This window comes from Caballeronia zhejiangensis (genome assembly GCF_000698575.1).
GTDB lineage: Bacteria > Pseudomonadota > Gammaproteobacteria > Burkholderiales > Burkholderiaceae > Caballeronia > Caballeronia zhejiangensis.
On record NZ_JFHD01000019.1, the window covers coordinates 57,672 to 114,332 of the forward strand.

54 protein-coding genes and 1 tRNA gene (2 of these 55 running past the window's edge) are annotated in these 56,661 nt (G+C 63.0%); 31 read left to right on the forward strand and 24 right to left on the reverse strand.

What is annotated here, in order from left to right:
- Positions 1–91 carry the beginning of a nitrite/sulfite reductase gene (locus tag BG60_RS22380; protein WP_034472944.1) on the reverse strand. Its footprint begins 1,586 nt before the window's first position, so only the first 91 of its 1,677 coding nucleotides appear in the window; its start codon is at positions 89–91; the stop codon falls past the left edge of the window.
- A 239-nt stretch (positions 92–330) separates the two neighbouring features.
- On the opposite strand from BG60_RS22380, the gene BG60_RS22385 reads away from it, so the two are divergent.
- The 3 genes from BG60_RS22385 (at position 331) to BG60_RS22395 (ending at position 2,685) form a co-directional block, all read left to right on the forward strand.
- Positions 331–1,272 (forward strand): CysB family HTH-type transcriptional regulator, encoded by a 942-nt coding sequence (locus BG60_RS22385; protein ID WP_008351128.1) that lies wholly within the window; start codon positions 331–333, stop codon positions 1,270–1,272.
- A gap of 52 nt (positions 1,273–1,324) precedes the next feature.
- Positions 1,325–2,485: an ABC transporter substrate-binding protein gene (locus BG60_RS22390; RefSeq protein ID WP_008351129.1), complete on the forward strand. Its 1,161-nt coding sequence runs from the start codon at positions 1,325–1,327 to the stop codon at positions 2,483–2,485.
- A gap of 115 nt (positions 2,486–2,600) precedes the next feature.
- Positions 2,601–2,685, forward strand: a tRNA-Leu gene (locus BG60_RS22395).
- A 63-nt stretch (positions 2,686–2,748) separates the two neighbouring features.
- On the opposite strand, the gene BG60_RS22400 is transcribed toward BG60_RS22395, so the two are convergent.
- Complete coding sequence (locus tag BG60_RS22400) at positions 2,749–2,970, reverse strand: hypothetical protein (RefSeq protein ID WP_152563226.1); 222 nt, start codon at positions 2,968–2,970, stop codon at positions 2,749–2,751.
- Positions 2,943–3,371: a hypothetical protein gene (locus tag BG60_RS22405; protein WP_034472994.1), complete on the reverse strand. Its 429-nt coding sequence runs from the start codon at positions 3,369–3,371 to the stop codon at positions 2,943–2,945. The genes BG60_RS22400 and BG60_RS22405 overlap by 28 nt, the downstream gene beginning before the upstream one ends.
- Positions 3,372–3,641: 270 nt before the next feature.
- Here BG60_RS22405 and BG60_RS22410 point away from each other — a divergent pair, with 270 nt between their 5' ends.
- The 4 genes from BG60_RS22410 to BG60_RS39085 all read left to right on the forward strand — a co-directional run bounded on the left by BG60_RS22410 (position 3,642) and on the right by BG60_RS39085 (position 7,563).
- Entirely contained in the window at positions 3,642–5,159 is a 1,518-nt protein-coding gene (locus BG60_RS22410) for a hypothetical protein (protein WP_034472946.1), read from the forward strand.
- 108 nt (positions 5,160–5,267) lie between these two features.
- Positions 5,268–6,365 (forward strand): TIGR03118 family protein, encoded by a 1,098-nt coding sequence (locus BG60_RS22415; protein WP_033537122.1) that lies wholly within the window; start codon positions 5,268–5,270, stop codon positions 6,363–6,365.
- A gap of 185 nt (positions 6,366–6,550) precedes the next feature.
- Positions 6,551–7,264, forward strand: coding sequence for a pseudouridine synthase (locus BG60_RS22420; RefSeq protein ID WP_008351140.1), 714 nt, complete (start codon positions 6,551–6,553; stop codon positions 7,262–7,264).
- Positions 7,265–7,386: 122 nt separating this feature from the next.
- Complete coding sequence (locus BG60_RS39085; RefSeq protein ID WP_008351142.1) at positions 7,387–7,563, forward strand: hypothetical protein; 177 nt, start codon at positions 7,387–7,389, stop codon at positions 7,561–7,563.
- On the opposite strand, the gene BG60_RS22430 is transcribed toward BG60_RS39085, so the two are convergent.
- The gene (locus tag BG60_RS22430) at positions 7,560–8,573 is read right to left on the reverse strand and encodes an NAD-dependent epimerase/dehydratase family protein (protein WP_034472948.1); all 1,014 of its coding nucleotides are present in this window, start codon (positions 8,571–8,573) and stop codon (positions 7,560–7,562) included. The genes BG60_RS39085 and BG60_RS22430 overlap by 4 nt on opposite strands.
- An 86-nt stretch (positions 8,574–8,659) precedes the next feature.
- Between BG60_RS22430 and BG60_RS22435 the strand changes: the two genes are divergently transcribed.
- The 3 genes from BG60_RS22435 (at position 8,660) to BG60_RS22445 (ending at position 11,570) form a co-directional block, all read left to right on the forward strand.
- Positions 8,660–9,691 carry a CDP-6-deoxy-delta-3,4-glucoseen reductase gene (locus BG60_RS22435; RefSeq protein ID WP_034472949.1) on the forward strand — a complete coding sequence of 344 codons (1,032 nt, stop codon included), beginning with the start codon at positions 8,660–8,662 and terminating at the stop codon, positions 9,689–9,691.
- A gap of 275 nt (positions 9,692–9,966) precedes the next feature.
- Entirely contained in the window at positions 9,967–11,151 is a 1,185-nt protein-coding gene (locus tag BG60_RS22440; RefSeq protein WP_034472951.1) for an acetylornithine transaminase, read from the forward strand.
- The gene (locus BG60_RS22445; protein WP_034472953.1) at positions 11,148–11,570 is read left to right on the forward strand and encodes a GNAT family acetyltransferase; all 423 of its coding nucleotides are present in this window, start codon (positions 11,148–11,150) and stop codon (positions 11,568–11,570) included. Before BG60_RS22440 ends, BG60_RS22445 begins: the two co-directional genes overlap by 4 nt.
- Before the next feature lie 61 nt (positions 11,571–11,631).
- Here the strand turns inward: BG60_RS22445 and BG60_RS22450 are convergent, their stop codons facing one another.
- From BG60_RS22450 to BG60_RS22485, 8 genes are all read right to left on the reverse strand, one after another.
- Entirely contained in the window at positions 11,632–12,342 is a 711-nt protein-coding gene (locus BG60_RS22450; protein WP_152563227.1) for a hypothetical protein, read from the reverse strand.
- A 621-nt stretch (positions 12,343–12,963) separates the two neighbouring features.
- Positions 12,964–13,668, reverse strand: a complete 705-nt coding sequence (locus BG60_RS22455; protein WP_008351154.1) for an ABC transporter ATP-binding protein — start codon at positions 13,666–13,668, stop codon at positions 12,964–12,966.
- Positions 13,669–13,686: 18 nt separating this feature from the next.
- The gene (locus BG60_RS22460; protein WP_008351156.1) at positions 13,687–14,463 is read right to left on the reverse strand and encodes an ABC transporter ATP-binding protein; all 777 of its coding nucleotides are present in this window, start codon (positions 14,461–14,463) and stop codon (positions 13,687–13,689) included.
- Positions 14,464–14,480: 17 nt separating this feature from the next.
- On the reverse strand, positions 14,481–15,650 hold the full coding sequence (locus tag BG60_RS22465) for an ABC transporter permease subunit (RefSeq protein WP_008351157.1): 1,170 nt from the start codon (positions 15,648–15,650) through the stop codon (positions 14,481–14,483).
- Between the two features lie 24 nt (positions 15,651–15,674).
- Positions 15,675–16,625, reverse strand: coding sequence for a branched-chain amino acid ABC transporter permease (locus tag BG60_RS22470; protein ID WP_008351160.1), 951 nt, complete (start codon positions 16,623–16,625; stop codon positions 15,675–15,677).
- Positions 16,626–16,837: 212 nt separating this feature from the next.
- Positions 16,838–18,064 (reverse strand): branched-chain amino acid ABC transporter substrate-binding protein, encoded by a 1,227-nt coding sequence (locus BG60_RS22475; RefSeq protein WP_008351162.1) that lies wholly within the window; start codon positions 18,062–18,064, stop codon positions 16,838–16,840.
- Positions 18,065–18,492: 428 nt separating this feature from the next.
- The gene (ispH, locus tag BG60_RS22480) at positions 18,493–19,455 is read right to left on the reverse strand and encodes a 4-hydroxy-3-methylbut-2-enyl diphosphate reductase (protein WP_008351164.1); all 963 of its coding nucleotides are present in this window, start codon (positions 19,453–19,455) and stop codon (positions 18,493–18,495) included.
- 2 nt (positions 19,456–19,457) lie between these two features.
- Positions 19,458–19,913: an FKBP-type peptidyl-prolyl cis-trans isomerase gene (locus BG60_RS22485; protein ID WP_008351167.1), complete on the reverse strand. Its 456-nt coding sequence runs from the start codon at positions 19,911–19,913 to the stop codon at positions 19,458–19,460.
- A gap of 204 nt (positions 19,914–20,117) precedes the next feature.
- Here BG60_RS22485 and radC point away from each other — a divergent pair, with 204 nt between their 5' ends.
- From radC to nadB, 4 genes are all read left to right on the forward strand, one after another.
- Positions 20,118–20,867 (forward strand): RadC family protein, encoded by a 750-nt coding sequence (gene radC, locus BG60_RS22490; protein ID WP_081851872.1) that lies wholly within the window; start codon positions 20,118–20,120, stop codon positions 20,865–20,867.
- A gap of 216 nt (positions 20,868–21,083) precedes the next feature.
- Positions 21,084–21,317 (forward strand): 50S ribosomal protein L28, encoded by a 234-nt coding sequence (gene rpmB / locus BG60_RS22495; RefSeq protein ID WP_008351171.1) that lies wholly within the window; start codon positions 21,084–21,086, stop codon positions 21,315–21,317.
- 11 nt (positions 21,318–21,328) lie between these two features.
- Complete coding sequence (gene rpmG / locus BG60_RS22500; protein ID WP_007180630.1) at positions 21,329–21,496, forward strand: 50S ribosomal protein L33; 168 nt, start codon at positions 21,329–21,331, stop codon at positions 21,494–21,496.
- Positions 21,497–21,685: 189 nt separating this feature from the next.
- Positions 21,686–23,284: an L-aspartate oxidase gene (nadB, locus tag BG60_RS22505; RefSeq protein WP_008351184.1), complete on the forward strand. Its 1,599-nt coding sequence runs from the start codon at positions 21,686–21,688 to the stop codon at positions 23,282–23,284.
- On the opposite strand, the gene nadC is transcribed toward nadB, so the two are convergent.
- The 6 genes from nadC to purN all read right to left on the reverse strand — a co-directional run bounded on the left by nadC (position 23,281) and on the right by purN (position 30,145).
- Entirely contained in the window at positions 23,281–24,153 is an 873-nt protein-coding gene (gene nadC / locus BG60_RS22510) for a carboxylating nicotinate-nucleotide diphosphorylase (RefSeq protein ID WP_034472956.1), read from the reverse strand. The genes nadB and nadC overlap by 4 nt on opposite strands.
- A complete protein-coding gene (nadA, locus tag BG60_RS22515; RefSeq protein ID WP_034472958.1) occupies positions 24,153–25,280 on the reverse strand; it encodes a quinolinate synthase NadA in 1,128 nt (375 codons plus the stop codon). Before nadA ends, nadC begins: the two co-directional genes overlap by 1 nt.
- Before the next feature lie 115 nt (positions 25,281–25,395).
- Entirely contained in the window at positions 25,396–26,592 is a 1,197-nt protein-coding gene (locus BG60_RS22520; protein ID WP_008351187.1) for a DesA family fatty acid desaturase, read from the reverse strand.
- Between the two features lie 239 nt (positions 26,593–26,831).
- Complete coding sequence (locus tag BG60_RS22525) at positions 26,832–28,196, reverse strand: mechanosensitive ion channel family protein (RefSeq protein ID WP_034472964.1); 1,365 nt, start codon at positions 28,194–28,196, stop codon at positions 26,832–26,834.
- Between the two features lie 3 nt (positions 28,197–28,199).
- Positions 28,200–29,498, reverse strand: a complete 1,299-nt coding sequence (locus tag BG60_RS22530) for an RsmB/NOP family class I SAM-dependent RNA methyltransferase (protein ID WP_008351189.1) — start codon at positions 29,496–29,498, stop codon at positions 28,200–28,202.
- Complete coding sequence (purN, locus tag BG60_RS22535; protein ID WP_008351190.1) at positions 29,495–30,145, reverse strand: phosphoribosylglycinamide formyltransferase; 651 nt, start codon at positions 30,143–30,145, stop codon at positions 29,495–29,497. The genes BG60_RS22530 and purN overlap by 4 nt, the downstream gene beginning before the upstream one ends.
- A gap of 150 nt (positions 30,146–30,295) precedes the next feature.
- On the opposite strand from purN, the gene BG60_RS22540 reads away from it, so the two are divergent.
- The 6 genes from BG60_RS22540 to BG60_RS22565 all read left to right on the forward strand — a co-directional run bounded on the left by BG60_RS22540 (position 30,296) and on the right by BG60_RS22565 (position 37,635).
- Complete coding sequence (locus BG60_RS22540) at positions 30,296–31,291, forward strand: bifunctional riboflavin kinase/FAD synthetase (RefSeq protein ID WP_008351191.1); 996 nt, start codon at positions 30,296–30,298, stop codon at positions 31,289–31,291.
- A gap of 95 nt (positions 31,292–31,386) precedes the next feature.
- Positions 31,387–34,218, forward strand: a complete 2,832-nt coding sequence (gene ileS / locus BG60_RS22545; protein ID WP_034472965.1) for an isoleucine--tRNA ligase — start codon at positions 31,387–31,389, stop codon at positions 34,216–34,218.
- Positions 34,219–34,737 (forward strand): signal peptidase II, encoded by a 519-nt coding sequence (gene lspA / locus BG60_RS22550; RefSeq protein WP_033537118.1) that lies wholly within the window; start codon positions 34,219–34,221, stop codon positions 34,735–34,737.
- 54 nt (positions 34,738–34,791) lie between these two features.
- On the forward strand, positions 34,792–36,000 hold the full coding sequence (coaBC, locus tag BG60_RS22555; RefSeq protein WP_034472998.1) for a bifunctional phosphopantothenoylcysteine decarboxylase/phosphopantothenate--cysteine ligase CoaBC: 1,209 nt from the start codon (positions 34,792–34,794) through the stop codon (positions 35,998–36,000).
- A gap of 88 nt (positions 36,001–36,088) precedes the next feature.
- Complete coding sequence (gene dut, locus BG60_RS22560) at positions 36,089–36,535, forward strand: dUTP diphosphatase (RefSeq protein WP_008351195.1); 447 nt, start codon at positions 36,089–36,091, stop codon at positions 36,533–36,535.
- A 482-nt stretch (positions 36,536–37,017) separates the two neighbouring features.
- Positions 37,018–37,635 (forward strand): hypothetical protein, encoded by a 618-nt coding sequence (locus BG60_RS22565; RefSeq protein WP_034472966.1) that lies wholly within the window; start codon positions 37,018–37,020, stop codon positions 37,633–37,635.
- 176 nt (positions 37,636–37,811) lie between these two features.
- Here the strand turns inward: BG60_RS22565 and clpA are convergent, their stop codons facing one another.
- Together clpA and clpS are read right to left on the reverse strand one after the other, a co-directional pair.
- Positions 37,812–40,115 carry an ATP-dependent Clp protease ATP-binding subunit ClpA gene (gene clpA, locus BG60_RS22570; RefSeq protein ID WP_008351197.1) on the reverse strand — a complete coding sequence of 768 codons (2,304 nt, stop codon included), beginning with the start codon at positions 40,113–40,115 and terminating at the stop codon, positions 37,812–37,814.
- A complete protein-coding gene (gene clpS / locus BG60_RS22575) occupies positions 40,112–40,426 on the reverse strand; it encodes an ATP-dependent Clp protease adapter ClpS (protein WP_008351199.1) in 315 nt (104 codons plus the stop codon). Before clpS ends, clpA begins: the two co-directional genes overlap by 4 nt.
- A gap of 525 nt (positions 40,427–40,951) precedes the next feature.
- Here clpS and cspD point away from each other — a divergent pair.
- Complete coding sequence (cspD, locus tag BG60_RS22585; RefSeq protein ID WP_008351201.1) at positions 40,952–41,158, forward strand: cold shock domain-containing protein CspD; 207 nt, start codon at positions 40,952–40,954, stop codon at positions 41,156–41,158.
- Between the two features lie 158 nt (positions 41,159–41,316).
- On the opposite strand, the gene icd is transcribed toward cspD, so the two are convergent.
- Positions 41,317–42,573, reverse strand: a complete 1,257-nt coding sequence (gene icd, locus BG60_RS22590; RefSeq protein WP_008351202.1) for an NADP-dependent isocitrate dehydrogenase — start codon at positions 42,571–42,573, stop codon at positions 41,317–41,319.
- A gap of 200 nt (positions 42,574–42,773) precedes the next feature.
- Here icd and BG60_RS22595 point away from each other — a divergent pair, with 200 nt between their 5' ends.
- The 10 genes from BG60_RS22595 (at position 42,774) to BG60_RS22635 (ending at position 53,749) form a co-directional block, all read left to right on the forward strand.
- Positions 42,774–43,349 (forward strand): pseudouridine synthase, encoded by a 576-nt coding sequence (locus BG60_RS22595; RefSeq protein ID WP_008351207.1) that lies wholly within the window; start codon positions 42,774–42,776, stop codon positions 43,347–43,349.
- A 396-nt stretch (positions 43,350–43,745) separates the two neighbouring features.
- Entirely contained in the window at positions 43,746–43,952 is a 207-nt protein-coding gene (locus tag BG60_RS37100; protein WP_075583544.1) for a hypothetical protein, read from the forward strand.
- Positions 43,953–44,075: 123 nt separating this feature from the next.
- Entirely contained in the window at positions 44,076–44,645 is a 570-nt protein-coding gene (locus BG60_RS22600) for a DUF192 domain-containing protein (RefSeq protein ID WP_008351215.1), read from the forward strand.
- A gap of 193 nt (positions 44,646–44,838) precedes the next feature.
- Positions 44,839–46,944 carry an elongation factor G gene (gene fusA, locus BG60_RS22605; RefSeq protein WP_008351216.1) on the forward strand — a complete coding sequence of 702 codons (2,106 nt, stop codon included), beginning with the start codon at positions 44,839–44,841 and terminating at the stop codon, positions 46,942–46,944.
- 100 nt (positions 46,945–47,044) lie between these two features.
- Complete coding sequence (locus BG60_RS22610) at positions 47,045–47,527, forward strand: cupin domain-containing protein (protein WP_033537126.1); 483 nt, start codon at positions 47,045–47,047, stop codon at positions 47,525–47,527.
- 128 nt (positions 47,528–47,655) lie between these two features.
- Positions 47,656–49,317 carry an ABC transporter substrate-binding protein gene (locus tag BG60_RS22615; protein ID WP_034472999.1) on the forward strand — a complete coding sequence of 554 codons (1,662 nt, stop codon included), beginning with the start codon at positions 47,656–47,658 and terminating at the stop codon, positions 49,315–49,317.
- Positions 49,318–49,321: 4 nt separating this feature from the next.
- Positions 49,322–50,329, forward strand: coding sequence for an ABC transporter permease (locus BG60_RS22620; RefSeq protein ID WP_008351219.1), 1,008 nt, complete (start codon positions 49,322–49,324; stop codon positions 50,327–50,329).
- The gene (locus tag BG60_RS22625; RefSeq protein ID WP_008351220.1) at positions 50,326–51,183 is read left to right on the forward strand and encodes an ABC transporter permease; all 858 of its coding nucleotides are present in this window, start codon (positions 50,326–50,328) and stop codon (positions 51,181–51,183) included. The genes BG60_RS22620 and BG60_RS22625 overlap by 4 nt, the downstream gene beginning before the upstream one ends.
- A complete protein-coding gene (locus tag BG60_RS22630) occupies positions 51,180–53,255 on the forward strand; it encodes an ABC transporter ATP-binding protein (RefSeq protein ID WP_034472969.1) in 2,076 nt (691 codons plus the stop codon). Before BG60_RS22625 ends, BG60_RS22630 begins: the two co-directional genes overlap by 4 nt.
- Before the next feature lie 74 nt (positions 53,256–53,329).
- The gene (locus BG60_RS22635) at positions 53,330–53,749 is read left to right on the forward strand and encodes a Rap1a/Tai family immunity protein (protein WP_008351222.1); all 420 of its coding nucleotides are present in this window, start codon (positions 53,330–53,332) and stop codon (positions 53,747–53,749) included.
- Between the two features lie 12 nt (positions 53,750–53,761).
- On the opposite strand, the gene BG60_RS22640 is transcribed toward BG60_RS22635, so the two are convergent.
- The 3 genes in view from BG60_RS22640 to aspT (BG60_RS22650) are tightly spaced (at most 55 nt apart) and all read right to left on the reverse strand, a layout consistent with a single transcriptional unit that may run on beyond the window.
- Positions 53,762–54,610 carry an aldo/keto reductase gene (locus BG60_RS22640; RefSeq protein WP_034472970.1) on the reverse strand — a complete coding sequence of 283 codons (849 nt, stop codon included), beginning with the start codon at positions 54,608–54,610 and terminating at the stop codon, positions 53,762–53,764.
- A 55-nt stretch (positions 54,611–54,665) separates the two neighbouring features.
- A complete protein-coding gene (gene aspT / locus BG60_RS22645) occupies positions 54,666–56,357 on the reverse strand; it encodes an aspartate-alanine antiporter (protein ID WP_008351224.1) in 1,692 nt (563 codons plus the stop codon).
- A gap of 4 nt (positions 56,358–56,361) precedes the next feature.
- Positions 56,362–56,661, reverse strand: the 3' end of a protein-coding gene (gene aspT / locus BG60_RS22650) for an aspartate-alanine antiporter (RefSeq protein ID WP_034472972.1). The gene runs 1,383 nt beyond the window's last position; the window shows 300 of its 1,683 coding nt (coding positions 1,384–1,683); its start codon lies beyond the right edge, outside the window; its stop codon occupies positions 56,362–56,364.

The following is a 56,661-nucleotide window of genomic DNA, read 5'->3' on the forward strand; positions in this document are numbered from 1 at the left end:
ATTCGCCCGACAAACGTCGGCGGACCTGGTCGGCGTACTGCGCGACACGTTCGTCGACGATGCGTTGGTCGATCTGATCGTATTGGTACATTCGGGGGCCCCAAGTTCTTGTGTAAAGCGCAGCGTCCTAGGTTACGCGGCGCGTCTCGTCCATCGAATATCCATTGAGTCGCTATTGCCCGAGCCGTTCAGACTGAACGCTCATTTGCTTATGACAGATAGAGATATAGATATTGGAAAAATTGGACTGATAGTAAAGAACCTGCTATATATTGCAAACGACTGAAAAATTACTTTGATATGCCCGGTAGTAATAAACAAAGGCTATAAATGAATCTGCATCAGTTTCGCTTCGTGCGCGAGGCCGTCCGGCAGAACTTCAACCTGACGGAAGCCGCCAAGGCGCTGTATACGTCGCAGCCGGGCGTCTCGAAAGCGATCATCGAATTGGAAGACGAGTTGGGCGTCGAAATCTTCACGCGGCACGGGAAACGCGTGAGGTCGCTCACCGAGCCGGGGCGCATCATTCTCGCGTCGGTCGAGAAAATCTTGCAGGAAGTGGAAAGCCTGAAGCGCGTCGGTAAGGATTACGCCGCGCAGGATCAGGGCAATCTCGTCATCGCCGCCACGCATACGCAGGCGCGTTATTCGCTGCCGTCCGCCATCGCAGAATTCAAGAAGCGCTTCCCGAAGGTCCACCTTTCGATTCTGCAAGGCAGTCCGACGCAAGTCGCCGAAATGGTCATCCACGATCAGGCCGATATCGCCATCGCGACGGAAGCGATCGCCAACTATAAGGAACTGGTGTCGCTGCCCTGCTTCCAGTGGCAGCATCTGGCCGTCATGCTGCCGGATCATCCGCTGTTGGAGCGCAAGACGCTGACGCTCGACGATCTCGCGCAATTCCCGATCATCACTTACGAGGCGTCGTTCGCCGGGCGCACGAAGATCAATCAGGCGTTCGCGCTGCGCAATCTGACACCGGACATCGTGCTCGAAGCCATCGATGCCGACGTCATCAAGACTTACGTCGAACTGGGGCTCGGCGTCGGAATTCTGGCGGATATCGCGTTCAATCCGGAACGCGATCGGCATTTGCGCGCGATGCCGGTCGGACATCTCTTCGGCACGAACGTCACGCGGCTCGCGCTCAAACAGGGCGCGTACCTGCGCAGCTATGTGTATACGCTCGTCGAACTGCTGTCGCCGTCGCTGAATCGCAAGCTGATCGAACAGGCGCTGTCCGGCGAGCACGAGAGTTACGAGCTTTGAATATCGGCGGCGCCCGCCGCCTAGAAAATCCTGCCCATTTGGAGACCATCCGATGACGTTGTCGAAGTTCACGCGCCGGCTCGCTGCCGGCGTCGCCTTGTCCGTAGTTGCCGCCGCCGCGCACGCCCAGTTGAAGGTCGGCATCGATCTGTCGAGCACCGGTCCGGCCGCCGCCATCGGCATCACCAGCAAGAACGCGATGCTCATGTGGCCGAAAACCATCGCCGGGCAGAGCGCGGAGTACATCATCCTCGACGACGGCTCTGATCCGGGCGCGGCCGTGCGTAACATCCGCAAGCTCATCAGCGAAGATCACGTCGATGTGATCGTCGGGCCGAACATCACGCCGGCGGCGCTCGCCGCGCTCGATCCCGTCGCCGAATCCGAAACGCCGATGATCACGCTGATCGGCTCGGCATCGGTCGTGGAGCCGCAGGAAGGCAAGAAAGTGTGGGCGTTCAAGATGGCGCAGACCGATCGCGCGATGGCCGACGTCATGACGCGCTACATGGCCAATCACGGCGTGAAGACGGTGGGTTTCATCGGCTTCGCGGACAGCTACGGCGATAGCTGGCTCAACGAGTTCACCAAGTTCGCCGATCTTCGGCATATCAAGATTGTCGCGAGCGAGCGTTTCAATCGCACCGATGCGAGCGTCACCGGCCAGATTCTCAAGCTGATGGCCGCGAAGCCCGACGCGGTGCTGATCGCGGGCGCGGGCACGCCGACGGTGTTGCCGCAGCGCACGCTCGTCGAGCGCGGCTACAAGGGCGCGATCTATCAGACGCACGGCATCGCGACGCCCGAGTTCATCAAGCTCGGCGGCAAGGACGTCGAGGGCACCCTGTTCCCGACGCAGCCGGTCGTCGTCGCGCGGACGCTGCCGGCGGATCATCCGTCGAAGAAGGCTGCGCTGGCGTTCGCGAATGCGTATGAGGAGAAGTACGGCAAGGGCACCGTGACGCAGTTCGCGGGCGATGCGGCGGGCGTGTATCCGCGTCTTCAGGACGCCGTGGCGCGCGCGCTGAAGACGGCCAAGCCGGGCACGAAGGAGTTTCGCGTGGCGCTGCGCTCGGAACTCGAGCATGCGCACGAACTGGTCGTGCCGAACGGCGTCGTCAATACGAGCGCGACGGATCACGTCGGTCTGGATCAGCGCGCGAGCGTAATGGGCGTCATCAAGAACGGCGCATTTACGTATCTCGCGCAGTAATGTCCTTTGTTCTGAAAACGCTGCTGTCGATGCTTGCCGGCGACGGCGTTTTCGGTCATAATCGCCGACTCGATTGGCTCGTTGGTTCGCTCTGTTCCGCTACGAGTCGATTCAGGCCCAGGTGGTGAAATTGGTAGACGCAGGGGACTCAAAATCCCCCGCCGCAAGGCGTGCCGGTTCGATTCCGGCCCTGGGCACCAGGATTGTTGAAAAAGCCGCTCCGTTGTGAGCGGCTTTTTTGCGTTTGGGGCACGGCTTCGGCGTCATTTCGGCATCTCGCCGGGTTTCGCGGCAATCTGCGTTTGAACGTTGCCTGAACCGCGCCCGACTTCGACGCGCGGCTCATCGCCCGCAGTCTTCCGATAAATCCAGCCCACGACGGGCGGAACGACGAACCTGGCGATCGCGTAAGCCAACACGACAGGCCAATACTCTCGAAAGAAACCCAGCACGAAGTTCAACATTTTTCCACCCACGCCTTCCATTCATTCACCGCGATCGAAAATACATAGTAGACCAGAGCATCCCGAAGAGGATGCATAGGCAGAATCGCCCGAACTTCCTCACTGAACGAAGCGACGAGCAAGTATATCCAGAGAAGCATCCCGATTAGAGAGGCGAAAATTCCCAGATTCGCGACAAGAAACGCCTCAGCGATTCGTCGCTCGGAGAACCATCGAGAATAGGCGCCGCGGCGAAGCTCACCCGGCAGCACCGTCATCGCAAGATTCAGACTGACGCTCGACGCGACGAGCGAAATCGGAAAGAAGTCATCCCTGCCCGGCTGCTTCAGCGCCACCCTCCAGATGTATTCGATCGCGCCCATGAATAGCGGCAGTCCGACGATCAGTTGCCGCGCCGTCGCGTCGAAGCCCCCCGATTGCATTCTCATCGTCTTTATGTGCGTGATGACACGCAATTTCGCCGATGACGCGAGCGCGCGTAAGTCGTCCGTCCGGCTATGTGCGCTCTCGCGTAGACGCGCACTGCCGCGTCAGCAAAAAATGGCCTCCATCGGCATTCGGAACCCCGGCGCGCGGAGCATCGCGGGGATGCTCGCACGCGCAGCGCCCGCATTTCGGGTTGCTTAAGACCCTCTCGATGTCGTGACCCGCTCGCGCGACGCGCCGAGCCATAACTCGAAGAAAGGTACGACATGAATCGACCTGATCACTCGCTGTCTCTCGACTCCGTCATCTGCAAGCGCTGCAACACCGTTTCCCCTGCCTCGGAAGACACCTGCCCCGCGTGCGGCGCCGATCGTCAGGGCGCGATTTTCACGAGCCGCGCGGCCGAAGCCGCCGCGGCCGCCGCGGCGCCGGTGCCCGCGCCGCTCGACATCCTCGACTGGGACGATAGCCACTGGCTGCAGCGCCTCGTGCGCCGCAGGATGCTGACGTCCTACCCGAACTTCGTCGAGCCCGATGCGCAGGATCAGCGCAAGCCCGCCCGCACCGGCATGGCGATGCTGGTCGGCGGGGTGGTCGCCAGCATCGCGGTCGGCGGATACTTTTATGCGCGTCTGGACGACAACGCGCCGTCGCCGAGCGCGGAGCCCGGTATCAGCGCGGCGGGATCGATTCGCGACGGCGCCTCCGGCGCGCTCAAAGCCGATGCCGCGCGGCACGCATCGTTGGCGCGCTCCAAAGCGGATACGCCGAGTGCGCAGCCTGTCCCGTCAGCGACGACGACAACGACGATCGCGAAGAAGCCCGCGCCGATAGCGGAAACCGCGTCTGTCGCGCCGCGCGTCACGGCATCGAGCATGTTGGCGACGACGCCGCACGTTGCGGCGAACGCGGCTCCGGCGAGCAACGCGTCGCCAGCCATGATCGCAACTGCGAAGCCCGCGACGCCCGTTCCCACGACGAACGCAGCCGCAGCGACAGCCGCATCGGTCGCTGCCGTCGCGCCGCCGACCAAGCCGACGACGCCGGTCGTCGCATCGCTGCAGAAGCCTGAACCGCGCGTGGTCGCGACGATCGCCGCAGCGGCGCCGGTGCCGCCGAAACCGGTGACGCAAGCGCCCGCGCCCGTCGCCCGCGCGATCGAGCAGCCTCGAAATACCGCGCCCGTCGCCCGACAATCCGAACAGCCGCGCAGCACCGCGACGGTCGCCTCGATCGACAAACCGCCCACGCCCGCCACGCCCGCCGTTCAGCCTGCGCCGGAGCCGCTTCCCGCAGCCGTCGCGCGGAGCATCGCGGCGGCTCAGCAAGCGCTCGCCGGGCGCGACCTCGCGGCGGCGCGCCGTCACATGCGCGGCCTCTCGGCGAGCGAGCCGCGCAGTCCGGAAATCCAGCAGCTCGCGGCCGAATTGTCGCGTCAGGAACGTGCGCGCGACGGCGCGATAGCGAACGCGCGCGCCTGCGCCGCCAACATGGAAGCGGCGTGCGCGTTGCGCAACGCACGCCGCGCGGTCGCGCTCGACCCGCGCAACGGCCAGGCGCAGGCGACGCTGCGCCGCGCGCTCGCTGTGCAGAACGAGAGCAACACCGAGTACTTCCGCCAGGCGAGCGGCATCCCGAAGCCGGTCGTCCCGACGATGACCTACGACGGCCGTTGGAACGCGCACGCCCATCATTCGGGGATACCGGATGACGACGATTCGCGCTTCACGCTCTTCGGCCTGGGCGTGCCGGCCGTATCGAAGGGACGCGGCGACGCGCATTGATGTACTGACGCGCCATTCAGCATGATGCAAACGGAATAAGCCGCAACGCACATCCGTTTAAAGGTGACGAACGAGCTGCCGGCGAACCGCGCCGAAGGAGTCACCATCATGCAAACCGGATTGTTGCGCCGTCTGGTGGTTTGCGCCGCCGCGGTCGTCTCGCTCGCGGGCATCGCCTCGTGCGGCGGCGGCTCGGACGACAACATGCCGACGGCGACACGTTTCAAGATGTCGATCGTCGTCTCCGATGGCGCCGTGTCCGCGCCTCACACCGACCCGAATCTGAAGAACGGCTGGGGCGTGGCGTTCAACCCGAACGGCTTCGTTTGGGTCGCCGACAACGGCACGCAGACGGCCACGCTCTACGACGGCAACGGCGTCGTTCAGTCGCTGGTCGTATCGATCCCTCCGAGCGCGTCCGGGCCCGCCAAACCGACAGGAATCGTCTTCAACAAGGGACCGGATCTCACGCTCTCGCGCAACGGCAAGTCGGGCGTCGCCGCGTTCGTCTTCGCGGGAGAAGGCGGCTCGATTACCGCGTGGGCGCCCGCCGTCGACATGACGCACGCGTTCACCGCCGTCGATTCGAGCGCGTCGGGCGCGATCTACAAGGGACTCGCGATCGCCACGACGTCGACGGGCGCGCATCGCCTTTACGCGACCGATTTCCATAACAACAAGGTCGACGTCTTCGACGGCACGTTCACGAAGATCGCCGTGCCCGGCGGCTTCAGGGACGCGCAGATTCCGGCGGGTTTCGCGCCCTTCGGCATTCAGACGATCGGCTCGAAGATTGTCGTCACCTACGCGAAGCAGGACGGCGACGCCGAGGACGACGTGCCGGGCGCGGGCCTGGGCTTCGTCGACGTGTTCGACATCGACGGCAATCTGACGCAGCGCTTCGCGGCGAACGGGCCGCTCAACGCTCCGTGGGGCATCGCGCAGGCGCCCGGAAACTTCGGCACGTTCAGCAACGATATCCTCATCGGCAATTTCGGCGACGGCACCATCAACGCGTTCGATCCGAATACCGGCGCGTTCGTCGGCGCGCTCACGGATACCGGCGGCGCGCCGCTCGTGCAGCACGGTCTGTGGGGCATCGCGTTCGGCAACAACCTGAACGCGCAGCCGTCGAACACGCTGTTTTTCGCCGCCGGGCCGAACGACGAAGCCAACGGCGTGTATGGCCGCATCGACATGCAATGACGCGCACGCGACGATTCCCTGGGCGATGACGCTGGCCGCGGACGCATGGCCGTCCGAAAGCGCATCGCCACGCTCGGCGCCGCCCGCGGTTCGGGCGGCGCTTTTTTTGGCGATGCGAAGCGCGCCGGCGCGCGCGGACCGAAAGCGCGGCTTGCTAGAATGCGCGCTTCAACTCCGCTCATCCGATGGACCTCGAAACCCTCCTCTTCTCCCAAGGCTTCGGGTCGCGCCGCCAGTGCCGCGGCATCGTGGCCGAAGGCCGCCTGCGCATCGCGGGCATCGTGCGCGACGATCCGCACGCCCATCTCCCCGTCACGCCCGGTCTCGAATTCGAAGTCGACGATCATCTCTGGACGTATCGCGAGAAGGCGTACATCGCGCTCAACAAGCCCGCGGGCTACGAATGCTCGCGCGATCCGCAGCATCATCTGAGCGTGTTTCATCTGCTGCCGCCGCAACTCGCCGAGCGCGGCGTGCAGGCCGTCGGCCGGCTCGACCAGGACACGACCGGCCTGCTGCTGCTTTCCGACGACGGCGCGTTCGTGCACGCGTTCACGTCGCCCAAGCGCAAGGTGCCGAAGGTCTATCTCGCGACCGTGCGTCATCCGCTCGACGGTCTGCAACTCGCGAAGTTGCGCGAAGGCGTGCTGCTGCACGGCGAGCCGAAACCGAGCGCCGCGCTCGCCGCCAAACAACGCGGCGAACGGCTGCTCGAACTCACCGTGCTCGAAGGCAAATACCATCAGGTCAAGCGCATGGTCGCGGCCGCGGGCAACCGCGTGGAGAAGCTGCATCGCGAGCGGGTCGGCGGTTATGCGTTGCCCGACACGCTCGTCGAAGGCGCATGGCGCTGGCTCGAAGACGCCGATCTCGCCGCGTTGCGAAACACTTCGCATTGAGCATGCAAATCGGTGAATCCCCTCACCGGCGGACGCTGCGATGCAGCATGCCTTCCACGTTTCGTACTCTTATACTGGTCTAACGGATACCAAAATGATTACGAAAAAAGCAGGAGGGCATCATGGTCTCCCAATCGGCCGTTGCGCTGGTAGCGTTCGTCGCGCTGTGCGCAGTCCTCATCGGGGTGCTGGGCTTCGTCATGCACATGCGCCACAAGTATTCGCCGAATCTCATCGGCGCATTGATCGGCGCGTTGATGTGCTTCGTTCTGCTCGAAACGATTCCGGCGCTGATCTAACGCCGCGCGTTCTGCTTTAGGAACGCGTCGACCGTCGGATGGCGCAGCACGTAGCCCAGTTCGCGCTTCAGGCGCGTGTTGGCGAGCCGCCGCGATTCGCGCATGAACGAAAGCGTGACCGGCTCCAGGCGCGTTTGCGCTTCGCTGCGCGAAATGCGCGGCACGCGCGTCAGGCCGTAGGCATCGGCCACGCGGTCGAAGTAATCCGCCATGCGCAAATCCGTGTCGTCCGACGCGTTCACGACGCGCTGCGCACGCCCGCGCGCGAGCGCACGCACGAGAATGGCCGCGAGATCGTCGGCGTGAATGTGGTTCGTGTAGACGTCGTCCGGTTCGGCGAGCGCGGGCATGCCCTTTTCGATGCGCGCGATCGGCAGGCGGTTGGCCGCGTAAATGCCCGGAATCCGCACGATCGACACCCGCCAGCCGCTTTTCACGCCCGCCGCGCGCAACTGCCGCTCCGCCGACACGCGCCGCCGCGCGCGTTCGTTCGCAGGCCGCGCAGGCCGCGTTTCGTCGATCCACGCGCCGGCGCAATCGCCATAAACGCCGGTCGTGCTCGCATAGACGAAACGCGTGCGCTGCCCGTCCCGGCGCTTCGCGGCCGCACGAAGACCGTCGGGTACAATGAAAGATGTTTTTCCGGCGCGATCCGCATGCAGCCAATGGCTTGCGGCGGCGCGCGCCACCGAGCGGCGCGGTCTGCGCAGCGCGGCGATCAGCGCGCGCGTGCGGCGGTCCGAATCGCCGTCGCGCTGAGGCGGCGCGAGATGCAGCACGTCGCGTGCGAGGCCGGCGAGCCTTGCGAGGCTGCGGCGCACATCGAGATCGCCGGAAATGGGCGTCGCGCCGGCCGCGCGCAATTCGCCGGCGCGTTTGGGATGATGCGTGAGCGCGACGACGCGGGGCGCAGCGGCGCGCGCATGCAGAAGCGGCAACGCGCGCATGCCGACATCGCCGCATCCGACGATCAGGACGCGCGCGCGGCGAAGGTTTCGAGTGGCGATCATCGGAGCATTTTATCCGTCGCCTGAAACCCGCGTGCGGCGTCCGAAAAGACTCACGAGACAACTCCACACATCGCAGAAATCGATCTATGGCTTTCAACGTAACGCTCCGGCAAAGCGGCCGGCAGTTTCAAGTAGAACCCGACGAACCGGTGCTGACCGCCGCGCTGCGCCAGGGCATCGGCCTGCCGTACGGCTGCAAGAACGGTGCGTGCGGTTCGTGCAAGGGCGCCGTTGTGAGCGGCGAGGTCGAGCAGGCGCCGCATTCGTCGTCGGCACTGTCGAACGACGAAAAGACGCGCGGCATGGCCCTCTTCTGTTGCGCGACCGCGCAGACGGATTTGACCATCGACGTGCGCGAAGTCGCGGGCGTCGGCGACGTCCAGGTGAAAAAGCTGCCGTGCCGCGTGAACGCGCTCGAACGCAAAGCCGACGACGTCATCGAACTGAAGCTGCAACTGCCCGCGAACGAACGCCTGCAGTATTACGCGGGCCAGTACATCGAATTCATCCTGAAGGACGGCAAGCGCCGCAGCTATTCGATGGCGAGCCCGCCGCATCACGAAGGGCCGCTCGAACTGCACATTCGCCACATGCCGGGCGGCACGTTCACGGATCACGTCTTCGGCGCGATGAAAGAGCGCGACATCTTGCGCTTCGAAGGCCCGCTCGGCACGTTCTTCCTGCGTGACGAGTCCGACAAGCCGATCGTTCTGCTCGCTTCGGGCACGGGTTTCGCGCCGATCAAGGCGATCATCGAACATGCGGTCTTCAAGAATCTGAATCGCCCGATGACGCTTTATTGGGGCGGCCGCCGCAAGAAGGATCTCTACATGATGTCGCTCGCCGAACAGTGGGCGCGCGAGATTCCGAATTTCAAGTTCGTGCCGGTGCTCTCCGAACCCGACGCCGGCGACGCCTGGACGGGCCGCACGGGCTTCGTTCATCGGGCTGTCATCGAAGATCTGCCAGACTTGAGCGGCTATCAGGTGTACGCGTGCGGCGCGCCCGTGATGGTGGAATCGGCGCAGCGCGACTTCACGCAGCATCATCGGCTGCCGGAGGACGAGTTCTACGCGGATTCGTTCACGAGCGCGGCAGATCTCGCGCATCCCGTGTGAGCTTGCACACAACGTGCACGCGGACAAAAAATCCGCGTGCACGGTTTACAGGCGGCAACCGCTTAACGTATCCTTCGCGAATGCTCAAAACCCTGAACGCACTTCGACGTCGCCGCTCGCCGCTTCCCTAGGGATGCCGCTGGCTCGTCACGCATTGCGCTCACGGTTCGGTCTTGTCGAAGCGTACGAAATGAAGCCACGGAAATCCGTGGCTTTTGTTTTTTCCGCATCGTTTTCCTCTTTTTCTCGCACTAGCCTTCGTGGAGCCCGCTGTCATGAATTTCAATGAGTACCCCGTTGATTCGCTGATGTACATCACGAACCGTCCCGAGATCGTGTTCACGCATGGCAAGGGTTCCTGGCTCTACGACAACACGGGCAAGCGCTATCTCGACTTCATCCAGGGCTGGGCGGTGAACTCGCTCGGCCACTGCAACGAAGGCATGATCGAGGCGATGGAAAAGCAGGCGCGCACGCTGATCAACCCGTCGCCCGCGTTCTACAACGCGCCGATGGCGCAGCTCGCCGGCCTGCTCACCGCGAACAGTTGCTTCGACAAGGTGTTCTTCGCCAACAGCGGCGCGGAAGCGAACGAAGGCGCGATCAAGCTCGCGCGCAAGTGGGGCAAGAAGTTCAAGAACGGCGCGTACGAGATCATCACGTTCGACCACAGCTTCCACGGCCGCACGATCGCGACGATGTCCGCGAGCGGCAAGGCCGGCTGGGACACGATCTACGCACCGCAAGTGCCGGGCTTTCCGAAGGCCGATCTGAACGATATCGCGTCGGTCGAGAAGCTCATCAACGAGAAGACCGTGGGCGTGATGCTCGAGCCGATTCAGGGCGAAGGCGGCGTAATTCCCGCGACGCGCGAGTTCATGCAGCAACTGCGCGAATTGACGAAGAAGCACAACATCCTGCTCATCGTCGATGAAGTGCAAAGCGGATGCGGCCGCGCGGGAACGCTGTTCGCGTACGAGCTGTCGGGCGTCGAGCCGGACATCATGACGCTCGGCAAGGGCATCGGCGGCGGCGTGCCGCTCGCGGCGCTCCTGTCGAAGGCGGACGTCGCGTGCTTCGATGCGGGCGATCAGGGCGGCACCTACAACGGCAATCCGCTGATGACGGCGGTCGGCTACTCGGTGATTTCGCAACTCGTCGCGCCGGGCTTTCTCGAAGGCGTGCGCGAGCGCGGCGAGTATCTGAAGCAGGAACTGCTGAAGCTGTCGGACGAGCGCGGCTTCAAGGGCGAGCGCGGCGAAGGTTTGCTGCGCGCGTTGCTGCTCGACAGCGACAAGGGTCCGCAAATCGTCGAGAAGGCGCGTCTGATGCAGCCCGACGGCCTCCTCCTCAACGCGGCGCGCCCGAATTTGCTGCGCTTCATGCCCGCGCTCAACGTGACGAAGGACGAGATCGACCAGATGATGACGATGCTGCGTTCGGTGCTCGATTCGCTGTGATCATCCGCACTTTCGATGCAGGCGATCGCGACGCCGTGACCGCCCTGTGGCGCGATGTGTTTCCGGAGTACGCGGACGCATCGCGGCCGCAGCGCGATCCGGCGCTGTCGATCGAGAACAAGATGCGCACGCAACCGGAGCTGTTCTTCGTCGGCTCGATGGATGGCGAAGTGATCGGCACGGTGATGGCCGGTTACGACGGGCATCGCGGCTGGGTGTATTCGCTTGCTGTCACGCCTGCGCTGCGCGGCCGCGGATACGGCAGTGCGTTGATGAAGCACGCGGAAGCGGCGTTGACGAAGCTCGGCTGCCCGAAGGTGAATCTGCAGATTTTGTCGTTCAAGACGGAGCTGCGCGGGTTCTATGAAAGGCTCGGGTATCGGATGGATGAAGTGGTGAGTTTGGGGAAGCGGCTTTGACGCGCGAACTCAGGCTGGACGCTTCGACAAGGCCGCTATCTTTCTCAGATGTCGACCAGGTTCAACAAGAAAAGCAGATTTGAGGCATCTCGTCGACGGCCGCTGCGCGTCTTTGCTTTCTTTGCGGATTGCGCGCCGCATCTTCTACCGACGAGCCGCGCACCTTCAACGACAGATTGGGTTCGATCGAAATGTTGCGAAAGACCACGTCCGTTGTGCCGCTTTCTTCCCTGTATTTCAGCGTCAGGTCTACGTTGTAATCAGTGAGCCAAACGCCGTCGTACTCCACGACGAATCCGCTCTGCGTCGCTACTGAGCAGTGGGTTTCGACTGCGGAGCCGGTGAGCGAAGCAAACACGTCGAACGCCGGTTTTGTGTTTCCGACCCGGCACTGCATGCGCTTTTCGCCCTTTCGGGAAGGCTGAGGAACGGACATATCAAATTCCGCCCCTTTGACCAGGGTCTGTGGGGTCGCGCGGATCGCAGTGCTATCTTTGAGGTTCGCCATGCCGATCTGGCTATCGCCCCACAGTTCCTGAGAACGCAGGTCCGCCATTCGGTAGTAGGTCCGGAAATAGGCCCATGTAACCGCACTATCTCCAGCGGTCGTGACGCTTTGCTCCGAAACGACACCATTGTCGTGACGGTTCACAAGAGTTGACGTGAAGGGCACACGCTTCAGTGGTGAGCGTGAATCGACCCAATCTGCTTCGATGATCAGTCGCTTGTAGGGAAGAATCTGGCTGCCCTTAGCGGGAAGACCGCGTTGCACCACCTCGCCATAGCTTCGAAAAGTATTGGCGCAGCATCGCGCCCTGCGGCGAATCCGGGTCGATACCTGATGATGCAAGCCGCGAGTTGAAGTCCGCCAAGTCTCTCGTCTCGGCGGATACGGGTGCGATCGGTTGAATCTGTCCTGTCGCCGTCGCTATCGAGAGGAAAGCGAAGGCAGCCAAGAGCCAACGTATGATTTTCAAGCGTTGCATTATTCTTATCTGATCTGAGAGGTTCGAATGTGAATGGCCGAAAGGCGATGCAAGGCTCGCGATCATTGCGAAGTTGAATTCGAATCCGTGTCAACTCTCGCGTCGGCACATTTGGCAGCGCGTGTCACAGCGACGGGTTCATCCATGTCATGGCCGTCGATAAGACGAACGGATATCCAGCACTGCCTGCCCTTCATCTCGAGAAACGCATCGTAGTCACGGCCCGCAACCGGACTGAAAGTCACACGCGGTGGAGTACACCACCAATGGGCGTTACCCGCACTGCCGCTCGTTCCCATGACAAGAAAGCGAGAACGATTTGGCGAAGCACCCGTAATCCCGGAAAAGAAAAAAGCCGACTGTCTCGCGACAGTCGGCTCCCTTTCGAGCATCGGACGGTTAAGTCTTCACTCACCCAAATACGCCGCCCTCACCTTCGGATCATCGAGCATGACCTTCGCGTCGCCGGACATCGTCACCGTGCCTGAATCCATCACGTAACCGCGATTCGCCGCCTGCAGCGCGAGACGCGCGTTCTGCTCCACGAGCAGCACCGTCAGCCCTTCCTTCGAGATTTCCCGCACGACTTCGAAGATCTTCTCGACCATGATCGGCGAAAGACCCATCGACGGTTCGTCGAGCAGCAAGAGCTTCGGGCGCGACAGCAGCGCGCGGGCCATCGCGAGCATCTGCTGTTCGCCGCCCGACAGCGTGCCCGCGTACTGCGACGCACGTTCCTTCAGACGCGGAAAGAAGCCGAACATGCGCTCCGTGTCCTTCTGAATGCCGTCCGAATCGTTGCGCAGATACGCGCCCATCTGCATGTTCTCGAGAATCGACATGCGCGCGAAGATGCCGCGGCCTTCCGGCACCATCGCGAGGCCGCGCTTGAGCAGTTCGTGCGTCGGAACGCCCTTGATCGACTGGCCCATGTACTCGATATCGCCGCCCGAGTACGGCTTGAGGCCGGTGATGGCCTTCATCGTCGTCGTCTTGCCCGCGCCGTTCGCGCCGATCAGCGTAACCAGTTCGCCCTGCCCGACTTCGAGATCGACACCCTTCACCGCCTGGATGCCGCCGTAATTCACCTGCAGACCCTTGACCTTCAACATTGCGCTTGTGGTCGCCATTTAGTGCACCCCCGCACCCAGATATGCCTCGATCACCTTCGGGTCCTTCTGCACGTCCTGCGGCAGACCTTCGGCGATCACCTTGCCGTAATCGAGCACCGTCATGCGGTTGCACAATCCCATCACGAGTTTCACGTCGTGTTCGATCAGAAGAATCGTCTTGCCGTCCGCGCGGATCTTGTCGAGCAGACGAGTGAGCTCGACCTTCTCCGTCGCGTTCATGCCGGCGGCGGGTTCGTCGAGCGCGAGCAGCTTCGGATCGGTCGCCAACGCGCGCGCGATCTCCAGACGGCGCTGATGCCCGTACGACAGATTGCGCGACGTGTAATCCGCGTATTGCAGCACGCCGACGTATTCCAGCAGTTCGAGCGCGCGCTCCTTGATCTCGCGCTCTTCGCGGCGTTCGGCGGGCGTCTGGAACACCGCGCCGACCAGACCGTGCTTCGTGCGAACGTGACGTCCGACCATCACGTTCTCCAGCGCCGTCATGCCGCCGAAAAGACGAATGTTCTGGAACGTGCGCGCGATGCCCGCCTTCGCCACCTGATAAACCGCCGTCGGGGTGTACGCCTGGCCGTCGAGCTTGAACTCGCCCGAATCCGGCGTGTAGAGACCCGTGATCACGTTGAAGAACGTCGTCTTGCCTGCGCCGTTCGGGCCGATCAGACCGTAGATTTCGCCTTCCTTGATTTCGAGGCGTACGTCGGACAACGCCTGCAAGCCGCCGAAACGCTTGTTGACGCCCGTGACGGAAAGTCGTGTTTGCTTATCGCTCATCTTTCAATCCCCCGCCTTTAAGCACGCACCGGCTTCTTGCCGTTGCGCTTCGCGATCTTCGCGATCTTGTCTTCGTGTTTCGCGGCGGGCCACAGGCCTTCCGAGCGATACAGCATGATCAGCACCATCGCCAGACCGTACAGCAACTGGCGGATGACTTCGGTATCGACAAGCTGATGACCGAAGATGGCGTTCTGCAGCGGACCCATTGTCGTGCGCAGGAATTCGGGGAACACGGCGAGCAGCACCGCGCCGAGAATCACGCCCGGAATATGGCCCATGCCGCCCAGCACCACGCACGCCAGCACGACGATCGACTCCCAGAACGTGAACGATTCCGGCGACACGAAGCCCTGGAACGCACCGAACATCGCGCCCGACAGACCGCCGAACGACGCGCCCATCGCGAATGCGAGCAGCTTCACGTTGCGGGTGTTGATGCCCATCGCCTTCGCGGCGATTTCGTCTTCGCGGATAGCGGCCCACGCGCGGCCGATACGCGAATGCTGAAGGCGCGTACACACCCAGATCACGAACAGCGCGCACAGCACGAACAGGTAGTAGTACAGGTACACCGACGGGAATTTGAAGCCGAAGAACTCGTGCGTCTGCGCGAGGCTGTAGCCGCCGACGTGCACCGGATCGATACCCGTGATGCCCTTCGGACCGTTCGTGATGTTGACCGGACGATCGAGGTTGTTCATGAAGATCCGGACGATTTCCCCGAAGCCCAATGTCACGATCGCGAGGTAGTCGCCGCGCAGACGCAGCGTCGGTGCGCCGAGCAGCACGCCGAAGGTCGCGGCGAGCGCCATCGCGATCGGCACGATGATGAGGAACGGCACATGCAATCCGTTCGGCGCGAGCGCCGCGATCCACTCGAATTGCGTCGACAGTTGCGGCGACGACAACAACGCCGCCGTGTAAGCGCCGACCGCGTAGAACGCGATGTAGCCCAGGTCGAGCAGGCCGGCGAAGCCGACCACGACGTTGAGACCCAACGCGAGCATCACGTAGAGCATCGCGAAGTCGAGCACGCGGACCCAGTAGTTGCCGCCCGCTGCGCCGATGACCATCGGCGCGGCAATCACGAACACAGCGGTGAGAATGCCGATGACGAGCGTCTTCGTCATGTTCTTCTCGGGGATGAGCGTCGTGGACGGCTCAATCGGTTGAATCGAAGTCATTTTTTTGAGCTCCTCACACGTTCTTTAAGCGCGGTCCGCGACACGTTCGCCGAGCAGACCCGACGGACGGAACACGAGCACGATGATCAGCACGACGAAGGCGAAGACGTCCTGGTAGTTGGAACCGAAGACCCCGCCCGTCAGATTGCCGATGTAACCGGCGCCCAACTGTTCGATGAGACCGAGCAGCACGCCGCCCACCATCGCGCCGCCCAAGTTGCCGATGCCCCCCAGCACCGCCGCCGTGAACGCCTTCAGGCCAGGAATGAAGCCCATGTAGAAGTGCGCGTTGCCGTATTCCGACGCGATCATCACGCCCGCCAACGCAGCCAGCGCCGAGCCGATCATGAAGGTCGCGGAAATCACGAAGTTCGGGTTCACGCCCATCAGCGACGCGACGCCCGGGTTCTCGGCGATCGCGCGCATCGCGCGGCCGAGCTTGGTCTTGTGCACGAGGAGCAGCAGGCCGCCCATCACGAGGAACGCGACGACGATGATGACGATTTCGGTCATCGAGATCACCGCGCCCGGACGGGTTTCGTCGGCGGCGATCACGTTGATCGGATCGGTCGGCAGAAGCTGCGGGAAGGCGAGCGGATTGCGGCCCCAGATCATCATCGCGATGGTCTGCAAGAGGATCGAGACGCCGATCGCGGTAATCAGCGGCGCGAGACGCGGCGCCTTGCGCAGCGGCCGGTACGCGACGCGTTCGATGGTGTAACCGACGATCGCGCAGACGATCGCGGCGATAACGAGCGCGATCGTCAGCATGATCGGCCCGGGCAAGCCGGGCGCGTGATTCTGCATGACGCCGATGGCGGAGAGCGCGACCATCGCGCCGACCATCAGCACGTCGCCGTGCGCGAAGTTGATGATGCCGAGAATGCCGTACACCATCGTGTAACCCAACGCGATGATGGCGTAGACGCTGCCAAGCACCAGACCGTTGAGGATCTGCTGGATGAAAATATCCATTTAAAGCTCCTTAGCCCCGTGCGATTCGATAACGCCTTTATCACCGGCCGATAAACCGGTGTGAAGTGAAATCTGAAGCGGCACTGCGCGTACTTTTAAAAAACCGGTAAGGGTTGAGCGCCGATCGTCCGCCCGCGGCCGGATGAGGCTGCGAGCGGTTCACGGACGGATACGAAAACAGCGCCGCCGGATAGCTGGCGCCGCCAGACTGCCTACTGCTTGACGACGTCGAGTACGTCCTTCTTCTTGTCCTTGAAGTCGTACAGCGTGATGGTCCCCGCCTTCAGATCGCCCTTGTCGTCGAATGCGATATGCCCCGTCAGACCGTTGTAGTCGGTCGTGGCAATCGCAGCGAGCACCTTGGGCGCTTCGATGGAGTTCGCACGCTTCATTGCATCGACGATCACGTACATCGCGTCATACGTGAACGGCGCGTAAATCTGCACCGGCGTGTGAAAGCGCGCTTCGTACTTCTTCTCGAAGTCGGCTCCCTTGTCCATCTTCGAAAGCGCGAGCCCCGCCTCCGAGCAGACGATGTTCTGCACCGCGTCGCCCGCGAGCTCGGCCACCTTGTCGGTGCAGACGCCGTCGCCCGCCAGAATCTTCGCCTTGATGCCGAGCGCCGCCGCTTCCTTGGCGAACGGGCCGCCCGTCACGTCCATGCCGCCGTACATCACGACGTCCGGCTGGATGCGCTTGATCTTCGTGAGAATCGCTTTGAAGTTGCGCGCCTTCTCGGTCGTTGCTTCGCGCGCGGCGATCTTCACGCCGCCGGCCTGCGCGCTCTTCGTGAATTCGTCGGCGAGGCCGCGGCCGTAGGCACTCGCGTCGTCGACCACGACGATCTTCTTCGCGTGCAGCGTCTTCATCGCGTAGCCGGCGAGGACCGGGCCCTGCAACGCATCGGTCGCGACGACGCGAAACGTCGTCTTGTAGCCCTGCTTCGTGTACTCGGGATTCGTCGTCGACGGCGAAATCTGCGCGATGCCCGCATCGCTGTAGATCTTCGACGCCGGAATCGACACGCCCGAATTCATGTGGCCGATCACCGCAACCACGTGGTCATCGACGAGCTTCTGCGCGGCTTCGGTGCCGACGCGCGGATCGGCTGCATCGTCCTGGGCGTCGAGCTCGAGGCGGATGGAACGCCCGTCGATGGTCAAGCCTTGCGCGCTGATCTCCTCCAGTGCGAGACGCGCGCCGTTTTCGTTGTCCTTGCCGAGGTGAGCCTGCAGGCCCGTGAGGGGCGCCACATGACCGATCTTCACGACAGTTGCTTCGCTCGCGGGCGCTGGCGCCGGCGCGGACGCAACGGGCACGGCGGCGGAACTCGCTGCCGATGCCGCTGTGCTCGCCCCGCCTTCATCCTTCTTGCCGCATGCGGTTGCCATTGCAACCGCAGCCGCGATGGACACGGCGTGAGCAAACTTGAATCGCATCAAATAGGTCTCCTGCGCCTCTAAAAACTGTCGTCGTGAACCCTTCTGGCCTCAAGACGCGCGCATTGTAACGCTAAATATGAGACGAGCAATATTCTTGCGTGGCGGGGTTTTCCAGCATTGCAACCAGCATTTTCGAGCGATTTTCCGGCTAGAGCGCAACCGGGTTGCGATCCGCATTTGTGCAGCAGTTGCACCACAACGGGAACAGGTTTAATCGATCGGTTCCGACGGTTACGTTTGCTTATCGGATTTACGGGGAAACCCTGAAGGCTTTCGGCGAAATTGCTCGTCGCGGCGCGCGCCCCATATCGGTGCTTACGCTTGGTGTCATCTCTCGCGTGAGGGTTCCGTTTCGATGGCGCCCGATGGGTTTCAAGCGCGAAAAAAAAGCGCCCGCAGGCGCTTTTTTAGAGGAAGGCCGCTAGTTACTGCGGCAGCGACAGTCCGCGCGGCAGCGGAAACGAGATCGTCTCTTCGATGCCTTCGAGCGAGCGCACGTTGCGCACGCCGAGTTCACGCAGACGCGCGATCACGGCCTGAGCCAGCACTTCCGGCGCCGATGCGCCCGCCGTCACGCCGATGCGCTTCTTGCCTTCGACCCACCGCGGATCGATCTGCGTCGGCGAATCGACCATATAAGAAGGGATGCCGCGCTTCTCAGCGACTTCACGCAGACGGCTCGAATTCGAGCTGTTCGGGCTGCCGACGACGATCACGACGTCGCACTGCGGCGCGAGAAATTTCACCGCGTCCTGGCGATTTTGCGTCGCGTAGCAGATGTCCTGCTTCTTCGGCTCCTTGATCTCGGGATACTTGCTCTTGAGCGCGTCGATGATCGCGGAGGCATCGTCGACCGAAAGCGTCGTCTGCGTCACGTACGCGATGCGCTGCGGATCGGGCAGATCGAGCTTCAGCACGTCGTCGATATCCTCGACGAGATGCATGCCCTCGCCCGACTGGCCCATCGTGCCTTCGACTTCCGGATGACCCTTGTGGCCGATCATCACGATGTCGAAGCCTTCCTGACGCATCTTCGCGACTTCGATATGCACCTTGGTCACGAGCGGGCACGTTGCGTCGAACACGCGCAGGCCGCGCGCCTCCGCTTCGCTGCGCACCGCTTTCGAGACGCCGTGCGCGCTGAAGATCAGTGTTGCGCCTTCGGGCACGTCGGAAAGCTCTTCGATGAAAATCGCGCCCTTCTTGCGCAGATCGGCGACGACATATGCGTTATGCACGATCTCGTGGCGCACGTAGATGGGCGCGCCGAACAATTTGATCGCGCGCTCGACGATCTCGATCGCGCGATCGACGCCCGCGCAAAACCCGCGCGGCTGCGCGAGCAGGATTTCGACGTCGGTCTGAACTTCGTTGAGGCTTTCAATCATGGTTACAGAATCCCGATGATTTTCACTTCGAAGACGAGCGCCTGGCCCGCGAGCGGGTGATTGAAATCGAACAGTGCCGCCGTTTCGCCGACTTCCTTCAGCACGCCGGCGTAGCGTCCGCCGTTCGGCGCGTTGAATTCGACGAGATCGCCGGGAGAAAAATCCTCGCCGATCATGCTGTTTTCGCGCAGCGTCGCGAGCGACACCCACTGGACCAGTTCCGGATTGCGCGGCCCGAACGCCTGATCCGGCGTTAGCTGAAAGGTCGAATGGTGGCCGACCTTCAGTCCCAGCAAAATCTCTTCCAACGGTTCGGCGAGTTGCCCTGCGCCTAGCAGAAGCGTCGCGGGCTTGTCGGCGAACGTATTGACGATGTCAGCACCATCGGCAAGCGCGAGCCGGTAATGAAGCGTGACGTGCGAACCGGGTTTCACCTCGGAGATATCGATGATGCTCATGAGTATTGGATGTGGCCGTTCGTTTGAAGGCAGGGCGCAGGCCCCGCATGGGGCGGCTCTTCGGCGCGTGGCAGCGAACCGCACGGCGCCCGTGCGAACCGGACGCCAAAACCGCTATTGTAAGACAGAGTTGTGGCAGCACGCGTCACGCGGCTCAGTCCCGTGTGCGCTTGCCCGCACGACACGCGGTCGGGGAGCACCGCGATGAGCGCCGATCTGCGGCTCGTGCCGCCGCTCGTCGCACCCGACGGCGACAGTTTGTCCGCGATCGCGCCTCTCCTGCCGATCCGCAAGTGGGCGCGCGCGGACCGGCCGCGCGAACGCCTGCTCGATATAGGCCCGGCGTCGCTGTCGGACGCGGAACTGTTCGCCTTGTTCCTGCGCACCGGCCTTCCGGGGGCCACGGCCGTCGATGTGGCGCGTCAGCTTCTGCTGCGTTTCGGGTCGCTGCGCGGCGTGCTGGACGCGTCGGCGGCGGAATTGCGCGAACTGCGCGGCATCGGGCCGGCGCGGGCGGCGACGCTCATCGCCGTATCGGAATTGTGCCGGCGCGCGCTCGCCGAGAAGGCGCGCGATCGCGAACTGCTGAACGCGCCGGGCGCGGTGGAAGACTATCTGCGGCTCTTGATCGGCACGCGGCCCTACGAGGTGTTCATCTCTCTGTATCTGGATGCGCGCCATCAGTTGCTGCATGTCGAGGAGTCGGCGCGCGGCTCGCTGACGCGCGTGGCCGTGTATCCGCGTGAGATCGTGCGGCGCGCGCTCACGCTGAACGCGGCGGGGCTCATCGTCGCGCATAATCATCCGTCGGGCGGCGTCGAGCCGAGCGCGAACGACCGGCGGCTCACCAAGACGCTGCAGGACGCGCTGACGCTCATCGACGTGCGGCTGCTCGATCACATCGTCGTGGCGGCGAACGAGGTCTTCTCGTTCGCGCGGCATGGCTGGCTGTGACGGCATAAAACGTTTGATATTGCAGCGTTTTTCCTGTTAGAATCCTCGTTTGCTTTTCTCAACCCGCCTGTTCTGAACGAATGCGGCCCTCATTGGCATAACCGTGCTGCCAAGTCCCCGATCGGCAAATTGGGCGATAAGAGGCATCGAAGCTGAAAGCGAGTGCTTTCGATTCGAGCGTTCGTCTCGGACTCAACGTGTATTAGGAGTGTCACCATGGCACGCGTATGCCAAGTAACTGGGAAAGGCCCGATGTCGGGCAACAACGTTTCCCACGCAAACAACAAGACCAAGCGTCGCTTCCTGCCGAACCTGCAGAATCGCCGTTTCTTCGTTGAAAGTGAAAATCGCTGGGTGCGTCTGCGCGTTTCGAACGCCGGCCTGCGCCTGATCGACAAGAACGGTATTGACGCCGTGCTCGCAGACCTGCGCGCACGCGGTGAAATCTAAGGAGCACGCACATGGCCAAGGGCGCACGCGACAAGATCAAGCTGGAATCGACCGCAGGCACGGGTCACTTCTACACGACGACCAAGAACAAGCGCAACATGCCGGAAAAGATGCTGATCAAGAAATTTGATCCGGTCGTCCGCAAGCACGTTGAGTACAAGGAAACCAAGATCAAGTAAGCCGCTTGATTTTTGAGTAGCCTGCACGAAGACAGCAGAAAGCCCCGCACCTCGCGGGGCTTTTTGTTTTCCGGCGCCGCTTTAACACGCTTTGCACACGATCGTGCGGGGGTTTTCGCTGTCACGGAATGTTCATGCGCGTTATGCTTGCCGGCTATCGACGAAGAACACGGACGGAGAACCGGCAGCATGAATTTCGATGTGGCGATCGTAGGAAGCGGCCTCGCGGGTCTGAGCGTCGCGCTCAATCTGGCCGAGACGCGGCGCGTCGCGATTCTCGCGAAGCGCGCGGCGAGCGTCGGCGCGAGCGATTGGGCGCAAGGCGGCATCGCGGCGGTGCTGGACTCCGCCGACAGCGTCGACAATCACGTCGACGATACGCTCGTCGCGGGCGGCGGACTGTGCGACGAAGCCGCGACGCGCTTCATCGTCGAAAACGGGCGCGCCGCGATCGAATGGCTCATCGACGAAGGCGTGCCCTTCACGCGCGATGTCTCCGCCGAACTCGGCTTCCATCTGACGCGCGAAGGCGGTCACAGTCATCGCCGCATCATCCACGCCGCCGACGCGACCGGCCACGCGGTGGTCACGACGCTTTCCGAACGCGTGCGCAACCATCCGAACATCACCGTCCTCGAAGATCACTACGCGATCGACCTGATCACGTCCGACCGTCTCGGGCTGCCCGGCCATCGCTGTCACGGCCTTTACGCGCTCGATCTGAACTCGGGCCGCACCGTGACGATCCAGGCGCCGCACACCGTTCTCGCGACAGGCGGCGCGGGCAAGGTCTATCTCTATACGACCAATCCCGACACCGCGACCGGCGACGGCATCGCAATGGCGTGGCGCGCGGGCTGCCGCGTCGCGAACATGGAGTTCATCCAGTTCCATCCGACGTGCCTCTTCCATCCGTATGCGAAGTCGTTTCTGATCTCCGAAGCGGTGCGCGGCGAAGGCGGCGTGCTGCGTCTGCCGGACGGCACGCGCTTCATGCCCGCGCACGACGAGCGCGCCGAACTCGCGCCGCGCGATATCGTCGCGCGCGCGATCGACTTCGAGATCAAGAAGCGTGGCATCGATTGCGTGTATCTCGACATCAGCCACCAGCCGCGCGCGTTTCTCGAAGAGCACTTTCCGACGATCCTCGCGCGCTGCGCCGAATTCGGCATCGATATCGCGAAGGAGCCGATTCCCGTCGTGCCCGCCGCCCATTACACCTGCGGCGGCGTCGTCACGGACCTCGCGGGGCGCACGGATCGTCCGGGGCTGTATGCGGTCGGCGAGACGTCGTACACGGGTCTGCACGGCGCGAACCGGCTCGCGAGCAATTCCCTGCTGGAATGCCTCGTGATCGGGCGCGCGGCGGCGCAGGCGATCGAAGCGGACGGCTTCTCGAATGGTTGTCACGCCCAACTGCCCGACTGGGACGAAAGCCGCGTGTCCGATCCGGACGAGGAAGTCGTCGTCGCGCACAATTGGGACGAGCTGCGCCGCCTGATGTGGAATTACGTCGGCATCGTGCGCACGGACAAGCGCCTTGCGCGCGCGCAACATCGCATCGCGCTGCTGCGCGACGAGATTCATGAGTACTACGCCAACTTCAAGGTGAGCCGCGATCTGCTGGAACTGCGCAATCTCGTCGATGTGGCGTCGCTGATCGTCGAAAGCGCGTGCTCGCGCCGCGAGAGCCGCGGCCTGCACTACAGCCGCGACTGGCCCGCGACCTTGCCGAAAGCGCTGCCGACGGTGCTGATGCCGCCGGCCGCGCGCCGCACGAGCCTTTAGAGCAGACGCATCGAGAAATCGGTCGCGCGCACGTCTTTTGTGAGCGCGCCGATGGAAATGCGATCGACGCCCGTGTCCGCGATCGCGCGCACCGTGTCGAAGTTCACGCCACCCGACACTTCGAGCAACGCGCGCCCGGCCGTGATGCGCACCGCGTCGCGCATCATGTCGAGCGTGAAGTTGTCGAGCAGGATCGATTCGGCCCGACGTGCGAGCGCCGTCTCGAGTTGCTCCAGCGTTTCGACCTCGATCTGAATCGGCACGCCCGCCTTCAGCGCGAGCGCCGCATCCATCGCCGCGCCGACGCCGCCCGCCGCTGCGATATGGTTTTCCTTGATGAGAATGCCGTCGTAGAGCGCGAGGCGCTGATTCGCGCCGCCGCCGACGCGCACCGCGTATTTCTGCGCGAGCCGCAAGCCCGGCAGCGTCTTGCGTGTGTCCAGAATCCGTGCGCGCGCGCCTTCGATCGCGTCGACATAGCGGCGCGTGGCGGTCGCGACGCCCGACAGCAATTGCAGGAAGTTGAGGCCGTTGCGCTCCGCCGTCAGAAGCGAGCGCGCCGGGCCGTGCAGCAGTACGACCGTGGAGTTGGCCGCCATGCGATCGCCTTCGCGATACTGCCATTCGACTTCGATCGTCGGATCGACGCGGCGCATGACTTCGTCGAACCAAGGCGCGCCGCACAGCACCGCTTCCTCGCGCACGATGATGCGCGCGGTGCGGCGGGCGTCGGCGGGCACGAGGCGCCCGGTGTGATCGCCCGTGCCGACGTCTTCTTCGAGCGCATCGACGACATTGCGTGCGAGCGCATCGTCGAATGCTTCGCCGTATTGCTTGCGGACTTCCTCGAAAATCGCCGGATACGTCATCACGCGGCTCCCACGTTCGAAAACAGCGTTCCGTCCTTGGCGAGATCGCCGCTCGCCTGCACGCGTTTCTTGTGACGCGCCGCGAAGTCGAGCATGCGATCGATCGGCACGCGCGCGCGCTGCCCGATGGCCGGATCGACGTGAATCTCGTTGTGGCCGCGTTCGAGCACGTCGGCGAGATTGGCGAGACCGTTCATCGCCATCCACGGACAGTGCGCGCAGCTCTTGCAGGTCGCGCTGTTCCCGGCGGTCGGCGCTTCGATGAAAATCTTGCCGGGCGCGGCGAGCCGCATCTTGTGCAGGATGCCGAGGTCCGTCGCGACGATGAAGCGCTTCGCGTCCAGCTTCACCGCGGCGTCGATGAGTTGCGTGGTCGAGCCGACGACATCCGCGAGCGCGACGACGCCTTCCGGCGATTCCGGGTGCACGAGGATTTTCGCGTCGGGATATTCATTGCGCAGCAGGTCGAGCTCGATACCCTTGAACTCGTCGTGGACGAGACATGAACCTTGCCACAGCAGCATGTCCGCGCCGGTCTTCTTCTGGATGTAGCTGCCGAGGTGACGATCCGGCGCCCACAGGATTTTTTCGCCGCGCGCGTGTAGATCGGCGACGATTTCAAGCCCGATCGACGATGTGACCATCCAGTCCGCGCGCGCCTTCACGGCCGCGCTCGTGTTCGCGTACACGACGACCGTGCGGTCCGGATGCGCGTCGCAGAATGCTGAGAATTCGTCGGCCGGGCAGCCGAGGTCGAGCGAGCAGGTCGCGTCGAGGTCGGGCATCAGCACGCGTTTGTCCGGACTCAGAATCTTGGCCGTCTCGCCCATGAAACGCACGCCCGCGACGACCAGCGTTTTCGCAGCATGATCGCGGCCGAAACGCGCCATTTCGAGCGAGTCGGCAACGCAGCCGCCAGTTTCGTCGGCGAGTTCCTGGAGCTCAGCGTCGACATAATAGTGCGCGACGAGCACGGCTTCTTCGCGCTTGAGCAACGCGCGAATGCGCTCCTTCAACTCGCGCTTCCGTTCGGCCGACGGTGCGTCCGGCACGCGCGCCCACGCTTCGCCCACTCCACACGTCAGGCCTTGCGGCCGGTCGTACTCGACGCTCCTGATCGCTTCCATGTCCCTGTCCCCTGCTCCGTGCCAACAACGTAACGCAAGAATCGGCTGCACAAAAACAAAGACCCCGCCAGAGCGGGGTCTTGTGACGTCCTCAAATTTTAACGGATATCGCGCGTCAGGCGTAGCGGCGCAGACGCAACGCGAAGTCCTGCAGCGCCTTGATGCCGCTTTCTTCCGCGCGATGGCACCAGTCCTGCAATTGCGTGACGAGTTGCTCGCGCGATGCGTTGGAGCGATCCCACATCGCCGACAGATCCTTGCGCAGCTCGATGAACGTGCGCAGCTTCTGATTATCCGAAGTCAGCTCCGGCAGTTGCTTCAACTGCGGCTCGTTCAGGCCGTCTTCTTCCTTGTGGAACCACTTGCGCGCACCGCGCATCAACTGATACTTCTCGCGCGCGCCGGCCTCCTTCAGCTTCGCCAGTTCCTGCGCGTAGGCGTGCTTGAGCGCCTTGCCGTAGCGCGCCATCACTTCGTAGCGGTTGGCGAGCACGGCCTGCAGCGTGTCCTGATCGACGACGGCCTTGCTGGCGGCGAGCTTCGGCGTCGGCGCGACCTTCTTGACCTTCGCGAGGCCGACCATCGACATCATGCGGATGTACAGCCAGCCGATGTCGAACTCGTACCACTTGCTCGACAGCTTCGCGGACGTCGCGAACGTGTGATGGTTGTTATGCAGTTCTTCGCCGCCGATCAGAATGCCGAGCGGGAAGATGTTCGTCGATGCATCCGACGAATTGAAGTTGCGGTAGCCCCACCAGTGCGCGAGACCGTTGACGACGCCCGCCGCCCAGAACGGGATCCAGATCATCTGCACGGCCCAGACCGACAGACCGACGATGCCGAACAGCGCCACGTCGATGACCATCATGATGCTGATGCCCAGGATCGGATAACGCGTGTAGACGTTGCGTTCCATCCAGTCGTTCGGCGTGCCGTGACTGAACTTGCGCATGGTTTCTTCGTTTTTCGCTTCCGCGCGATAAAGCTCCGCGCCTTCGAGCAGCACCTTCCAGATGCCGCGCGTCTGCGGGCTGTGCGGATCTTCTTCGGTTTCGCACTTCGCGTGGTGCTTGCGGTGGATCGCCGCCCACTGGCCGGTCAACATGCCGGTGGTCATCCACAGCCAGAAACGGAAGAAGTGGCTCGCGACCGGATGCAGATCCAGCGCGCGATGCGCCTGGCAACGGTGCAGGTAAATCGTGACGCCGGCGATCGTGACGTGAGTCATCGCAAGCGTGAACAGCAGAATCTGCCACCAGGAGAAGTCCAGCAATCCGTTGGCGAGAAATTCAAGGGAAGAATTCAGCAAGGCAGTTACCTGTGTAGCTGTGAAATTCGGGAAAAATGGCCGGTCGAACAGACTTCGAACAACGCGTTGGGCACATGAAAGGAACGTGCGCAAGTTCGATCGCATTCTACTGCATGCGTTCCAAGTCTTTGTCCTAAAGGTGAAATTTTTTGAATCGTACCAAAACGAGGAAAAACTCACGCCCCGAATTGGTGTTGATTCCGACGCCAGATCGAACGATTGGTTCTGACGATCAGCGATCAGGCGGCAGGCGCAGCGCTTTCACCGCCGCTTCCGGCATAAAGTACCGATTCGCCGCCCGGGCGGGGCACGCCGTCGATAATCCTTATCTCGCGCTGAGCGTACGGGATTTCAATGCCATGCTCGCAGAATAACCGCCAAACCGCCCGATTCACGTGCGACTTTACGCCGCCTGTACCTTTGGCGGCCTCTTCGATCCAGAAGCTCAGTTCGAGGTTGATTCCGTCCGCGCCGAAGCTCGCGAGCAGCGCCGCGGGCGCCGGGTCCTGCAACACGCGCTCGACGCCCTGCGTTGCTTCGACGAGCAACTGCATCGCGCGTTCGACGTCGCAGCGATAGCTCACCTGCACCGCGATCTTCGCGTTGCCGCGCGTGAGAAACGACGAATGGTTCTGCACCACGTCGGTGATGAGCTTTTCGTTCGGAATCAGCGTTTCGATGCCGTCGAGGCCGCGCACCACCGTGTATCGGGTGCGAATCTGCGTGACCGTGCCCTGATTTCCGCTGACATTGATCATGTCACCGAGCCGCAAGGAGCGGTCCAGCAGAATGATGAAGCCCGATACGTAATTGCTCGCGATCTTCTGCAAGCCGAAGCCCAGCCCGACGCCGAGCGCGCCGCCGAACACGCCGAGCACCGTGATGTCGATGCCGACGATCGACAAGCTCACCAGAATGGCGGCGAGGATCATCAGCGCGCGGCCGACGCGCGCGAGCACCACTTTGAGATTCGCGTCGAGCGAGCGGGCGCGCATCAGGCGGTCGTCGAGCAGCGCGCCCGCCCACATCGCGACGATCAGCGTCACGCACACCCACAGCACGCCCGAGGCGAGCGAGAGCAGCGTCATGTGCGCGTTCGCGAAGTTGAAGCGCACGCTCGCCATCCAGTGGACGACGTCGTCCTGAATGCCCATGACGGTGAGCACCATCGTCACCCAGACGATCACGGTGACGAGTTTCTCGAAGAGATACAGCAGCGCGTTCGCCTCGTGCTCCGTCTGGCCGCGGCTGAACACGCGCCGCGCGACGTAGAGCATCGTGTAGATGACGGTGATGCCGCACAGCGGCACGAGCGCGAGCCGCAACAGCGACGTATGGATGAACGGCGCGAGCACGACCTGCGCGATCGACACGAAAACCGTGCCGAGAAACGGAAACAGCGCCTTGTTGAGACTTTCCGCGCCGAAGCGCACGGCTTCGAAACGCGACTGGCGGCGCGCATCGAGCTTCTTGCGAAGCAGACGCGCGCACCACCATGCCACTACGAGCAGGCCGACGAGCGCGGCCACCTGCCAGATCACTTCCGGCTCGCCGAAATCGCGGAAGAGCCGCGCGGAGAGTTCGTTCAGGAAGTGGTTCTGCATTGCTTACGCGGTTTCTTCGGCCGCTTTGGGCGCTTTTGCGGCGTCCGGCACGCGCTCCAGCACCGCCGCGAAGAAGCCGTCGGTGCCGTGCTTGTGCGGCCACAGCGACAGGAATTCGCCCGTATCGAGATCGATGCGCTGTTCCGCCAGCACGTCGCGCGCGGGCACGACGCGGAAGTTCGGATGCGTCTCGAGAAACTGCTTCACGACGTCTTCGTTCTCCGCTTCGAGCATCGAGCAGGTCGCATAGACGAGACGGCCGCCGGTCTTCACGAGGCGCGCGGCGCTCGACAGGATCGAGAGCTGCTTGGGCGTGAGTTCCGCGACGGTCGCGGGCGACTGGCGCCACTTCAGATCCGGATTGCGACGCAGCGTGCCGAGGCCCGAGCACGGCGCATCGACGAGCACGCGGTCGATCTTGCCCGCGAGACGCTTGATCTTCGCGTCGTGCTCGCTGTCGATCAGCACCGGATTCACGTTCGACAGACCGCTGCGCGCAAGCCGCGGCTTGAGCTTCGCGAGCCGGCGATCGGACACGTCGAAGGCGTAGAGACGGCCGGTCGAGCGCATCATCGCGCCGAGGGCGAGCGTCTTGCCGCCCGCGCCCGCGCAGAAATCGACGATCATTTCGCCGCGGCGCGGAGCCATCAGCGAGCAGAGCAACTGGCTACCCTCGTCCTGCACTTCGATCCAGCCTTCCTGGAACGGCGCGAGACGCGTGAGCGCCGGCTTGCCGTCCACGCGGATGCCGAACGGCGCGAACGGCATTTCGCCGGCGTCGATGCCCGCTTCGGTCAGCGCCTTCAGCACGACCTTGCGATCCGCCTTGATCGGATTCGAGCGCAGATCGAGCGGCGCGGGATAGTTCAGCGCGGCAGCGAGCTGCGCGAGTTCCTCCGGCTCGAAGCGCTTGCCCATCGCGTCGTAGATCCACTGCGGCAGGTTGGTCCGCACGCGCACCGGCAAGCTCGCCGGATCGATCTTCGAGACTTGCGAGAGCCATTGATACTCATCGGCCGAGACGAACGGCTTCAGCGCGGAGAGCCCGGCCGTCTGCATCAGCCCGAGCAGCGCCAGACGGCGCGCCTGGTTGCCGCTGCCGCTTTCCGCGAGATGCGAAAACTCCATCTTCCGGCGCAGCACCGCGAAAACCGCCTCGGCGATCACGCCGCGCTCGCCGTGCCCGAGCTTCGGATGCGCGCGGAAAAAGCGGCTCGTCGCGGCATCGGCGGGGCCGGAAAAGCGGAGCACGTCCGCAAGCAGCGTTTCGGTTTGTCCGATCAGAAATCCATGCAGCCTCATACGCCCTCCCCGGCAATGTCGGCAAAGAGCCATTGCGGCTCAGACGGCGTGAGCGCGACGCGCTCCCCTTCGATAGAAAGACGCCCTTCGATAAACCAGCGCACCGCGCGCGGATAGATGTCGTGCTCGACCTTGAGCACGCGCGCGGCGAGCGCGGCGGCATCGTCGCCGGCGACGACCGGCACCGCGCCTTGCGCGACGATCGGCCCGTGATCGAGCGTCGGCGTCACGAAATGCACGCTTGCGCCGTGCACGCGCACGCCGGCGTCGAGCGCCTGCTGATGCGTACGCAAGCCCGGAAAACACGGCAGCAGCGACGGATGAATGTTGAGCATGCGCCCGGCATATTTCCCGACGAAGGCGTCGGTCAGCACGCGCATGAAGCCGGCCAATACGACGAGATCGGGCTCGAAGCGATCGATTTCGCGCGCGAGCGCGGCATCGAACGATTCGCGACCGTCGAACTGACGATGATCCACCACCTTCGTTTCGATGCCGTTCGCGGCCGCGAAGCCTAGCCCGGCGGCATCGGGCCGGTTGGAAATGACCGCGCAGACGCGAGCCGGCCAGCCTTCGCGCGCGCAAGCACGCACGACGGCCTCCATGTTGCTCCCGCGTCCGGAGATCAGAATGACGATTTTTTTCATCCGCGGATTTTATCATTCGAAGGGTGCGAAAATCGTGCCAAACGGGTTCGGTCAGGCATCGCGCCGGGGCGCTCGCGCCCGTCCCTCCTTGCGAGCGTTTATAATCTAACGCTTTGCAGCATCAGCCCCTCCCACCGACCATCGCCTATCGTGAGAGTCTTTCGCGGCCTCCCCAATGCCGAAAGCCGGGCGCCCTGCGCACTGACCATCGGCAATTTCGACGGTGTCCATCGCGGCCACCAGGCGCTGCTCGCGCACGTGCGGGCAGCCGCCGACGCACGCGGCCTGCCGGTCTGCGTGATGACTTTCGAGCCGCATCCGCGCGAGTTCTTCAATCCGGCGGGCGCGCCGCCGCGCATCGCGATGCTGCGCGACAAGCTCGAAGCGCTGCGCACCAACGGCGTCGATCGCGTGGTGGTCGAGCATTTCAACAAGACGTTCGCGGGACAATCGCCGGATACGTTCGTGAAGAACGTCATCGTCGATGGCCTGCACGCGCGCTGGGTCATGGTCGGCGACGACTTCTGCTACGGCGCGAAACGCGCGGGCAATTTCGAGTCGTTGAAAGCCGCCGGCGAGAAATACGGCTTCGAAGTCGAGCAGATGGCAACGGTCGCGCATCCGAACGGCACGCGCATATCGTCGTCGTCGGTGCGGGCGTCGCTCGTCGCGGGCGATCTCGACGCGGCGCAAGTCGCGCTCGGGCGCCCGTATGTCATCAGCGGTCACGTCGTGCACGGCGCGAAGCTCGGACGCGATCTCGGCTTTCCCACGCTGAATCTGCCGATCGCGCACAAGCGGCCGGCGCTCGCGGGCATCTTCGTCGTGCGCGTGCACGGCCTCGCCGATGAACCGCTGCCCGCCGTCGCGAGCCTCGGCCTGCGCCCGACCGTCGACGATTCCGGCCGCGTGCTGCTCGAAGTGTTCGTGCTCGACTGGCACGGCGACGCCTACGGCAAGCTCGTGCGCGTCGAATTCCTGAAGAAGCTGCGCGACGAGGAAAAGTACGTCGACCTCGAAACGCTCGGCCGCGCCATCGCGAAAGACGTCGACAACGCGCGCGCGTACTTCGGCCTGCCGCCCGCGAGCAACGCCGGCAGCCGCGCGACGGGCTTCGCCATCTCGGCGACCGACCGAATTAGGTGAGCGTGCGGCGCGTTCTTGTGCCGTCCGCTGCCCCGCTTCCGAATCACCGCGCGCTAAAAGACGAGCGCCGTCTCACCGAATTCACTGAGTCACCCATGAGCGACAAGAAAGAAAAAGCCTCCTCGAAGTATCCCGTCAACCTGCTCGACACGCCCTTCCCGATGCGCGGCGACCTGCCCAAGCGCGAACCCGCGTGGGTCAAGGAGTGGCAGGACAACAAGATCTACGAGAAGATCCGCGCGGCGTCGAAGGGCCGCAAGAAGTTCATCCTGCACGACGGCCCGCCGTATGCGAACGGCGACATCCACCTCGGTCACGCCGTCAACAAGATCCTGAAGGACATGATCGTCAAGGCGCGCAATCTCGCGGGCTTCGACGCGGTCTACGTGCCGGGCTGGGACTGTCACGGCATGCCGATCGAAATCCAGATCGAAAAGCAGTTCGGCAAGACGCTGCCCGCCATCGAAGTGATGCGGAAGGCGCGCGCGTATGCGGGCGAACAGATCGAAAAACAGAAGGTCGGCTTCCGGCGCCTGGGCGTGCTCGGCGACTGGGACAATCCGTACAAGACGATGAACTTCGCCAACGAAGCGGGCGAGATCCGCGCGCTCGGCAAGATCATGGAGAAGGGCTTCGTGTTCCGCGGCCTGAAGCCGGTAAACTGGTGCTTCGACTGCGGCTCGGCGCTGGCCGAAGCGGAAGTCGAATACAAGGACAAGACCGATCCGACCATCGACGTCATGTTCGCGTTCGCCGAACCGGAGAAGTCCGCGCAGGCGTTCGGCCTGCCCGCGCTGCCGAAGACGGAAGGCGGCATCGTCATCTGGACGACGACGCCCTGGACCATTCCCGCGAACCAGGCGCTGAACGTGCATCCGGAGATCGTCTACGCGCTCGTCGATACGCCGCGCGGTCTCCTGATCCTCGCGCAGGAGCGCGTCGAAGCGTGCCTGCAGAACTACGGCCTGACGGGCGAAGTCATCGCGACGACGACCGGCGAAAAGCTCGCGAACCTGCGCTTCCACCATCCGCTCGCGGCAGCGCATCCGGGCTACAAGCGCACGGCGCCGGTCTATCTCGGCGATTACGTGACGACGGAAAGCGGCACGGGCATCGTGCATTCGTCGCCGGCGTATGGCGTGGAAGACTTCGTGTCGTGCAAGGCGCACGGCATGCCGGACTCGGACATCATCAACCCGGTGATGGGCGATGGCCGCTATATCGAATCGTTGCCGCTGTTCGGCGGGCTCTCGATCTGGAAGGCGAATCCGCAGATCGTCGAAGCGCTCGAAGGCGCGGGATCGCTGCTCAAGAGCGAAAAGTACACGCACAGCTACATGCACTGCTGGCGCCACAAGACGCCGATCATCTATCGCGCGACCTCGCAATGGTTCGCCGGCATGGACGTGAAGCCGAAGGACGGCGGCCGCACGCTGCGCGAGATCGCGCTGGAAGGCGTCGAGAACACGGCGTTTTATCCGTCATGGGGCAAGCAGCGTCTTTACAGCATGATCGCGAATCGCCCGGACTGGACGCTTTCGCGTCAGCGTCAGTGGGGCGTGCCGATGGCGTTCTTCGTGCACAAGGAAACCGGCGAGCTGCATCCGCGCACGCTGGAGTTGCTGGAAGAAGTGGCGAAGCGTGTGGAGGAAGGCGGCATCGAAACGTGGCAATCGCTCGATCCGCGCGAACTGATCGGCGACGAAGCCAACATGTACGAGAAGAACCGCGACACGCTCGACGTGTGGTTCGATTCCGGCACGACGCACTGGCACGTGCTGCGCGGCTCGCACAAGGATTCGCTGCAGTTTCCGGCCGATCTCTATCTCGAAGGCTCGGACCAGCATCGCGGCTGGTTCCATTCGTCGCTGCTCACCGCGTCGATGCTCGACGGCCGCGCGCCCTACGACGCGCTGCTCACGCACGGCTTCACCGTCGATGGCGAAGGCCGCAAGATGTCGAAGTCGCTCGGCAACGGCATCGATCCGCACGAAGTGTCCAATCGCCTTGGCGCGGAAATCATCCGTTTGTGGATCGCATCGACGGACTATTCGGGCGAGCTCGCGATCTCCGAGGAAATCCTGAAGCGCGTGACGGAGACGTATCGCCGTATCCGCAACACGCTGCGCTTCCTGCTCGCGAATCTGTCGGACTTCGATTTCGACAAGAACGCGCTGCCGGTTCAGGACTGGCTCGAAATCGATCGATACGCCATCGCGCTCACGCGCAATCTGCAGGACGACGCCCTCGCGCACTACGAGAAGTACGAATTCCATCCGGTCGTCGCGAAGATCGCGACATTCTGCTCGGAAGACCTCGGCGGCTTCTATCTCGACGTGCTGAAGGATCGCCTCTACACCACGAAGCCCGATTCGCGCGAGCGCCGCAGCGCGCAAACCGCGCTGTTCCATATCGCGCACGGCTTGTTGCGTCTCGTCGCGCCGTATCTGTCGTTCACGGCCGAAGAAGCGTACAAGGTGCTCAAGCCCGGTCAGGAAACGATCTTCACGGAAGTCTTCGCGACGTATCCGGAGATCGCGAACGGCGGCGATCTGCTCGACAAGTGGACGCTCATCCGCAGCGCGCGCGGCGACGTCACCAAGGCGCTCGAAGAAGCGCGCACGGCCAATCAGATCGGTTCGTCGCTGCAGGCGGAAGTCGTGGTTCGTGCGAGCGGCGCGCGTTACGACGCACTCGCGAGTCTCGGCGATGCATTGCGCTTCGTGCTGATCACGTCGTCGGCGCAAGTGGAAAAGGTGGCGAGCGAAGCAGAAGAAGGCGTCGATGTCGCCGCGTCGAGCTACATGAAGTGCGAGCGCTGCTGGCACTATTGCGCCGATGTCGGCTCGCACCCGGAACATCCGGGCCTCTGCGGCCGCTGCTTCTCCAATCTCTTCGGCGCAGGCGAAACGCGAGGCGCGGCATAAATGGCTCGAACGATGGCAAAGCAAACTTCCGTTAGAACCGCGAGCAGCGGTTCGCTCGCGCCGTGGCTCGGCGTCGCGCTGATCGTCATTCTGTTCGACCAGTTGACGAAGATCGCCGTGCAGCGCGTGTTCGCCTATGGCGATCCGCATGCGCTCACGCCCTTTTTCAATCTGCTGCTCGTCTACAACCGCGGCGCGGCGTTCAGCTTCCTCGCGATGGCGGGCGGCTGGCAGCGCTGGGCGTTCACGGCGTTGGGCGTCGTCGCGGCGATCGTGATTTGCTATCTGCTCAAGCGCCATTCGGGGCAGCGCATGTTCTGCACGGCGTTGTCGCTCATCATGGGCGGTGCGATCGGCAATGTCATCGACCGGATTGCGTACGGGCACGTCATCGACTTTCTGGATTTTCATGTGAACGCGTGGCACTGGCCGGCGTTCAACCTCGCCGATAGCGCGATCACCGTCGGCGCGGTCCTGCTGATTTTCGACGAACTGCGGCGCGTGCGCGGTTCACGTTGATATTCACGACGCGGCTCCTCTCACGGAGCCGTGTTCTTTTGCGATGGAGGCAAGTTGGAACTCGCGGGCAAACATCTCGTTTTAGGACTGACCGGCGGCATCGCCTGCTACAAGATCGCCGAACTGACGCGCCTGCTCGTCAAGGCCGGCGCAACCGTGCAGATCGTGATGACCGAAGCGGCCACGCAGTTCATCACGCCCGTCACGATGCAGGCGCTGTCGGGCCGTCCCGTGTACACGTCGCAGTGGGATGCGCGCATGCCGAACAACATGCCGCACATCGATCTTTCGCGCGAAGCGGATGCGATCGTCATCGCGCCCGCCTCGACCGACTTCATGGCGAAGCTCGCGCATGGCATGTGCGACGACCTGCTTTCGACGCTGTGCATCGCGCGCGATTGCCCGCTGCTCGTCGTGCCCGCGATGAACCGCCAGATGTGGCAAAGCCCGCCGACGCAGCGCAATGTCAGCCAGCTTCGCGCCGATGGCGTCGAAGTGCTCGGTCCGGATTCGGGCTCGCAGGCGTGCGGCGAAGTCGGCGACGGCCGCATGATCGAGCCGGAAGCCGCGTTCGAAGCGATCTGCGCGTTCTTTCAGCCGAAGATTCTGCGCGGCCAGCGCGTGCTGATTACCGCCGGTCCGACCTTCGAGCCGCTCGATCCGGTCCGCGGCATCACCAATCGTTCGTCGGGCAAGATGGGCTTCGCGCTCGCACGCGCGGCGGCGCAGGCGGGCGCGGACGTGCATCTCGTCGCCGGTCCGGTTTCCCTGCCGACGCCGTGGGGCGTGTATCGCGAAGACGTGCAGACCGCGCAGGAAATGCACGATGCGGTGATGGCCGCGACCCCTGACACCGACATCTTCATCGCGGTCGCCGCGGTGGCGGACTGGCGCGTCGATCACGTCAGCGAGCAGAAGATCAAAAAGACCGCCGACGCGTTGCCGACGTTCAACTTCATCGAGAATCCGGACATTCTCGCGTCGGTGGCGAAGCTGCCGAATCCGCCTTTTTGCGTCGGCTTTGCGGCGGAAAGCGGCAATCTCGAGGTTCATGGCGATGAGAAACGCAAGCGCAAGAACGTGCCGCTGCTGATCGGCAATATCGGACAGCTCACGTTCGGACGCGACGACAACGAAGTCGTGCTGTTCGAAGAAAGCGGCACGACACCGCTGCCGCGCGCCGGCAAGCAGGAACTCGCGCGCACGCTGATCGCGGAGATCGCAAAACGCGCGCCGAAGACCGGCGGCACGCTGTTGTCGTGACCGAACTCGACGCCGCGCGCACGCGCTCCTATCGACTTCCCGCCGATGCTTTCGAGCTCGGCCATTCCATTCAATAACGCCTCGATCCATGAAACTCGACGTCAAGATTCTCGATGCGCGCATGCGCGACTTCATGCCCGCCTACGCCACGCCCGGCAGCGCGGGCCTCGATCTGCGCGCGTGCCTCGATGCGCCGCTCGTCATCGAGCCGCATCAGACCGTGCTCGTGCCGACCGGCCTCGCCATACATCTCGCCGATCCCGGCTATGCCGCGATGATCCTTCCGCGCTCGGGTCTGGGTCACAAGCATGGCATCGTTCTCGGCAATCTCGTTGGGCTGATCGATTCGGATTATCAAGGCCAACTGATGGTTTCGACGTGGAATCGCGGCGACACCGCGTTCACGCTGAACCCGATGGAGCGTCTCGCACAGATGGTGATCGTGCCGGTCGTGCAGGCGCAGTTCAATATCGTCGATGATTTCGAAGCGAGCGAGCGCGGGCTTGGTGGATTTGGAAGTACCGGGAAACACTGAAAGCGAATGCACTCGCGCTGGGACGAGACATAGATCGTCCCACTGATCAGTTCCATTACCGATGAAACGCGGATTATCTTTTAGATAATCCGCGTTTTTGTTTAACGATCCAAAATATCGAGCTTTCAAATAGGAAAATTCTCGCAATCAAATCGCTTGCGCGTATTACAAACCTTCACAGTTATTTTGACATTACAAACCTATAACTCCCTACAACAAAAGAACGCGCGGACTATCTCCATCAACATAACTGCAGCTATCTCGGCGCGTTGTTCGAGACAGCATCGAGTTCATCGCTTGGCGATGAGCCCAATGTTTTCACGCACGTTTTCGCTGCGAAATTCCGATTCAAATGTTTGTTGTCGACGCTGACTTAATAAACCCGTGGAGGTAGCCATGTAGACCGCTTCAATACTCGATCCAATTGGATTAATCCGCGCCGCTTTATTTAGGATTCACAGTCATATCTCTAGGAGTGCATCATGGCCCAAGAATGTATGTTTTCAGACAACTACCAGCTCGCACTGGAATTTCCCAACGTCTCGCTGTCCGGCCTTGCACCGCCTGCCAGCGGATTCAAATTCTATGACCACTGGTTTTACTCCAATGACGCTGGCGTCCAATCAGTCTGCAACCCCGGCCGTGATGGGCAGGCGCTTCTGGGCGAAACAACTTCTACCGTAGTAAGTAAGCTCGATGTGGCTCAAGTGAGTTTCTACTCCAACACCTACACCGCGCAAATGTTTCCGACGTCGTATAACGGCCTGTTCTACCTTGTCGCCATTCAAGTAGATGCAGACATACACGGCAATGACTGCGAGGAAATCATCCTTGGCCCGCTTCCGCCCCCGCCTCTGGAAACCGTACTGGCGAGCCCCGACGATCACCACGATTCGTCGTGCATGCAAGGAATCGGCTGGAGATTTTTCACCATATTCGGAGTGTCGCCGGACTTCGTAAAACCCTCATCGGCAGTCTCGTTTCACAGCACTAACGGGGAACACGGCAAGTTTCGGCTCTCAGGTACAACTGGAGATAAAGACTTGCGCATCGTAACCATCAGCTCGATCAACATCATGGTCGGAACGCTCAACCCGTGAGGACGCAAACAGAAGACGCGCTTGCTCGTTTCCGCGCATCATCTGGACTTCGAGACTGATGGGATGGGACACGGATACATTAAACATGCTTGAGCAAGGAACGGCTTGTTGTGAAACGCGCAAAAAAAAAGCGTGGGCTCTTTCGAGTCCACGCTTATCGTCCCGCCTTAAACGCGTTAATCCACTTCGATCGCTTCCGGATTCGGATTGCGCGGCGGCGCCGAGTTTTCGTCGAACGTCAGCTGCACCTTGTCGTCCGCATCGACATCGACCGTCACGCGGCCGCCGTTGACCAGCTTGCCGAACAGGAGCTCGTCGGCCAAGGCGCGACGGATCGTGTCCTGAATCAGACGCTGCATCGGACGCGCGCCCATCAGCGGATCGAAACCGTGCTTCGCCAGGTGCTTGCGCAGCGAATCGGTGAAGACCGCATCGACCTTCTTCTCGTGCAACTGATCTTCCAGTTGCATGAGGAACTTGTCGACCACGCGCAGGATGATTTCCTCGTCCAGCGAACGGAAGCTGATGATCTGGTCCAGACGGTTGCGGAACTCCGGCGTGAACATGCGCTTGATGTCGGCCATTTCGTCGCCCGACTCGCGTCGCGACGTGAAGCCGATCACCGCCTTGCCCATTGCCTCGGCGCCCGCGTTCGTCGTCATGATGATGATGACGTTGCGGAAATCCGCCTTGCGTCCGTTGTTGTCCGTCAGCGTGCCGTGGTCCATGACCTGCAAGAGCACGTTGTAGATGTCCGGATGCGCCTTCTCGATTTCGTCGAGGAGCAGCACGCAATGCGGCTTCTTCGTGACGGCTTCGGTCAGCAAACCGCCCTGGTCGAAACCGACATATCCCGGCGGCGCGCCGATCAGACGGCTGACCGCATGGCGTTCCATGTACTCCGACATGTCGAAGCGCAGCAGTTCGATGCCCAGCGTGAACGCCAACTGCTTCGCGACCTCCGTCTTGCCGACGCCCGTCGGGCCGGAGAACAGGAACGCGCCGATCGGCTTGTCCAGCTTGCCGAGACCCGCGCGCGCCATCTTGATCGACGCCGACAGCGCGTCGATCGCCGGATCCTGACCGAACACGACGGCTTTCAGGTCGCGATCGAGCGTCTGGAGCTTGCTGCGGTCATCCTGTGACACGCTCTGCGCCGGCACGCGCGCGATCTTCGAGATGATCTCTTCGATCTCGCTCTTGCCGATGGTCTTCTTCTGCTTCGACTTCGGCAGGATGCGTTGCGCCGCGCCCGCTTCATCGATCACGTCGATGGCCTTGTCCGGCAGATGACGGTCCGTGATGAATCGTGCCGACAGTTCCGCCGCCGCCGACAGCGCACCCGACGAATACTTCACGCCGTGATGCTCTTCGAAGCGCGTCTTGAGGCCGCGCAGAATCGCCACCGTCTGTTCGACGGACGGCTCGGTGACATCGACCTTCTGGAAACGCCGCGACAACGCCGCGTCCTTCTCGAAGATGCCGCGATATTCCGTGAACGTGGTCGCGCCGATGCACTTCAACTGACCCGACGACAACGCCGGCTTCAGCAGGTTCGATGCGTCGAGCGTGCCGCCCGATGCCGCGCCCGCGCCGATCAGCGTATGAATTTCGTCGATGAACAGAATCGCGTGCGGACGCTCTTTCAGTTCCTTCAACACCGTCTTCAGACGTTGCTCGAAATCGCCGCGATACTTCGTGCCGGCGAGCAGCGCGCCCATGTCGAGCGAGTAGACCTGTGCATCGGCGAGGATGTCCGGCACTTCGCCGCGCGTGATGCGCCATGCGAGGCCCTCGGCAATCGCCGTCTTGCCGACGCCGGCTTCGCCGACGAGCAGCGGATTATTCTTGCGACGGCGGCACAGCACCTGCACCACACGCTCGACTTCGAGTTCACGGCCGATCAGCGGATCGATCTTGCCGTCCTTCGCGAGCTGGTTGAGGTTCTGCGTGAACTGCGCGAGCGGCGTTTCCTTCTGCGCAGCGGCGTCTTCCGATTCCGGATTCGCTTCGCTGCTCGCCTTGGCGGCGTCGCCGCTATTCGTCTTTGCAATGCCGTGCGAAATGAAATTCACGACATCGAGACGCGTGACGCCCTGCTGCTGCAGGTAGTACACCGCGTGCGAGTCCTTCTCGCCGAAGATCGCGACCAGCACGTTCGCGCCGGTCACTTCCTTCTTGCCATTCGAAGTCGATTGCACGTGCATGATCGCGCGCTGGATCACGCGCTGGAAACCAAGCGTCGGCTGAGTATCGACGTCGTCCGTGCCGGGCACGGTCGGCGTGTTGTCATGAATGAAATTGCGCAGGTTCTGACGCAAATCTTCAATGTTGGCTGCGCAGGCGCGCAACACTTCAGCCGCGGTCGGATTGTCCAACAGGGCGAGCAACAGGTGCTCGACCGTTATGAACTCATGCCGCGCCTGACGTGCTTCCATAAACGCCATGTGCAGACTGACTTCCAGTTCCTGGGCAATCATGCTTCCTCCATCACGCACTGCAGCGGATGCCCCGCTTGCCGTGCATGGCTAACGACTTGCTCAACTTTGGTCGACGCAATGTCTCGCGTGTAGACCCCACAAACTCCCCTGCCTTCGCGATGAACCTTGAGCATGATCTGCGTCGCGGTCTCACGATCCTTATTGAAGTATTCCTGCACGATCATCACGACGAATTCCATCGGCGTGAAGTCGTCATTCAGCAGCACCACCTTGTACATGGCCGGCTTCTTGAGCTTCTGCTCCTGCCGCTCCAGTACCGTGCCATCCTGCTTGTTGGGATTGATCGCCATACACCCATTCTAAACATCACGGACGTCCTCGCAATCGCCGCTCCAGCACCGACCGCCCGGTCGGAATGTGTCGCTGAAAACCGCACTCGCACAGGTGTCGCCCATCGAATCCTGCCGCTGCCCAACATTTCGGCGCGGCCCGCTTGCACCTCGTCGAAACCAGTATCGCACAGCTTCAAAAAAAACAAACCGAGCACCAAGCGCTGCGGGCCGCCGGGTATCACACAAGTGAGTCGATTATGCGACTTTTCAAGATGACTTGCTTGGACGGCAGCACACACGCAAAGCAGGAATTACCCTACGAATGCGCTCTTTGCAACGAGCTTAACGGCTATCCCAAAAATTCCTTGACACCCGATTTAAGAGATTTAACAATCAAACTGGCACTTTTTTCCGGGGGCCAACCACGGACGAAAAAAGAGGCCGAGGTGAGCTTGTGAGGAGGGGGCGGTTCACATTGTGGGGTGTGCCGTCGAGCTTTTCGAGCGTGCTCTGGGTGCGACAAGAGTTAGAGGGGAAGTACGAATGTCTACTGGTACGGTCAAATGGTTCAACGACGCGAAAGGCTACGGATTCATCACGCCCGATGAAGGCGGCGAGGATCTGTTCGCACATTTCTCGGCGATTCAAATGAACGGTTTCAAGACGCTCAAGGAAGGCCAGAAGGTCAGCTTCGAGATCGTCCAGGGACCGAAAGGCAAACAAGCTTCGAACATTCAGGACGCTGCCTGACCGTTCGATCGACTTAGCCTCGTGAAACCCGGCCTTCGCGCCGGGTTTTTTCATGCCTCGCGCGTTGCACGCATATGAGGCATGTGCGCGAAATAAAAACCCCGGAAGGCGTAGGCCTTCCGGGGTTTTTATTTACCACATCGAATCGAGGTGAGTCCTCACATATTCTCGATCATCACCTCTCCGAAACCCGAACACGATACTTGCGTCGCGCCTTCCATCAAACGCGCGAAGTCGTACGTGACGCGCTTCGAAAGAATCGACTGCTCCATCGACGAAATGATGCGGTCCGCGGCCTCGAACCAGCCGAGATGGCGCAGCATCATTTCGGCGGACAAAATTTCCGAACCGGGATTCACGTAGTCCTTGCCCGCGTATTTCGGCGCCGTGCCGTGCGTCGCCTCGAACATCGCGACGGAATCCGACATGTTCGCGCCCGGCGCGATGCCGATGCCGCCCACCTGCGCCGCGAGCGCGTCCGAGATGTAGTCGCCGTTCAGGTTGAGCGTGGCGATCACGTCGTATTCGGCGGGACGCAGCAGGATTTGCTGAAGGAACGCATCGGCGATCACGTCCTTCACGACGATATCGCTGCCCGACTTCGGATTCTTCACCTTCATCCACGGGCCGCCGTCGATCAGTTCCGCGCCGAACTCCTTCTGCGCGAGCGCGTAGCCGTAATCGCGGAAGGCGCCTTCGGTGAACTTCATGATGTTGCCCTTGTGCACGAGCGTCACCGAGCGGCGATCGTTGTCGATCGCGTACTGGATCGCCTTGCGCACGAGCCGCTCCGTGCCCTCCCGCGAAACGGGCTTGATGCCGAGTCCCGACGAATCAGGGAAGCGGATCTTCTTCACGCCCATTTCTTCGCGCAGGAACTTGATGACCTTCTTCGCTTCGGGCGAATCCGCCGGCCATTCGACGCCCGCGTAGATGTCTTCCGAATTCTCGCGGAAGATCACCATGTCGATCTTCTCCGGTTCGCGCACCGGCGACGGCACGCCCTTGAAGTAGCGCACCGGACGCAGACACACGTAGAGATCGAGTTGCTGACGAAGCGCCACGTTCAGCGAGCGGATGCCGCCGCCGACGGGCGTCGTGAGCGGCCCTTTGATCGACACGATGAAATCCTTCACCACTTCGAGCGTTTCGTCCGGCAGCCACACGTCGGGGCCGTAGACGCGCGTCGCCTTTTCGCCCGCGAAGATTTCCATCCATTGAATCTTGCGCTTGCCGCCGTAGGCCTTCTCGACCGCCGCATCGACGACCTTGATCATCACCGGGGTGATGTCGACGCCCGTGCCGTCGCCCTCGATATACGGGATGATCGGCTGATCCGAGACGTTGAGCGAGAAGTCCGCGTTGACGGTGATCTTGTCACCGCCTTCCGGAACCTTGATGTGCTGATACGGCATGGTCGACTCCAAATAAGGCCGGGCTTGAATGGAAGCAAGCAAACTGGATAGAGAGCGATGCGATGCAGCATGCGCGGGCGATGAACCCGCGCGATGAAGTTCACTTCATCATTCTAACCATGCTGGCTTGTCCCGGCGCGCCCGAAAGCCGCCGCGCGCATGCTTTAAGATGCCGCATCCGATCACGCCGCGCGCCTCGCATGTCACTTATCGCCCTGAACAAGCCCTTCGGCACCATCTGCCAGTTTTCGGCGCACGAGACGCGCGCGTCGCTCGGCGACTGGGTGAAGACGCCGGGCGTGTATCCCGCGGGCCGGCTCGACGCCGATAGCGAAGGCCTGCTCCTCCTCACCGACGACGGCGCGCTCCAGGCCCGCATCGCGGAGCCGCGTCACAAGCTGGTAAAGCGCTATTGGGCGCAAGTCGAAGGCGCGCCCGACGAAGCCGCGCTCGCGCGTCTTTCGAAAGGCGTCGATCTCGGCGATTACGTGACGCAGCCGTGCCGCAGCGCATTCGTCGACGAACGCGACATCGAAGCGCTCTGGCCACGCAATCCGCCGATCCGCTATCGCGCCGCCATCCCGACGACGTGGATCGAGCTCGCCATCACCGAAGGCAAGAATCGGCAGGTGCGGCGCATGACGGCTGCAGTCGGCTTTCCGACCTTGCGGCTCGTACGCGTCGCGATCGGCGCGCTCGATATCTTCACGCTCGGACTCGCGCCGGGCGAGACTGTCGAGGTCGCCCCGCGCGCGCCGTGGCAGCGCGTTCGTTGAATCGCATTCAACTATCCTGAATATCGGCCGTGTGCATCGCCGTGTGCATCGTTTAGTGCGATGTGTTTAAACGTGCTGTCATCGAGATCGAGTAGCGCATATCGCGCCGCCGATATTTTTTTTGTCGCCGCGCAATTTTCTCTGTAAATCGCGTCAACCGACTCTTCACGCGACGCGTTAAGGGCGTCAGATGCCGCATAAAGCTATCCGGCATGAGCGAATAACTGATTACAACTACCTGTGTGCTCCAGGGAGTTTGAAAGGTTCAAGCGTTCACATTCGCATCGAATTTGAATTATCGATGTCGAGTGTCAACCGAAAGGTAGGTGGCTCGTTTACCGACATGACTCAATGACCGGGTCGTTTGGTTAATTAACTCAAGCTGAGGATTCACAGATGAACAAACTGATCGCTGCTCTCGTCGCTGGCCTGTTCGCAACCGCTGCTTTCGCACAAGAAGCTTCGGCACCGGCCGCTGCTGCTCCGGCAGCTGCTTCGTCGGCTCACAAGTCGGCTCACAAGAAGACGTCGCACAAGTCGTCGAAGTCGCACAAGAAGGCAGCCGCTGCGTCGGCTCCGGCAGCCGCTTCGGCAGCTCAGTAAGTTTTTTGTAAGAGGCGGTATAGCGAAGTCAAGAACGAGCATTACCGCCGTCCTTACGGCGTTCAAAGGGCAGATGGCCGCAAGGCGTCTGCCCTTTTGTTTTGTGCCTGCGCATCGAGTAACATGCGCGGGGTTTGTCCGGCTCAGGCGCAAGCCATCGATCAGAAAGGGAGCTTTGCCGTGAATCTCGTCTCGCGCTTCTTCAATCAACAAATCAACCTCGGCAAGCTCGCGCGCGCATGCGTGATCGCGCTTGCCCTGCCCTTCGCCGCATTGCCGCTCGCACAGGCGCAGACGATGCCGCCCGGCGCCAAGCAGCCGTCCGACTTTCCGCGTGCAAAGCTGACCGCGGGCATGTATGTGATCGACGCCGCCGTCGCCGCGAACGATGCCGATCGCGAGCAAGGTCTCATGTATCGCACGCAGCTCGCACCGAACGAAGGCATGCTCTTCGTGTTCAATGAAAACGCCGTGCATTGCTTCTGGATGAAGAACACGCTGATCCCGCTGTCGATCGCGTTCATCCGCGCGGACGGCACGATCACCGACATCGACGAGATGCAGGCCGAAACCGAGAACAACCACTGCCCGCGCAACAACGGCGTGTATGCGCTCGAAATGCCGAAGGGATGGTTTGCCGCGAAAGGCATCAAGCCGGGCACGCAGATCAAAGGCTTGCCGCGCGCGCAGTAACGCGCTTCTTGCCCGCCCGAACAACCGGCGTCGTCGCACGACACGCCGGTTTTTTTGCGTCCGGGAAGTCGCTTGCGCCGGGCTGGCAGGATTCCTGCAAAGAGCCTGCCGACGCGCTATCCTAAAAAGATTCGGCGCGACGCATTCGCGTTGGCTTCACACGCCGCGCCGACTCAAACCACAGGAGGTTCACGTGCCCCGCAAGACTCCCATCGAGCGCTATCGGAATATCGGAATCAGCGCTCACATCGATGCCGGCAAAACTACGACTACCGAGCGCATCCTTTTCTACACCGGCGTGACGCACAAGATCGGCGAAGTGCACGACGGCGCGGCCACGATGGACTGGATGGAGCAGGAGCAGGAACGCGGCATCACGATCACCTCCGCGGCAACGACGGCCTTCTGGAAAGGCATGGCCGGCAATTATCCGGAACATCGCATCAACATCATCGATACGCCGGGGCACGTCGACTTCACGATCGAAGTCGAGCGCTCGATGCGCGTGCTCGATGGCGCGTGCATGGTCTACGACTCGGTCGGCGGCGTGCAGCCGCAATCGGAAACCGTGTGGCGTCAGGCGAACAAGTACAAGGTGCCGCGCATCGCGTTCGTCAACAAGATGGACCGCGTCGGCGCGGACTTCTTTCGCGTGCAGCGGCAGATCGGCGACCGGCTGAAGGGCGTCGCGGTGCCGATCCAGATTCCGATCGGCGCGGAAGATCACTTTCAGGGCGTCGTCGACCTCGTGAAGATGAAGGCGATCGTCTGGGACGACGAGAGCCAGGGCATCAAGTTCACCTACGAGGAAATTCCCGACAACCTCAAGGATCTCGCGCACGAGTGGCGCGAGAAGATGGTCGAGGCCGCCGCCGAAGCGAGCGAAGAGCTGCTCGAAAAGTATCTGGAAGACCACAACAGCCTGACCGAGGACGAGATCAAGGGCGCGCTGCGCAAACGCACGATCGCCAACGAAATCGTACCGATGCTCTGCGGCAGCGCGTTCAAGAACAAGGGCGTCCAGGCGATGCTCGACGCAGTGATCGACTACCTGCCCTCGCCCGTCGACGTGCCCGCGATTCTCGGCCACACGGAAGACGACGAGGAAGCGGAGCGTCATCCGAGCGACGACGAGCCGTTCTCCGCGCTCGCGTTCAAGATCATGACCGACCCCTTCGTCGGGCAGTTGATCTTCTTCCGCGTGTATTCGGGCGTCGTGAATTCAGGCGACACGGTCTTCAATCCGGTGAAGGACAAGAAGGAGCGCCTCGGCCGGATTCTGCAAATGCACGCGAACGAGCGCAAGGAAATCAAGGAGGTGCGCGCGGGCGACATCGCGGCGGCCGTCGGTCTCAAGGAAGCGACGACCGGCGACACGCTTTGCGATCCGCAGAACGTCATCATCCTCGAACGGATGATCTTCCCTGAACCGGTGATCTCGCAGGCCGTCGAACCGAAGACGAAGGCCGATCAGGAAAAGATGGGCATCGCGCTGAACCGTCTCGCGCAGGAAGATCCGTCGTTCCGCGTTACGACCGATGAGGAATCGGGCCAGACGATCATCTCCGGCATGGGCGAGCTGCATCTCGAGATTCTCGTCGACCGGATGAAGCGCGAGTTCGGCGTCGAGGCGACGGTCGGCAAGCCGCAGGTCGCGTATCGCGAGACCGTGCGCAACAAGGTCGAGGATGTCGAAGGCAAATTCGTCAAGCAGTCGGGCGGACGCGGGCAGTACGGTCACGCCGTGATCGCGCTGGAGCCGGACCCCGGCAAGGGCTACGAGTTCGTCGACCAGATCAAGGGCGGCGTGATTCCGCGCGAGTTCATCCCCGCCGTCGACAAGGGCATTCAGGAAACGCTGAAGGCCGGCGTGCTCGCGGGCTATCCGGTCGTCGACGTGAAAGTGCGGCTCACCTTCGGCTCGTATCACGATGTCGATTCGAACGAAAACGCGTTCCGCATGGCGGGCTCGATGGCCTTCAAGGAAGCGATGCGCAAGGCGAAGCCCGTGCTGCTCGAACCGATGATGGCCGTCGAAGTCGAGACGCCCGAGGACTTCATGGGCAACGTGATGGGCGATCTCTCGGGCCGGCGCGGCATCGTGCAGGGCATGGAGGACATCGCGGGCGGCGGCGGCAAGCTCGTGCGCGCGGAAGTGCCGCTTGCCGAGATGTTCGGCTACTCGACGTCGCTGCGCTCGCTGACGCAAGGCCGCGCGACCTACACGATGGAGTTCAAGCATTACGCGGAGACGCCGTCGAACGTGTCGGAAGCGATCATCAATTCGAAAGCGAAATAATCGCGATCGAACCGTGTAGTATCGGAAGTCCGTTGCTCGCTTCCTTGATGGCGGCAACGGACTTTTTCATATCCGCAGACCATACACGGGCATGAGCGACATGAGCGATCCACATCAGCACATCGATTGGCGCGAACACGGCGTCAAGGTCATCAAGGGCGATCAGCTCGACACCAACACGCCGCAGACGCCCGGCATGAACCGCGCGGCTGCCATCAACGCGGCGCGCGTCGGCGCCCAGAAAATCTGGGCCGGCACGGTCACGATCCATCCGAATGCGAAAACCGGCGCGCATCATCACGGCGCGCTCGAAAGCGTCATCTATGTCGTGCGCGGCCAGGCGCGCATGCGCTGGGGCGAGCATCTCGAGTTCACGGCCGAGGCCGGTCCCGGCGACTTCATTTTCGTGCCGCCTTATGTGCCGCACCAGGAAATCAACGCGAGCACCGCCGATCCGCTCGAATGCGTGCTCGTGCGCAGCGACAACGAAGCGGTGGTGGTGAATCTGAACATCGATGCCGTCGAGAAGCCCGAGGAAGTCTATTGGGTCGATCCGATTCACAAGCATCCACACGATCACTGAAAAGCGCACGGGCGCGTCATGGAGCGGCGCGTTCCTTGCTAGCGATGCCCGAATGCACCTCGACGGCGCGGTCGAGCCGATCGCGCGTGGGCGACGGCCAGCAAACAACGACAACGGAAAAGCACACGATGAAGAAACCTTCGACCGACGCGCATCTTCTGGAACTGGCCCGCCCTCGCGCGGGCGAACTGGGCAATCACGCGATCGACGAGTTCATGGCCGGACGCCTCACGCGCCGCGAGTTGCTGCGCCATGCGAGCGTGCTCGGCATCGCGCTCACGGCGGGCGGCATCTTCGGTATGCCGGGCGCGCGGGCGCAAGGCGCGGGCAAGCCGGGCGGCACGATCCGCGTCGCGCATCTGATGCCCGCGGGCGCCGTCGATCCGCTCACCGTGACGGATGCGTCGGGGCTTGCGCTCATCAATCAGACCGGCGAATTTCTCGTCGACGACGACAGCGAACATCTAACGCTCAAGCCGGCGCTCGCGCTGTCGTGGTCGTCGAATGCCAAGGGCGACGTGTGGACGTTCAAGCTGCGCCCGAACGTGAAGTTCCACGACGGCCAGCCGATGACCGCGAAGGACGTCGTCGCGACCTTCAACCGCCTGTCCGATCCGGCGACCGGCTCGGCTGCGCTTTCGGTGCTGAAGGGCGTGCTGTCGAAGGATTCGGCGAAGGCCGTCGACGATCACACCGTCGAGTTTCATCTCGACGCGCCCAATGGCAATTTCCCGTATTACGTTTCCTCGGATACGTATAACGCCGTGATCCTCCCGGCGAATTTCAGCGGCCCTTACGAGAAGACGTTCATGGGCACGGGCGCGCTGAAGCTGGATAAATACACGCCGAAAGTGGGCGCATCGTTCGTGCGCAATCCCGACTACTGGGGCGAGAAAGCGCTGCCCGATCGCGTGCAGTTTTCCTTCTACGCGGATCAACAGGCGCAGCTTCTCGCGATGCAAGGCCGCCAGGCCGACGTGATGGGCGACTTCACGGTGCAAGGCGGGGTCGCGATGCTGACGAATCCGCAATTCAAGGTGCTCGGCACGAAGTCGAGTTCGCATCGGCAACTGCATATGCGCTGCGACATGGCGCCGTTCAAGGACAAGCGCGTGCGTCAGGCGCTCGCGCTCGCGATCGATCGCGAAGTCATCGTGAAGGGCCTGTTCCGCGGCCGCGCGCAAGTCGGCAACGACAGCCCGTTCGCGCCGGTTTTTCCGTCGAGCGATCTCAGCGTGCCGCAACGCAAGATCGACATCGCGCAGGCGAAGAAGCTGATGAGCGATGCCGGCGTCGCGAACGGCTTCGACGTCACGCTCACGACCGAAAAGTACATGGAGATTCCCGATCTCGCAGTCGTCGTGCAGAACGCGGCGAAGGCGATCGGCATACGCATCCAGTTGAAGGTCGAGAGTCAGGACCTCTATTACGGCTCGGGCACGTTCGGCAAGTCGGACTGGCTCGATTCGCCGCTCGGCATCACCGATTACGGGCATCGCGGCGTGCCGAACGTGTTCCTCAACGCGCCGCTGACGAGCGGCGGCACCTGGAACGCGGCGCACTTCAAGAATCCCGAATACGACAAGCTCGTCGCGCAGTTCGTCGCGGCGCTCGACGTCGCGTCGCAGAAGAAGCTGTCCGGGCAGATTCAGCATTTGCTGCTCGACGAAACGCCGGTCGTCATCCCCTACTTCTACGACCAGCTGATCGTCACGCGCGCCAATGTCTCCGGCGTGCGCTTCAACGCGATTTCGCAGATGTGGTTCGACCGCGCGACGATCTCGACGTAAGCGAATGAGCACGATCACGCCCACGGCGCACGTCGCCGACTTCGCCCGAATGAAGCGCATCGCGCGCTTCGTCGGCGTGCGGCTCTTGCTCGCGCTCGTCACGCTGTGGCTTCTGTCGATGATCGTCTTCGCGGGCGGCCAGTTGCTGCCCGGCGACGTCGGCCGCGCGATTCTCGGCCCGCTCGCCGATGCGCGCGCGGTCGCCGCGCTCAACCATCAGCTTGGCGTCGACCGGCCGCTTCTCACGCAGTATTCGAGCTGGATCGGCCATTTCCTGCGCGGCGACATGGGCGAGTCCTACGCGTTTCGCGCGCCCGTGGCGCCGTTCATCGGCAACGCGCTGTGGAATTCGGCGAAGCTCGGCGCGCTCGCGTTCGTCGTCGTGGTGCCGCTCGGCATCGCGGGCGGCGTGTACGCGGCGCTGCATTCGGGACGATGGATCGATCGCGTCATCAGCATCGGCGGATTGACGGCGACGGTGGTGCCGGAATTCGTCTCGTCGATCGTGCTGATCCTGATCTTCGGCGTCTGGCTGCAATGGCTGCCGATCGAAGCGACCGCGCCTGCCGACGCGGGCTTCTTCACGCAACTCGAACATCTGATCCTGCCAGTGCTGCCGCTCGTCTTCGTGTTCTTCGGCTACATCGCGCGGATGGCGCGCGCGGGCACCGTCGAAGCGCTCGACGCCGATTACACGCGCACCGCGATCCTGAAGGGCTTGCCGCAGCGCGTCGTGATCGTGCGCCATGTGCTGCGCAACGCGCTTTTGCCGACCGTCACCGTCGCCGCGACGCAGCTCGGCTACATGATCGGCGGACTCGTCGTCGTGGAAACGCTGTTTCACTACCAGGGCATCGGCTCGCTGATCTACAACGCCGCAAAAGCGAAGGACTTTCCGATGCTCGAAGCGGGCGTGTTGACCATCGGCGTGATCTATACGGCGGCGAATCTGATCGCCGATGCGCTCTACGTCGTGCTCAATCCGCGCCTGCGCACCGGGGAAGCGAAATGAGCACGGCGGCCGCTATCGCACCGAAATCGCGCCGCTTCGAAGCGTTGAGCGCGCTCGTGCGTTCCGCGACCTTCGATATCGGCGTGCTGATCCTGCTCTTCTGGGTGCTGTGCGCGCTCTTCGGCCACTGGCTCGTGCCGCACGATCCCTACGCGTCCGATCCGCTCAACTCGCTCGTCGCGCCTTCGGGCGATCACTGGTTCGGCACCGACCAGCTCGGTCGCGACGTGTTCGCGCGCGTGATCGTCGGCTCGCGCGACATTCTGACGATCGCGCCGCTCGCGACCTTGCTCGGCACGGCGGCGGGCACGGCGCTCGGGCTCGTCGTCGGCTATTTCGACGGCTGGGTCGACGCCGCCATCGGCCGCGTGATCGATGCGCTGCTCGCGCTGCCGCTCGTGATCGTCGCGCTGCTCGCGCTCGCCGCCGTCGGCGCGAGCAACACGACGGTGATCCTCGTCATCGGCCTCACCTTCGCGCCGATCACCGCGCGCACCGTGCGCGCCGCCGTGCTGAGCGAGCGCCATCTCGACTACGTGCTCGCGGCGCAATTGCGCGGCGAGAACGCGCTCTACATCATGTTCGCGGAGATTCTGCCGAACGTGCTGCCGCCGATCATCGTCGAGGCGACCGTGCGTCTCGGCTACGCGATCTTCGCCGTCGCGACGCTGTCGTTTCTCGGCTTCGGCATTCAGCCGCCGTCCGCCGACTGGGGTCTCGCCTTGTCCGAAAGCTATACGCTGATGGCGGGCGGCGCGTGGTGGACCGTCGTCTTCGACGCCGCCGCGATCGCATCGCTGGTCGTCGCGGTGAATCTCGTCGCGGATGCCGTGCAAGGAGTGCTCGACCGATGAACGGACCGCCGCCATCGGCTTTTCCCACGTTCGGCGCCGCGAAAGGCGATCAGGCCGACGCGCTCACGGTCGTCGGCCTCACGGTCGCGTACCGTTCGCGCGGACGCGAACGTGACGTGCTGCAGGACGTCACGTTGCGCGTCAGGCGCGGCGAGGCCTACGGGCTGGTCGGTGAATCGGGCTGTGGCAAGTCGACCGCCGCGCTCGCGGTGCTGCGCTACTTGCCGCGCAACGGGCGCGTGAAGGCTGGCCGCATTTCGATCGCCGGGCGCGACGTCGCCGCGCTCGACGCCGACGCGCTGCGCGGCATGCGCGCGACCGCCGTGTCGATGGTCTATCAGGATCCCGGACGCGCGCTGAATCCGTCGCTGACGATCGCGCGGCAAGTCTCCGAAGCGTTCGAAGTCACGGGCGCATCCGCCGACGAAGCGCTGTCGCGCACGGCCGACATGCTGAGACGCGTGCGCATCGCATCGCCCGAACGCGTGATGGAGAGTTATCCGCATCAGCTTTCGGGCGGGATGCAGCAACGCGTGGTCATCGCGATGGCGCTCGCGTGCAATCCCGAACTGCTGATTCTCGACGAACCGACCACCGGTCTCGACGCCACCGTCGAAGCCGAAGTGCTCGATCTCATCGCGCAATTGCGTGCGGAGTTGGGCACGGCCGTGCTCTTCATCAGCCACAATCTCGCGGTGATCGGGCGCATGTGCGATCGCGTCGGCGTGCTGTACGCGGGCAAGCTCGTCGAGGAAGGCACGACCGCCGACGTGTTCGCCAAGCCGCGTCATCCGTACACGGTCGGCCTGCTGCGCTGTCTGCCGCGTGCGGGGCGCGCCAAGGGAACGGGCCGGCTCGACACGATTCCAGGCTCCCTCCCGCTGCCCGGATCGATCACGCAGGGCTGCATTTTCGCGCCGCGCTGCAAGCTCGCCGACGAGCGTTGTCTGAAGGACGCGCCGCCGCCGTATCGCGTGGCGTCGGCGCACGGCGATCAGATGGCGCGCTGTCACTATCACGAACGCGCGGAAACGCTGCCGCGCTCGGCCGACGAAGCGCCGGTGCCCGTCGCCGATGCCGACGGTGTCGATCAGCCGCTCGCGCTATCCGCGCGCAATCTCTCGAAGACATTCCGCGTCGGCGATGAAGACGTGCGCGCCGTCCACGATGTCTCGCTCGATCTCGTGCAGGGCGAAACGCTCGGGCTCGTCGGCGAATCGGGCAGCGGCAAGACGACGCTCGCGAAGCTGCTGCTCGGCCTCGTATCGCCCGACAAAGGCGCGTCGCTCGAACTCGACGGCGCCGCGCTGCCCGAGCGCGTGACCCGGCGCAGCGAAGAACAGGTGAAGTCGCTGCAGATCGTCTTTCAGAACCCGGATTCCGCGCTGAATCGCGCGCATTCCGTGCGGCAACTGATCGCGCGTTCGCTGTCGAAGCTCGCCGCGTTGCACGGCGAAGCGAAGGAACAGCGCCTGCACACGCTGACCGAAGCGGTGCGTCTGCCGGAGCGCTATCTGAGCTCGCGCACGCGGCAACTGTCGGGCGGATTGAAGCAGCGCGTCGCGATCGCGCGCGCGTTCGCGGGCGATCCGCGCGTCGTCGTGTGCGACGAACCGACTTCCGCGCTCGATGTCTCCGTGCAGGCCGCAATCCTCAATCTGCTTGCCGATCTGCAGCGCGAGCGCCGCGTCTCCTACGTGTTCATCTCGCACGATTTGCATGTCGTGCGCTATCTGTCGGACCGCATCGCCGTGCTGTATCTCGGGCGCATCATGGAGATCGGGCGCGCGGCCGCCGTCTTCGACGGACCGCAGCATCCGTACACCGAAGCATTGCTGTCGTCGGTGCCGTCGATCGACGGGACGCACGCGAAGCGCATCCGGCTGTCGGGCGAGTTGCCGAGCGCGGCGAATCCGCCTTCGGGCTGCGTGTTCCATACGCGCTGTCCGCGCAAGATCGGCGAAATCTGCGAAACCGAAACGCCGCCGTGCCGCGACGCCGGCGACGGTCACGCGATTCATTGCCACATTCCCGTCGACGAATTGCGCACGCTGCAGCGTCAGGCGCGCTGAGGCTTTCGTCGGAACCAAAGCGGCGTTGCGCGCCTCTCATCGGTTCAACCTTCAAAACAACGAGGATTCAACCGATGAAACCCGCCCTCTCCGCCGCGCTTTGCGCACTGACTTTCGGCGTCGCGACGGCCGCGCAGGCGCAGACCGCACCACAGGCTCCGGCGCCCGGCGCGTCCGATCCGACTTTCTCGGCCTACGCGCTCGCGCAGCAATGCGCCGCGAAGTCCGACAACACGGCGCAAGGACAATGCGTGGGCGCGGTACGCGGAATCGTGCGCGGTTATCAGTACGGCGTGCTGTTTCTGTCGCAGCGCACGTCGCTGCCCGATGGCGAGACGAAGCGCGTATCGCTGTGTCTCGCGGACACGACCGTGTCGTCGATCGTCGACGACTTCCTCGCCGATGCGAAGCAGGTCAACGAAGCCGATCTGAGGCGCACGCCCGCGGAAGTCGCGGTGCTCGGCTCGGTGCACGCGCATCACGCGTGCACGTGATCCGGCGCGTCGTCACAGCATTTCGAGCGGGCGCTTCGACTTCGGCGGCTTGAACTGCCGATCGATGTCCGCGAGCTCGTCGGCGGACAGGTGAAGATCGAGCGCCGCGCGATTCTCGCGAACGTGCGCGACATCCGACGCTTTCGGAATCGCGAATACCTGCGGCTGCTGCAGCACCCACGCGAGCGCCACCTGAAACGCCGACACGCCGCGCGCCGCCGCGATCTGTTCCAGCGCGCCGCCGCGCGGCAGACGCGCGTGATCGACGGGGCTGTACGCCATCGCGGGCATGCGGTGCTCACGCAGCCACGGCAACAGATCGAACTCCGCCCCGCGCCGCGCGACGTTGAAGAGAATCTGATCGGTCGCGCAGGCGTCGCCGCCATCGAGCGATAAGAGCTCTTCCATGTCGTCCGTGTCGAAGTTGCTCACGCCCCAGTGGCGAATCTTGCCGTCGTCCTTCAGTTTTTCGAAACCCGCGATCACGCCTTCGAGATCCTCGCCGCCGCGCCAGTGCAGCAAATACAGATCGATGCGATCGGTCTTCAGGCGTTTCAGGCTGCGCTCGCATGCGCTCTGCACGCCGCGCTCGCTGCCGTTATGCGGATACACCTTGCTGACGATGAAAAGCTCGTCGCGCCTGTCGCCGAGCGCTTCGGCGATGAGCTTCTCGCTTTCGCCTTCGCCGTACATCTCGGCGGTATCGATGAGCGTCATGCCGAGATCGATGCCCTCGCGCAAAGCGGCAATCTCGCTCTTGCGCGCGTTCGGGCGCTCGCCCATTTCCCAGGTGCCCTGGCCGAGTTTCGGAATCGCTTCGCCGGACGGAAGCGTGACGGTTGCCGCATTGGATTGAGCCATGAAGAAGTCTCCTTGCAGGTCCGCCGATTATGGCGCAAGGAGCACGCCCGCCGCTTCAGACGAGCCCGACCACCAAAGGTCCGAGCAAGGTCAGCAGCACGTTCGCCAACGCATACGTGATCGCGAACGGCACCGTCGGCGCGGCGCTTTCGGCTTTGTCGAGCACGCCGCCGAACGCCGGATTCGCACTGCGCGAACCGGTGAGCGCGCCCGCGAGCAGCGCCGCGTTGTCGTAACGCAGGACGTAGCGGCCGAAGAGCATCGTCAGCACGAGCGGAAACAGCGTGACGAACACGCCGAGCAGGAAGATCGTCAGCCCGCTCTGTTTCACCGTGACGACCGCCTGCAAGCCGGAATTCAGCCCGACCACCGCGACGAACGCCGCCAGTCCGAAATCCTTCAGCAATTGCGATGCGGCCGGCGGCATCACGCCGTACATCGGATGCTTGCCGCGCATCCAGCCGAACAGCAAACCGGTGAGCAGGCAGCCGCCGCCCGAGCCGAGCGTGAGCGGCACGCCGCCTGCATCGACGACGATCAGCCCGATCAGCAACCCGAGCACGATACCCACGCCCATGTAGATGAAATCGGTCTTGTCGGAATACGGCAGTTCGTAACCGGCGGCATCGACGGCGCGCTTCGTGTCCTGCGGCGCGCCGTAGAACGTGATGACATCGCCGTGATCGAGCGTCGTCTCGGGCAGCACCGGCAACGGATGCCCCGCACGCGTGATGCCGTGGATATACACGCCGTGCCGAATGTCGCGATCGACCGTCGCGCGCACGTCGGCGATGCTCACGTGGTTCATCCCGCGCTTCGTGAACACGCCCTGACGCTTCTGCATGACGACGCTGCTGCCATCGGCGTCCGCGATTTCCTCGCCGATGTGCGCCGTCGCGCCCGCCATCGCCTCGCGCCGCCCGACGACGAGCACGATATCGCCCGCTCGCAATACGAAGTCCGCGGCAGGCTCCAGCGCGCGCCCGCCGCGCCGGATGCGCTCGACGGTGATCATGTCCCGGTCGTCGACTTCGACGTGCGCGACCGTGCGCCCCGCCGCGCCATCGTGCGTCACGCGATACGTGCGTCCGACGAGCGCGGGCAACGCCGAAATCTGCCCTGGTCCGGGACCGGACGCCCCGCCCGCGAGCGCCTTCTCCGCTTCGATCGACGCATCCCTGAGACTCTGCCCCATGAACTTCGGCAGGATGTTCACGCATACGATGATCGCGCCGAGCGAGCCGAACACGTACGTTACCGCGTACGCGACCGCGACGTCGGCCTGCAACGCCTTGGTCTGATCGGCGGGCAATCCGAGCCGCGCGATCGCATCGCCCGCCGTGCCGATAATCGCCGATTGCGTCAGCGCCCCGCCCGCGAGTCCGGCCGCTAGCCCCTTGTTGAGCCCGAACAGCTTCGCGCAGACGATCACGCTCGCGAGCGCCGTCACCGCGAGGAACAGCGCCATCGCGATTTCGCGCAGCGTGCGGCGGTTGATCGAGCTGAAAAACTGCGGGCCGGAGTCGTAGCCGACCGCGTAGATGAACACGGCGAACATCACGGATTTCACGCCGTTGTCGATCTGCACGCCCGCCTGGCTCACGATCACCGCCGCGATCAGCGAGCCGCCCACGCCGCCCAGTTGAAACTTGCCGAAGCTGATCTGGCCGATCAGATAACCCGCCGCGAGCGAAAGAAAGAGCGCCGATTCCGGCGATTTCTGGAAGATGTCGTGGAGCCATTCCATACGGTCAGCCCAGTTTGCTCGCGAGCCCGACGATCACCGGGCCGAGCAGCGGCAACAGCACGTTCGAGAGCGCATACGTGATCGTGTAGCCGATCATCGGCGTCGCGTTGCCCGTCACGCCGACGAGCGCACTGATCGCGGGCGTGCTGCATTGCTGACCGGCGATCGCGCCGAGCAGCATCGGCACGTCGAGCTTGAGCAGCCATCGTCCGATGAAGAGCGACGCGAGCGCCGGCACGAGCGTGATGACGATGCCCGCGACCGGCAGCGCGATGCCGTATTCGCGAACGAGCCGCAACGCGTC

What these genes read in the sequence shown, in the direction of transcription:
- BG60_RS22385 (WP_008351128.1), top strand. Translation starts at nt 331, where the DNA reads ATGAATCTGCATCAGTTTCGCTTCGTGCGCGAGGCCGTCCGGCAGAAC.
- BG60_RS22390 (WP_008351129.1), top strand. Translation starts at nt 1,325, where the DNA reads ATGACGTTGTCGAAGTTCACGCGCCGGCTCGCTGCCGGCGTCGCCTTG.
- BG60_RS22400 (WP_152563226.1), bottom strand. Translation starts at nt 2,970, where the DNA reads ATGGAAGGCGTGGGTGGAAAAATGTTGAACTTCGTGCTGGGTTTCTTT.
- BG60_RS22405 (WP_034472994.1), bottom strand. Translation starts at nt 3,371, where the DNA reads ATGCAATCGGGGGGCTTCGACGCGACGGCGCGGCAACTGATCGTCGGA.
- BG60_RS22410 (WP_034472946.1), top strand. Translation starts at nt 3,642, where the DNA reads ATGAATCGACCTGATCACTCGCTGTCTCTCGACTCCGTCATCTGCAAG.
- BG60_RS22415 (WP_033537122.1), top strand. Translation starts at nt 5,268, where the DNA reads ATGCAAACCGGATTGTTGCGCCGTCTGGTGGTTTGCGCCGCCGCGGTC.
- BG60_RS22420 (WP_008351140.1), top strand. Translation starts at nt 6,551, where the DNA reads ATGGACCTCGAAACCCTCCTCTTCTCCCAAGGCTTCGGGTCGCGCCGC.
- BG60_RS39085 (WP_008351142.1), top strand. Translation starts at nt 7,387, where the DNA reads ATGGTCTCCCAATCGGCCGTTGCGCTGGTAGCGTTCGTCGCGCTGTGC.
- BG60_RS22430 (WP_034472948.1), bottom strand. Translation starts at nt 8,573, where the DNA reads ATGATCGCCACTCGAAACCTTCGCCGCGCGCGCGTCCTGATCGTCGGA.
- BG60_RS22435 (WP_034472949.1), top strand. Translation starts at nt 8,660, where the DNA reads ATGGCTTTCAACGTAACGCTCCGGCAAAGCGGCCGGCAGTTTCAAGTA.
- BG60_RS22440 (WP_034472951.1), top strand. Translation starts at nt 9,967, where the DNA reads ATGAATTTCAATGAGTACCCCGTTGATTCGCTGATGTACATCACGAAC.
- BG60_RS22455 (WP_008351154.1), bottom strand. Translation starts at nt 13,668, where the DNA reads ATGTTGAAGGTCAAGGGTCTGCAGGTGAATTACGGCGGCATCCAGGCG.
- BG60_RS22460 (WP_008351156.1), bottom strand. Translation starts at nt 14,463, where the DNA reads ATGAGCGATAAGCAAACACGACTTTCCGTCACGGGCGTCAACAAGCGT.
- BG60_RS22465 (WP_008351157.1), bottom strand. Translation starts at nt 15,650, where the DNA reads ATGACTTCGATTCAACCGATTGAGCCGTCCACGACGCTCATCCCCGAG.
- BG60_RS22470 (WP_008351160.1), bottom strand. Translation starts at nt 16,625, where the DNA reads ATGGATATTTTCATCCAGCAGATCCTCAACGGTCTGGTGCTTGGCAGC.
- BG60_RS22475 (WP_008351162.1), bottom strand. Translation starts at nt 18,064, where the DNA reads ATGCGATTCAAGTTTGCTCACGCCGTGTCCATCGCGGCTGCGGTTGCA.
- ispH (WP_008351164.1), bottom strand. Translation starts at nt 19,455, where the DNA reads ATGATTGAAAGCCTCAACGAAGTTCAGACCGACGTCGAAATCCTGCTC.
- BG60_RS22485 (WP_008351167.1), bottom strand. Translation starts at nt 19,913, where the DNA reads ATGAGCATCATCGATATCTCCGAGGTGAAACCCGGTTCGCACGTCACG.
- radC (WP_081851872.1), top strand. Translation starts at nt 20,118, where the DNA reads ATGAGCGCCGATCTGCGGCTCGTGCCGCCGCTCGTCGCACCCGACGGC.
- rpmB (WP_008351171.1), top strand. Translation starts at nt 21,084, where the DNA reads ATGGCACGCGTATGCCAAGTAACTGGGAAAGGCCCGATGTCGGGCAAC.
- rpmG (WP_007180630.1), top strand. Translation starts at nt 21,329, where the DNA reads ATGGCCAAGGGCGCACGCGACAAGATCAAGCTGGAATCGACCGCAGGC.
- nadB (WP_008351184.1), top strand. Translation starts at nt 21,686, where the DNA reads ATGAATTTCGATGTGGCGATCGTAGGAAGCGGCCTCGCGGGTCTGAGC.
- nadC (WP_034472956.1), bottom strand. Translation starts at nt 24,153, where the DNA reads ATGACGTATCCGGCGATTTTCGAGGAAGTCCGCAAGCAATACGGCGAA.
- nadA (WP_034472958.1), bottom strand. Translation starts at nt 25,280, where the DNA reads ATGGAAGCGATCAGGAGCGTCGAGTACGACCGGCCGCAAGGCCTGACG.
- BG60_RS22525 (WP_034472964.1), bottom strand. Translation starts at nt 28,196, where the DNA reads ATGCAGAACCACTTCCTGAACGAACTCTCCGCGCGGCTCTTCCGCGAT.
- BG60_RS22530 (WP_008351189.1), bottom strand. Translation starts at nt 29,498, where the DNA reads ATGAGGCTGCATGGATTTCTGATCGGACAAACCGAAACGCTGCTTGCG.
- purN (WP_008351190.1), bottom strand. Translation starts at nt 30,145, where the DNA reads ATGAAAAAAATCGTCATTCTGATCTCCGGACGCGGGAGCAACATGGAG.
- ileS (WP_034472965.1), top strand. Translation starts at nt 31,387, where the DNA reads ATGAGCGACAAGAAAGAAAAAGCCTCCTCGAAGTATCCCGTCAACCTG.
- lspA (WP_033537118.1), top strand. Translation starts at nt 34,219, where the DNA reads ATGGCTCGAACGATGGCAAAGCAAACTTCCGTTAGAACCGCGAGCAGC.
- dut (WP_008351195.1), top strand. Translation starts at nt 36,089, where the DNA reads ATGAAACTCGACGTCAAGATTCTCGATGCGCGCATGCGCGACTTCATG.
- BG60_RS22565 (WP_034472966.1), top strand. Translation starts at nt 37,018, where the DNA reads ATGGCCCAAGAATGTATGTTTTCAGACAACTACCAGCTCGCACTGGAA.
- clpA (WP_008351197.1), bottom strand. Translation starts at nt 40,115, where the DNA reads ATGATTGCCCAGGAACTGGAAGTCAGTCTGCACATGGCGTTTATGGAA.
- clpS (WP_008351199.1), bottom strand. Translation starts at nt 40,426, where the DNA reads ATGGCGATCAATCCCAACAAGCAGGATGGCACGGTACTGGAGCGGCAG.
- cspD (WP_008351201.1), top strand. Translation starts at nt 40,952, where the DNA reads ATGTCTACTGGTACGGTCAAATGGTTCAACGACGCGAAAGGCTACGGA.
- icd (WP_008351202.1), bottom strand. Translation starts at nt 42,573, where the DNA reads ATGCCGTATCAGCACATCAAGGTTCCGGAAGGCGGTGACAAGATCACC.
- BG60_RS22595 (WP_008351207.1), top strand. Translation starts at nt 42,774, where the DNA reads ATGTCACTTATCGCCCTGAACAAGCCCTTCGGCACCATCTGCCAGTTT.
- BG60_RS37100 (WP_075583544.1), top strand. Translation starts at nt 43,746, where the DNA reads ATGAACAAACTGATCGCTGCTCTCGTCGCTGGCCTGTTCGCAACCGCT.
- BG60_RS22600 (WP_008351215.1), top strand. Translation starts at nt 44,076, where the DNA reads ATGCGCGGGGTTTGTCCGGCTCAGGCGCAAGCCATCGATCAGAAAGGG.
- BG60_RS22610 (WP_033537126.1), top strand. Translation starts at nt 47,045, where the DNA reads ATGAGCGATCCACATCAGCACATCGATTGGCGCGAACACGGCGTCAAG.
- BG60_RS22615 (WP_034472999.1), top strand. Translation starts at nt 47,656, where the DNA reads ATGAAGAAACCTTCGACCGACGCGCATCTTCTGGAACTGGCCCGCCCT.
- BG60_RS22620 (WP_008351219.1), top strand. Translation starts at nt 49,322, where the DNA reads ATGAGCACGATCACGCCCACGGCGCACGTCGCCGACTTCGCCCGAATG.
- BG60_RS22625 (WP_008351220.1), top strand. Translation starts at nt 50,326, where the DNA reads ATGAGCACGGCGGCCGCTATCGCACCGAAATCGCGCCGCTTCGAAGCG.
- BG60_RS22630 (WP_034472969.1), top strand. Translation starts at nt 51,180, where the DNA reads ATGAACGGACCGCCGCCATCGGCTTTTCCCACGTTCGGCGCCGCGAAA.
- BG60_RS22635 (WP_008351222.1), top strand. Translation starts at nt 53,330, where the DNA reads ATGAAACCCGCCCTCTCCGCCGCGCTTTGCGCACTGACTTTCGGCGTC.
- BG60_RS22640 (WP_034472970.1), bottom strand. Translation starts at nt 54,610, where the DNA reads ATGGCTCAATCCAATGCGGCAACCGTCACGCTTCCGTCCGGCGAAGCG.
- aspT (WP_008351224.1), bottom strand. Translation starts at nt 56,357, where the DNA reads ATGGAATGGCTCCACGACATCTTCCAGAAATCGCCGGAATCGGCGCTC.